General features: G+C 27.5%; 54 protein-coding genes, 1 tRNA gene, 1 riboswitch and 1 other annotated feature. Of the genes, 40 read left to right on the forward strand and 15 right to left on the reverse strand.

Features of this window, described 5'->3' with window-relative positions:
- The first annotated feature begins 215 nt into the window (after positions 1-215).
- From HCG70_RS08185 to HCG70_RS08195, 3 genes are all read left to right on the forward strand, one after another.
- Complete coding sequence (locus HCG70_RS08185; protein WP_221697683.1) at positions 216-2,195, forward strand: YgiQ family radical SAM protein; 1,980 nt, start codon at positions 216-218, stop codon at positions 2,193-2,195.
- A gap of 182 nt (positions 2,196-2,377) precedes the next feature.
- Positions 2,378-2,527: a hypothetical protein gene (locus HCG70_RS08190; RefSeq protein WP_172676170.1), complete on the forward strand. Its 150-nt coding sequence runs from the start codon at positions 2,378-2,380 to the stop codon at positions 2,525-2,527.
- A gap of 46 nt (positions 2,528-2,573) precedes the next feature.
- Entirely contained in the window at positions 2,574-2,720 is a 147-nt protein-coding gene (locus HCG70_RS08195) for a hypothetical protein (protein ID WP_172676171.1), read from the forward strand.
- Between the two features lie 64 nt (positions 2,721-2,784).
- Here HCG70_RS08195 and HCG70_RS08200 read toward each other — a convergent pair whose 3' ends face one another.
- Positions 2,785-2,940 carry a hypothetical protein gene (locus HCG70_RS08200; protein WP_172684731.1) on the reverse strand — a complete coding sequence of 52 codons (156 nt, stop codon included), beginning with the start codon at positions 2,938-2,940 and terminating at the stop codon, positions 2,785-2,787.
- A gap of 163 nt (positions 2,941-3,103) precedes the next feature.
- On the opposite strand from HCG70_RS08200, the gene HCG70_RS08205 reads away from it, so the two are divergent.
- Positions 3,104-5,203, forward strand: coding sequence for a sodium-translocating pyrophosphatase (locus tag HCG70_RS08205; RefSeq protein WP_042401615.1), 2,100 nt, complete (start codon positions 3,104-3,106; stop codon positions 5,201-5,203).
- A 151-nt stretch (positions 5,204-5,354) separates the two neighbouring features.
- Here HCG70_RS08205 and HCG70_RS08210 read toward each other — a convergent pair whose 3' ends face one another.
- Positions 5,355-6,521 (reverse strand): amidase domain-containing protein, encoded by a 1,167-nt coding sequence (locus tag HCG70_RS08210; RefSeq protein ID WP_078061390.1) that lies wholly within the window; start codon positions 6,519-6,521, stop codon positions 5,355-5,357.
- Between the two features lie 171 nt (positions 6,522-6,692).
- On the opposite strand from HCG70_RS08210, the gene HCG70_RS08215 reads away from it, so the two are divergent.
- The 3 genes from HCG70_RS08215 (at position 6,693) to HCG70_RS08225 (ending at position 8,884) form a co-directional block, all read left to right on the forward strand.
- Positions 6,693-7,628, forward strand: coding sequence for a metallophosphoesterase (locus HCG70_RS08215; protein ID WP_042401611.1), 936 nt, complete (start codon positions 6,693-6,695; stop codon positions 7,626-7,628).
- 73 nt (positions 7,629-7,701) lie between these two features.
- Complete coding sequence (ymfI, locus tag HCG70_RS08220) at positions 7,702-8,445, forward strand: elongation factor P 5-aminopentanone reductase (RefSeq protein WP_042401621.1); 744 nt, start codon at positions 7,702-7,704, stop codon at positions 8,443-8,445.
- 31 nt (positions 8,446-8,476) lie between these two features.
- Positions 8,477-8,884, forward strand: coding sequence for a hypothetical protein (locus HCG70_RS08225; RefSeq protein WP_042401609.1), 408 nt, complete (start codon positions 8,477-8,479; stop codon positions 8,882-8,884).
- Between the two features lie 145 nt (positions 8,885-9,029).
- Here the strand turns inward: HCG70_RS08225 and HCG70_RS08230 are convergent, their stop codons facing one another.
- Positions 9,030-10,556 (reverse strand): HAMP domain-containing sensor histidine kinase, encoded by a 1,527-nt coding sequence (locus HCG70_RS08230; protein WP_311776465.1) that lies wholly within the window; start codon positions 10,554-10,556, stop codon positions 9,030-9,032.
- A complete protein-coding gene (locus tag HCG70_RS08235) occupies positions 10,534-11,220 on the reverse strand; it encodes a response regulator transcription factor (protein WP_042401603.1) in 687 nt (228 codons plus the stop codon). Before HCG70_RS08235 ends, HCG70_RS08230 begins: the two co-directional genes overlap by 23 nt.
- Before the next feature lie 335 nt (positions 11,221-11,555).
- Here HCG70_RS08235 and HCG70_RS08240 point away from each other — a divergent pair, with 335 nt between their 5' ends.
- From HCG70_RS08240 to HCG70_RS08250, 3 genes are read left to right on the forward strand one after another with little or no spacing between them, the layout of a single operon-like run.
- Complete coding sequence (locus tag HCG70_RS08240) at positions 11,556-12,797, forward strand: pitrilysin family protein (protein WP_154820691.1); 1,242 nt, start codon at positions 11,556-11,558, stop codon at positions 12,795-12,797.
- Between the two features lie 13 nt (positions 12,798-12,810).
- Positions 12,811-13,449, forward strand: coding sequence for a recombination regulator RecX (gene recX, locus HCG70_RS08245; RefSeq protein ID WP_154820690.1), 639 nt, complete (start codon positions 12,811-12,813; stop codon positions 13,447-13,449).
- Between the two features lie 14 nt (positions 13,450-13,463).
- On the forward strand, positions 13,464-14,519 hold the full coding sequence (locus HCG70_RS08250) for a transglutaminase family protein (RefSeq protein ID WP_042401594.1): 1,056 nt from the start codon (positions 13,464-13,466) through the stop codon (positions 14,517-14,519).
- Positions 14,520-14,528: 9 nt separating this feature from the next.
- On the opposite strand, the gene HCG70_RS08255 is transcribed toward HCG70_RS08250, so the two are convergent.
- Positions 14,529-14,885: a tetratricopeptide repeat protein gene (locus HCG70_RS08255; protein WP_042401591.1), complete on the reverse strand. Its 357-nt coding sequence runs from the start codon at positions 14,883-14,885 to the stop codon at positions 14,529-14,531.
- A gap of 219 nt (positions 14,886-15,104) precedes the next feature.
- Here HCG70_RS08255 and HCG70_RS08260 point away from each other — a divergent pair, with 219 nt between their 5' ends.
- The 6 genes from HCG70_RS08260 to hypE all read left to right on the forward strand — a co-directional run bounded on the left by HCG70_RS08260 (position 15,105) and on the right by hypE (position 25,477).
- Positions 15,105-19,394: a 2-hydroxyacyl-CoA dehydratase gene (locus HCG70_RS08260; protein WP_221697684.1), complete on the forward strand. Its 4,290-nt coding sequence runs from the start codon at positions 15,105-15,107 to the stop codon at positions 19,392-19,394.
- Between the two features lie 219 nt (positions 19,395-19,613).
- Positions 19,614-20,564, forward strand: coding sequence for a carbohydrate kinase family protein (locus HCG70_RS08265; RefSeq protein ID WP_042401585.1), 951 nt, complete (start codon positions 19,614-19,616; stop codon positions 20,562-20,564).
- Positions 20,565-20,763: 199 nt separating this feature from the next.
- The gene (gene hypF / locus HCG70_RS08270) at positions 20,764-23,043 is read left to right on the forward strand and encodes a carbamoyltransferase HypF (protein WP_154820688.1); all 2,280 of its coding nucleotides are present in this window, start codon (positions 20,764-20,766) and stop codon (positions 23,041-23,043) included.
- A gap of 86 nt (positions 23,044-23,129) precedes the next feature.
- Positions 23,130-23,378: a HypC/HybG/HupF family hydrogenase formation chaperone gene (locus HCG70_RS08275; protein ID WP_042401579.1), complete on the forward strand. Its 249-nt coding sequence runs from the start codon at positions 23,130-23,132 to the stop codon at positions 23,376-23,378.
- Complete coding sequence (gene hypD / locus HCG70_RS08280; RefSeq protein ID WP_042401577.1) at positions 23,362-24,441, forward strand: hydrogenase formation protein HypD; 1,080 nt, start codon at positions 23,362-23,364, stop codon at positions 24,439-24,441. Before HCG70_RS08275 ends, hypD begins: the two co-directional genes overlap by 17 nt.
- A 22-nt stretch (positions 24,442-24,463) precedes the next feature.
- Positions 24,464-25,477 carry a hydrogenase expression/formation protein HypE gene (hypE, locus tag HCG70_RS08285; RefSeq protein WP_042401574.1) on the forward strand — a complete coding sequence of 338 codons (1,014 nt, stop codon included), beginning with the start codon at positions 24,464-24,466 and terminating at the stop codon, positions 25,475-25,477.
- 97 nt (positions 25,478-25,574) lie between these two features.
- On the opposite strand, the gene HCG70_RS08290 is transcribed toward hypE, so the two are convergent.
- Positions 25,575-26,189, reverse strand: a complete 615-nt coding sequence (locus HCG70_RS08290) for a hypothetical protein (protein WP_042401570.1) — start codon at positions 26,187-26,189, stop codon at positions 25,575-25,577.
- A gap of 212 nt (positions 26,190-26,401) precedes the next feature.
- Between HCG70_RS08290 and HCG70_RS17380 the strand changes: the two genes are divergently transcribed.
- The 11 genes from HCG70_RS17380 (at position 26,402) to deoD (ending at position 38,108) form a co-directional block, all read left to right on the forward strand.
- Complete coding sequence (locus HCG70_RS17380; RefSeq protein WP_260457803.1) at positions 26,402-26,533, forward strand: CPC_1213 family protein; 132 nt, start codon at positions 26,402-26,404, stop codon at positions 26,531-26,533.
- Between the two features lie 9 nt (positions 26,534-26,542).
- The gene (locus HCG70_RS08295) at positions 26,543-26,812 is read left to right on the forward strand and encodes a hypothetical protein (RefSeq protein WP_242833268.1); all 270 of its coding nucleotides are present in this window, start codon (positions 26,543-26,545) and stop codon (positions 26,810-26,812) included.
- Between the two features lie 20 nt (positions 26,813-26,832).
- On the forward strand, positions 26,833-27,003 hold the full coding sequence (locus HCG70_RS08300) for a hypothetical protein (RefSeq protein WP_172676173.1): 171 nt from the start codon (positions 26,833-26,835) through the stop codon (positions 27,001-27,003).
- A gap of 184 nt (positions 27,004-27,187) precedes the next feature.
- Positions 27,188-27,487 carry an ATP-dependent Clp protease adaptor ClpS gene (locus HCG70_RS08305; protein ID WP_042401567.1) on the forward strand — a complete coding sequence of 100 codons (300 nt, stop codon included), beginning with the start codon at positions 27,188-27,190 and terminating at the stop codon, positions 27,485-27,487.
- A 3-nt stretch (positions 27,488-27,490) separates the two neighbouring features.
- A complete protein-coding gene (gene clpA / locus HCG70_RS08310) occupies positions 27,491-29,731 on the forward strand; it encodes an ATP-dependent Clp protease ATP-binding subunit ClpA (RefSeq protein ID WP_042401564.1) in 2,241 nt (746 codons plus the stop codon).
- A gap of 101 nt (positions 29,732-29,832) precedes the next feature.
- Positions 29,833-30,267, forward strand: coding sequence for a hypothetical protein (locus HCG70_RS08315; RefSeq protein ID WP_042401560.1), 435 nt, complete (start codon positions 29,833-29,835; stop codon positions 30,265-30,267).
- 127 nt (positions 30,268-30,394) lie between these two features.
- Positions 30,395-30,625: a binding site (T-box leader), on the forward strand.
- 257 nt (positions 30,626-30,882) lie between these two features.
- Positions 30,883-33,525 (forward strand): valine--tRNA ligase, encoded by a 2,643-nt coding sequence (locus HCG70_RS08320; RefSeq protein WP_042401556.1) that lies wholly within the window; start codon positions 30,883-30,885, stop codon positions 33,523-33,525.
- Between the two features lie 78 nt (positions 33,526-33,603).
- Entirely contained in the window at positions 33,604-34,908 is a 1,305-nt protein-coding gene (locus HCG70_RS08325; protein ID WP_042402823.1) for an MATE family efflux transporter, read from the forward strand.
- A gap of 140 nt (positions 34,909-35,048) precedes the next feature.
- Positions 35,049-35,276, forward strand: a complete 228-nt coding sequence (locus HCG70_RS08330) for a DUF3892 domain-containing protein (RefSeq protein ID WP_042402826.1) — start codon at positions 35,049-35,051, stop codon at positions 35,274-35,276.
- Positions 35,277-35,886: 610 nt separating this feature from the next.
- Positions 35,887-37,191 carry a folylpolyglutamate synthase/dihydrofolate synthase family protein gene (locus HCG70_RS08335; RefSeq protein ID WP_055290675.1) on the forward strand — a complete coding sequence of 435 codons (1,305 nt, stop codon included), beginning with the start codon at positions 35,887-35,889 and terminating at the stop codon, positions 37,189-37,191.
- Between the two features lie 206 nt (positions 37,192-37,397).
- Positions 37,398-38,108 (forward strand): purine-nucleoside phosphorylase, encoded by a 711-nt coding sequence (deoD, locus tag HCG70_RS08340; protein ID WP_055277547.1) that lies wholly within the window; start codon positions 37,398-37,400, stop codon positions 38,106-38,108.
- A gap of 60 nt (positions 38,109-38,168) precedes the next feature.
- On the opposite strand, the gene HCG70_RS08345 is transcribed toward deoD, so the two are convergent.
- Positions 38,169-38,420, reverse strand: coding sequence for a TIGR03905 family TSCPD domain-containing protein (locus HCG70_RS08345; protein WP_042402836.1), 252 nt, complete (start codon positions 38,418-38,420; stop codon positions 38,169-38,171).
- A 145-nt stretch (positions 38,421-38,565) separates the two neighbouring features.
- Here HCG70_RS08345 and HCG70_RS08350 point away from each other — a divergent pair, with 145 nt between their 5' ends.
- Complete coding sequence (locus HCG70_RS08350) at positions 38,566-39,441, forward strand: YncE family protein (RefSeq protein ID WP_042402839.1); 876 nt, start codon at positions 38,566-38,568, stop codon at positions 39,439-39,441.
- On the opposite strand, the gene HCG70_RS08355 is transcribed toward HCG70_RS08350, so the two are convergent.
- Positions 39,438-39,971: a DUF4364 family protein gene (locus HCG70_RS08355; RefSeq protein WP_055277544.1), complete on the reverse strand. Its 534-nt coding sequence runs from the start codon at positions 39,969-39,971 to the stop codon at positions 39,438-39,440. The two genes, HCG70_RS08350 and HCG70_RS08355, sit on opposite strands and share 4 nt — an antisense overlap.
- A gap of 125 nt (positions 39,972-40,096) precedes the next feature.
- Here HCG70_RS08355 and HCG70_RS08360 point away from each other — a divergent pair, with 125 nt between their 5' ends.
- Positions 40,097-40,855: a polysaccharide deacetylase family protein gene (locus HCG70_RS08360; RefSeq protein WP_042402846.1), complete on the forward strand. Its 759-nt coding sequence runs from the start codon at positions 40,097-40,099 to the stop codon at positions 40,853-40,855.
- A 115-nt stretch (positions 40,856-40,970) separates the two neighbouring features.
- Entirely contained in the window at positions 40,971-41,639 is a 669-nt protein-coding gene (locus HCG70_RS08365; RefSeq protein WP_042402849.1) for a single-stranded DNA-binding protein, read from the forward strand.
- Between the two features lie 38 nt (positions 41,640-41,677).
- Here the strand turns inward: HCG70_RS08365 and dapD are convergent, their stop codons facing one another.
- On the reverse strand, positions 41,678-42,388 hold the full coding sequence (gene dapD / locus HCG70_RS08370; RefSeq protein WP_042402852.1) for a 2,3,4,5-tetrahydropyridine-2,6-dicarboxylate N-acetyltransferase: 711 nt from the start codon (positions 42,386-42,388) through the stop codon (positions 41,678-41,680).
- Positions 42,389-42,570: 182 nt separating this feature from the next.
- Between dapD and HCG70_RS08375 the strand changes: the two genes are divergently transcribed.
- The 6 genes from HCG70_RS08375 (at position 42,571) to HCG70_RS08400 (ending at position 49,841) form a co-directional block, all read left to right on the forward strand.
- Positions 42,571-43,704 (forward strand): pyridoxal phosphate-dependent aminotransferase, encoded by a 1,134-nt coding sequence (locus HCG70_RS08375; RefSeq protein WP_195951747.1) that lies wholly within the window; start codon positions 42,571-42,573, stop codon positions 43,702-43,704.
- Between the two features lie 481 nt (positions 43,705-44,185).
- Positions 44,186-45,103 carry an ABC transporter permease gene (locus HCG70_RS08380; RefSeq protein ID WP_042401238.1) on the forward strand — a complete coding sequence of 306 codons (918 nt, stop codon included), beginning with the start codon at positions 44,186-44,188 and terminating at the stop codon, positions 45,101-45,103.
- A 14-nt stretch (positions 45,104-45,117) separates the two neighbouring features.
- Positions 45,118-46,086 (forward strand): ABC transporter permease, encoded by a 969-nt coding sequence (locus HCG70_RS08385; RefSeq protein ID WP_042401243.1) that lies wholly within the window; start codon positions 45,118-45,120, stop codon positions 46,084-46,086.
- 12 nt (positions 46,087-46,098) lie between these two features.
- Positions 46,099-47,106: an ABC transporter ATP-binding protein gene (locus tag HCG70_RS08390; protein ID WP_042401246.1), complete on the forward strand. Its 1,008-nt coding sequence runs from the start codon at positions 46,099-46,101 to the stop codon at positions 47,104-47,106.
- Positions 47,106-48,086 carry an ABC transporter ATP-binding protein gene (locus HCG70_RS08395; protein WP_042401249.1) on the forward strand — a complete coding sequence of 327 codons (981 nt, stop codon included), beginning with the start codon at positions 47,106-47,108 and terminating at the stop codon, positions 48,084-48,086. Before HCG70_RS08390 ends, HCG70_RS08395 begins: the two co-directional genes overlap by 1 nt.
- Before the next feature lie 99 nt (positions 48,087-48,185).
- Positions 48,186-49,841, forward strand: a complete 1,656-nt coding sequence (locus tag HCG70_RS08400) for a peptide ABC transporter substrate-binding protein (protein WP_042401260.1) — start codon at positions 48,186-48,188, stop codon at positions 49,839-49,841.
- Between the two features lie 32 nt (positions 49,842-49,873).
- Here HCG70_RS08400 and HCG70_RS08405 read toward each other — a convergent pair whose 3' ends face one another.
- From HCG70_RS08405 to HCG70_RS08420, 4 genes are all read right to left on the reverse strand, one after another.
- On the reverse strand, positions 49,874-50,038 hold the full coding sequence (locus tag HCG70_RS08405) for a hypothetical protein (RefSeq protein ID WP_172676180.1): 165 nt from the start codon (positions 50,036-50,038) through the stop codon (positions 49,874-49,876).
- Positions 50,039-50,170: 132 nt separating this feature from the next.
- Positions 50,171-50,923 carry a 4-hydroxy-tetrahydrodipicolinate reductase gene (dapB, locus tag HCG70_RS08410; RefSeq protein WP_042401274.1) on the reverse strand — a complete coding sequence of 251 codons (753 nt, stop codon included), beginning with the start codon at positions 50,921-50,923 and terminating at the stop codon, positions 50,171-50,173.
- Positions 50,924-50,937: 14 nt separating this feature from the next.
- Positions 50,938-51,816 carry a 4-hydroxy-tetrahydrodipicolinate synthase gene (dapA, locus tag HCG70_RS08415; RefSeq protein ID WP_042401278.1) on the reverse strand — a complete coding sequence of 293 codons (879 nt, stop codon included), beginning with the start codon at positions 51,814-51,816 and terminating at the stop codon, positions 50,938-50,940.
- Between the two features lie 10 nt (positions 51,817-51,826).
- Entirely contained in the window at positions 51,827-52,822 is a 996-nt protein-coding gene (locus tag HCG70_RS08420; protein ID WP_042401281.1) for an aspartate-semialdehyde dehydrogenase, read from the reverse strand.
- A gap of 150 nt (positions 52,823-52,972) precedes the next feature.
- Positions 52,973-53,145, reverse strand: a riboswitch (Lysine riboswitch).
- A gap of 184 nt (positions 53,146-53,329) precedes the next feature.
- Between HCG70_RS08420 and HCG70_RS08425 the strand changes: the two genes are divergently transcribed.
- The 3 genes from HCG70_RS08425 (at position 53,330) to hslO (ending at position 55,338) form a co-directional block, all read left to right on the forward strand.
- Complete coding sequence (locus HCG70_RS08425) at positions 53,330-53,581, forward strand: small, acid-soluble spore protein, alpha/beta type (protein WP_042401284.1); 252 nt, start codon at positions 53,330-53,332, stop codon at positions 53,579-53,581.
- Between the two features lie 118 nt (positions 53,582-53,699).
- Positions 53,700-54,440: a class I SAM-dependent methyltransferase gene (locus tag HCG70_RS08430; RefSeq protein ID WP_042401287.1), complete on the forward strand. Its 741-nt coding sequence runs from the start codon at positions 53,700-53,702 to the stop codon at positions 54,438-54,440.
- A gap of 13 nt (positions 54,441-54,453) precedes the next feature.
- Positions 54,454-55,338 (forward strand): Hsp33 family molecular chaperone HslO, encoded by an 885-nt coding sequence (gene hslO, locus HCG70_RS08435; protein ID WP_042401290.1) that lies wholly within the window; start codon positions 54,454-54,456, stop codon positions 55,336-55,338.
- A 92-nt stretch (positions 55,339-55,430) separates the two neighbouring features.
- Here hslO and HCG70_RS08440 read toward each other — a convergent pair.
- Positions 55,431-55,502 (reverse strand) — tRNA-Cys (locus HCG70_RS08440).
- 123 nt (positions 55,503-55,625) lie between these two features.
- Entirely contained in the window at positions 55,626-56,327 is a 702-nt protein-coding gene (locus HCG70_RS08445; protein WP_042401293.1) for a DUF6873 family GME fold protein, read from the reverse strand.
- A gap of 143 nt (positions 56,328-56,470) precedes the next feature.
- On the opposite strand from HCG70_RS08445, the gene ytxC reads away from it, so the two are divergent.
- A complete protein-coding gene (gene ytxC, locus HCG70_RS08450) occupies positions 56,471-57,361 on the forward strand; it encodes a putative sporulation protein YtxC (RefSeq protein ID WP_042401296.1) in 891 nt (296 codons plus the stop codon).
- The last annotated feature ends 310 nt before the right edge of the window (positions 57,362-57,671 follow it).

Raw genomic sequence — 57,671 nt, forward strand, 5'->3', positions numbered from 1 at the left:
TCCTAGGCTTATAGAGTCTGGGATTTATTTTTTTTTTTGCAAAAGGGGCCTCGCACTAATTATTTAGTGCGACAGCCTCTTTTCTTTTAATAAATATTATGGTAATTTATTATGAAGTATTAACAATAATACAAAAGGATGCTATATTAATAGATGGATAAATTAAAAATATTAAATATTAAATATATATTTATTAAAATGAAAGATGTGATTAAATGAATAATAAATTTTTACCTATTAGTAGAGAGGATATGAATGAAAGAGGCTGGGAACAATGTGATTTTATTATCGTAACTGGTGATGCTTATGTGGATCACCATAGTTTTGGCACAGCTGTAATTTCAAGAGTATTAGAACATGCTGGTTATAAGGTTGGTATAATTGCTCAACCTGATTGGCATAGTACAGAAGATTTTATGAAGCTTGGTCGACCTAGATTAGCATTCTTAGTTAATGCAGGTAATATGGACTCAATGGTTAACCATTATACTGTTAGTAAAAGAGTAAGAGAAAAAGATTTATATTCTCCAGGCGGAAAGATGGGATTGAGACCTGATAGAGCGACTATAGTATATTGTAATAAAATAAGAGAGGCGTATAAACATATAAATATTTGTATTGGTGGAGTTGAAGCTAGTTTAAGAAGATTTGCTCATTATGATTACTGGGCTGATAAAGTTAGAAAATCGATTTTAACTGATAGTGGCGCAGACTTATTAATATATGGTATGAGTGAAAAGCAAATAGTTGAAGTTGCTCATTACTTAAATGAAGGTTTTGAAGCTAAATATATTAGACATGTACCAGGAACATGTTATTTAGTTGATAGTCTAGAAGAAGTTTACGAAGAACATATTGTAATTCCATCATATAAGGAAGTTTCAACTAATAAACTTAAATATTGTGAAGCTTTTAAAATTACATATCAAGAGCAAGATCCTATAAGAGGAAGAACTATAGTACAAGATCAAGGTGATAAATATCTTGTAGTAAATAAACCAGAGGTTATTTTAAATAGAGAAGAATTAGATGCTGTATATGATTTACCATTTACAAAAGAATATCATCCTATTTATGAGCCAATGGGAGGAATTCCAGCATTAGAAGAAGTTAAATTTAGTATAGTAGGTTCTAGAGGATGCTTTGGAAATTGTTCATTTTGTGCGATTACTTTCCACCAAGGGAGAGCAGTTCAAAGTAGAAGTAAAGAATCTATAGTTAAAGAAGCTAAAGAAATGACTGAAATGAAAGACTTTAAGGGATATATTCATGATGTGGGAGGACCTACTGCAAACTTTAGAAAGCCGGCCTGTAATCATCAATTAACAATAGGTGCATGTAAGGCTAAGCAATGTTTAAGTCCAGGTGTATGTAAAAATATGGAAGTGGATCATAAAGAATTTGTTGATGTACTTAGAAGCGTAAGAAGTTTACCTAAGATAAAAAAAGTATTTGTACGTTCAGGTATTAGATATGATTACGTGATGGCTGATAAAGACGATACATTCTTTAAAGAATTAGTTGAACATCATGTAAGCGGACAGTTAAAAGTTGCACCTGAGCATGTATCTGAACAAGTGTTAAAATATATGGGTAAACCTGCTGGAAAAACTTATGAACAGTTTAGACAAAAATTCTTTAAATTAACAGAAAAGGCTGGAAAGAAACAATATATTATTCCATACTTAATGTCAAGTCATCCAGGAAGTACATTAAAGGAAGCTATTGAACTTGCTGAATATTTAAGAGATATTAAGTATCAACCAGAACAAGTACAGGATTTCTATCCAACACCAGGAACTCTATCAACTGCAATTTTTTATACAGGATTAGATCCAATAACATTAAAGCCAGTTTATGTTCCAAAGACAAAAGAAGAAAAAGCTATGCAAAGAGCATTATTACAATTTAGCAATCCTAAGAATTATAACTTAGTATATGATGCTCTAATGAAGGCTGGAAGAGAGGATTTAATTGGAAATGGTCCAAAATGTTTAATTAAATCTAAAGAGCAAAGATATAAGGAAGCTCATGGATTAGTTAGACCAAAATCAAAAAGTAAAGGAAAACATAAATCATCTTCAAGTAGGAATGGTAGACCAAATGATAAGAATTCTTCAAGAAGAGGAAAAGATAGTTCTTCACGTCAAGGAAGAGATAATAGAAATTCTAAAAATAAAAAAGGTCGTAGATAGCTAAAAAGAAAACAGTGTAGTAAATATTATTTGCTATGCTGTTTTCTTTTTAATTAAAAATATTAAATTTGGATAATTATTCTAAAATTCATTAAAGCGTTAATAATATGAAATTTATAACTCGAATAAGTTTTTTAAAAAGCCATAAAATAATAGTATCAAAAGATAAGGAGGTTTTTAAAATGAAAAAATTAGATACACTATTAAGTAGAGATGTAGCAAAAAAAATGATCATTGATGGTGAACCTTGGAATAAAATAATGGAAACAACACATTTAAGATTAAAGGATTTAAAACATATTCAAAGAGAAGAGATAGATCCAAAATTCTAATTTATATAAAAAGTATAAAATTTTATTGAAAAAGTAAGGAGTTAAAATGAATAAGAGAGAATATACTAAAGAAAATTATCTAAAAAATGGGAATAAAACACAAAATAATAATCCTAAAAATAAATATGTTACAACAATTGAAGAACCTGCTCTTAATGAAAGTGGTATAGAAGCAAAGAAAAAAGGCTTTTAAATATAATAAATATATTTAAAAAGAGGTTGTAGAATTTAATACAACCTCTTTAAATATATAATATCTATGTTAGAGAACAGTGCTTGCATACATTTATAGTTTTTCCATTTTCATCTTTCTTTGTCCATACTAATTTTACTCTTTTTCTTCCGCAAATTGGACATGTACCACGCCAGTTTGGTAATGTTTTAATATATTTTCCACGTTTTTGTTTACTCATTTTTTATCGCTCCTTTCATTATGTTAGATTATATTAAATTTTAAAATTATATATGCCTAAAATTTTTCAAAATATTAATTGTTAAAAGTTCTATTATGAAAAGTAAAAACTATATATAGAAATGTAGATGAATAATATTAATATTATTAAGGGGGAGAGGATTATGAAATTAATAGTTTTTGCACCTGTAGGAGCGACATTAGCATTACTCTTTGCTGCATATTATACTTATACAATCTTTAAGGTGGATGAGGGAACTGATAGGATGAAGTATATTGCAAGTAGTATCAGAAAAGGGGCAAATGCTTTTTTAAAACGACAATATAAAGGTGTTGCTATATTTTTCGTAATCATGTTTATCATTTTATTTATTTTATCAAGGTTCAATTTTGTTAGTATCTTTATGCCATTTGCATTCCTAACAGGTGGTATATTCTCAGGTCTAAGTGGATATTTAGGCATGAAAATTGCTACTAGTGCAAATAGTAGAACAGCAAATGCTTGTACTAAGAGCTTAAATAGCGGATTAAGAGTTGCATTTTCAAGTGGTTCGGTAATGGGACTTGTTGTAGTTGGTTTAGCATTAGCTGATTTTAGTATTTGGTTTGGTATATTAAATTGTTATTATAGCGCAATGCCTTTAAATGAAAGAATTACAATGATAACAACAACAATGTTAACATTTAGTATGGGAGCTTCATCTATGGCTTTGTTTGCAAGAGTAGGTGGAGGTATATTTACTAAAGCAGCAGATGTAGGAGCTGATCTTGTTGGTAAAGTTGAAATAGGAATACCAGAGGACGATCCAAGAAATCCAGCTGTTATAGCTGATAATGTTGGTGATAATGTTGGTGATGTTGCTGGGATGGGAGCTGATCTTTATGAATCATATGTTGGTTCTATATTATCATCTTGTGCTTTAGCAGTTGCAGCAGGATTGTCAGTAAATGGAGCTGTAATACCAATAGTAATAGCTTCTATTGGAGTAATGGCATCTATACTTGGAAGTTTTTTTGTAAAATCTAAAGAGGATGTTTCTCAAAAAGCATTATTAAGCGCATTAAGGAGAGGTACCTATTTTTCAGCAATAGTTATTGCAATTGCATCTTACTTTGTTGTATCTAATGTATTAGGAAAAGGACATATAGGTATTTATATTTCAATTCTTTGTGGATTAGTTGCAGGATTATTAATAGGATTTTTTACAGAATATTATACTAGTGATAATTATAATCCAACAAAGAGTATTGCAAAATCTTCAGAAACTGGTGCTGCTACAGTTATTATTACTGGTTTATCAGTGGGAATGAAATCTACAGCTGCACCTGTAATAATAATTGCTTGTTCAATTTTAATAAGTTTTGTTTCTTCAGGTGGATTTAATAATTTTAATATGGGGTTATTTGGAATAGCTATATCAGCAGTTGGTATGTTATCTACACTTGGTATAACATTAGCTACAGATGCTTATGGTCCAGTTGCAGATAATGCTGGAGGAATTGCTGAAATGGCTGGATTACCTTCAGAAGTAAGAGATAGGACAGATGCTTTGGATTCATTAGGAAATACTACAGCAGCAACGGGAAAAGGCTTTGCTATTGGATCAGCTGCATTAACTGCTTTAGCTTTTATAGCATCTTATAAAAATTCTATAGAAGTTTTAGCTACAAATAATAATATAGCATTCGAATTTGATTTATCAGTTTTAAATCCACAAGTTTTAATAGGTGCATTTATTGGAGCAATGGTTACATTTGCATTTTCTTCTTGTACTATGAGTGCTGTGGGAAGAGCAGCTAGTAAAATTGTTGTTGAAGTAAGAAGACAATTTAAGGAAATTAAAGGTTTAATGGATGGTAAAGCAGAACCTGATTATGCATCATGTGTAGATATTTGTACAAAATCATCTCAAAAGGAACTAATAGTTATTGCAGTAATAGCAATAGCAACTCCATTAATAGTAGGTTTCATTTTAGGGCCTAATGGTGTTGCTGGATTATTAGCAGGAGCAACTATATGTGGATTTGTATTAGCTGTAATGATGTCTAATTCTGGTGGAGCATGGGATAATGCAAAGAAACATATTGAAGCAGGAAATTATGGTGGTAAAGGTTCAGAATGTCATAAAGGAGCTGTTGTTGGTGATACAGTAGGAGATCCATTTAAAGACACTTCAGGTCCAGCTTTAAATATATTAATTAAGTTAATGTCAATAGTATCAATTGTATTTGGCATGGTTGTATTATCATTCCACATATTTTAAAGTAGTTAATAATTAAGAGTTAAGAGTTAATAGTTAAGGGATAAATTCAGCTTAGATGAATTTAAAAAACATATAATTAAGAAACTCCTTTAAGGAGTTTCAACCTCAACTATTAACTCAAAACTATTAACTCTTAACTATATAAAGATAGCTAATAGTGTACATCAATTAAGTGGAACTTAATATTACTATTACTCCAACCTAAATCATATGGTACAAGCATTCTATCAGTATTATGACATGTTACTAAAGGATAACCTTTTGAGTCTAATCCTGTTACTGTAGAAACATGAGTTATTCTTCCTTTTTTCTCATAGGCGACAATGTCACCAGGACGTAAATTAAAAGCTGCTTTGTAAGTTTCACAATAGTTACCTTTGGCAATATAAGAACCACGACCACTATTTATTAGATAGTTTTTAAAAGCTTGTGCATTGACCCAGGCTTTTGTAGCAGATTTATTACAATAAGACCAAGTACTATTTTTCTTAAAGCCACCGCCTTCGTACATAATTTGAGAAGCAAAGTTTGCACAGTCACCACCATCAGGATTAAAATTTTTGTAATCTTTATTATATTTAAATAAATGTTCTTCGTTATCACTAATTCCACAGTATTCATGAGCATAATCTATTGCTTTTTGAGTTCTTTCATCTGGTGTATAATCAGGTTTTGTATGATTTAAAATAGCTGCTTTAATATCATCACAATTAAGATTTTCTAAATCTAAAGAATCAGCTAGTGGATCAGTATACCATTCTTTAATTATAATATATCTGTCACCATTATCTTTTAAGTTAATATAATGACATGTACCAAGTTTAAATAAATTTTCTACAGTAGGTTGATCTTTATAGCTGTAACAAAAAGTTGTACATGCGTAGCATACAACATTGTAAACATCCTTTTCTAGTTCTTTTACGTTACATACTTTTATTATGGAATTTATCCTTGTGAAGGAAACGCATTGTTTTTCACACCAATTAGTAAAGTATTGAGTTTTAGTAACTTCTTTTTCATAAGTCCATTTTCCAACTCTTTTATCTAAGTCATAAAATAATTTTAGTCCTTCACTATCTCCAGTTAGAATTGCAGAATTTCTATTTAAAAATATATTTTCAATAACAGGTTGAAATTTTTCTATTAATTCATGATTTTTATCATCCGTATTTTGAGTTATACTTGAATTGTTTTTAGATAAATCACATTTGTCTAATGATACATAAGCTGAAGCAGTTACAGAGCCTAGATTACATATAATTAATATAAATGAAAGTATCTTATAAAAATATGTTTTGTTGTAAAGATATAGTTTCATAATAATCATTACTCCTTATGAATTAAGTTTCTTTTATTCTTTAGTAAATGTATAAATTACATTAGATATAGTTTGTGCTATTAATACAATTTTTATATATAAATTATTAATAGGTTATCAATTAATATTTATAATTCATAATATATTAGAAACAATTAAAATGAGGATAGTATGTCAGTAAAGGAATTAGAAAATATATATGAGAATGGATTTACATTAGATTTCGATGATGATAGTAAAATAGTATTTATTTCGGATGTTCATAGAGGTGATGGGACATATTCGGATTCTTTTTTGCCAAATAGAAATATATATATAACAGCATTGAAATATTATTTAAAAAATGATTATATTTATATAGAAGTTGGAGATGGAGATGAATTATGGAAAAATAAAAATTTTAATGAGATTTCTTTTTTCTATGATGATATCTTTAAAATATTAAATAAATTCAATAAAAAGAATAATATTTACTGCATAGTAGGAAATCATGATATTATTAAAAGATGTAGAAATTTTAAATATAAGGAAGAAAACGCACTAAAAAAAATTGGAGCAGATTATGGTGAGGAATTTATTAAATTTATTAAAAACGTAACATTTTATCCAGGAATGAATTTAATGTATAAGCCATTAGGAGAAAAATTTTTAGTTGTGCATGGGCATCAACTTGATTTTTGGAATAATGAAGCTTGGAGAATAAATGAATTTTTAGTACGATATATATGGAAATTTTTAAATGGAATAGCTGGATTTAAAGATCCTACAAGATCAGCAAAAAGTAAAACTCAAAGAAGCAGAATAGATATAAAACTTCAAGATTGGGCAAGGGATAACTGCACTATGCTTTTATGTGGACATACTCATAATACAAGATTTCCTGGGCTTTATGAACCACCATATTTCAATGATGGATGTTGTGTTTATCCATATGCAATAACGACGATTGAGATAGAAAAAGGAGAAATTAAATTAGTTAAATGGATTATCGATGCTCAGGATGCTGGTTCTCTTTGGGTTACAAGAAAAAACATTGCAGGTCCAACTAAGATAGCAGAATATTTAAATTATGCAAAGGAAGAAAGAATTAGAAAAAGAAAAAGTTAGATTTATTATAATAATTTTTGATATAAAGAAAGAATTAAATTATAATATAATTAAAACTAGAGAGGAGACTATAATGAGCAGTTTAACGGGAAAAGTAGCACTTGTTACTGGAGCATCAAGAGGAATAGGGAGTGCTATTGCAAAAAAGTTAGCTTTAAATGGCGCAAGTGTTATTATAAATTATTCAAAAGATGATTTAGGAGCTAATAATACATTAAAAGAAATAATAGATAATGGTGGATATGCAAAAATTATAAAAAGAGATATTTCAGATTATAATAATTGTATTAATTTGATAAATGAAGTTATAGAGAGCTTTGGGAAAATAGATATATTAATAAATAATGCAGCTAAATCAGAAATTGGATTATTTATGGATTTTAAAAAAGAAACTATAGAGCAATTAATGAATGTTAATTTATTAGCTCCAATGTATTTAACTCAGGCTATATTACCATTTATGACTTCTAAAGGTAGTGGTAATATAATTAATATCTCTTCAATATGGGGAGAGAGTGGAGCTTCTTGTGAAGTTGTATATTCAACTACAAAAGGTGGATTAAATTTATTTACTAAAGCTTTGGCAAAAGAGGTCGCTTCTTTTGGAATAAGAGTAAATGCAATAGCGCCTGGAGTTATTGATACTGAAATGAATAGTTTTTTAGAAGCTGATGAAAAAGAAGAATTAATAAATGATATTCCAATTGGTAGATTTGGTACTGTTGATGAAGTTGCTAATACTGTATTATTTTTATGCCAAAATAATACCTCATATTTAACTGGACAAATAATAAGGATTGACGGCGGATTTTTATAATAAACTAAGGAAAGTGAAGTTGGTGATGTCAATGATCAAAGTTAAAATAGAGAAAAATAGATTAAATGAACCAATCTTTAAGCTTGGATTTAAAAAGTTAAATGATAAGGAAGAAAGATTTTTAAAAAGAGCATTAATTGAAGGAAAAGAAATTTCAGGTACATATAAATATGAAATACCATTAAAATATTTTGTTCCAATAATGAATAATATAGATAAAGAAAATATAAAACTTGATAGATATAGTAAGTTATCATTTTTAGAATTTTCAGATGACTTTGATGAAAAGTATTTTTATATTTTAGAAGCTAATGCAAAGTATATGAAAAAATGGAGAGAAGAAGGATGTCCTAATATTTTTAAAATTGAAATAAATAAAGATACTTTAGAAATAAAGAAGGAAATTATCTTCAAAAAAATTGAAAGAGTGTATGTTTAGTATTAAGGGATAAGTGATAAGTTACAAGTTAGAAAATAAATTCAGTGTAAAGGAATTTTATTTTTGAGCTTGCAACTTGTCACTTTTAATTTTAAATAATATTTAGTTATATTTAAGTTAGTAATAATTAATCTGTATAAAAAAATTATTCGAATTCGTCAATGGCTAAATCTTGCTTTTTTAATGTGAATTTAAAAATAACACCATCTTTAGTATTACTTATAGAATATTTACTTTTATGAAGGGATAAAATTCTTTCTACTGTTGCTAATCCTAGACCATAGCTATTTTTAGATCTATCACCAGATTTATCTAATCTGTAGAATTTTGCAAATATATTCTCTAATTCATTATCAGGTATAGTAATCCCTTTATTTTCTATTGAAATTAAATAATCAAAATCATCTTCCTTAACGGTAATGATAATATCATTATTTCTAGGTGTATATTTAATAGTATTTGATAAAAGATTTTGCACAACACGTTCTAATGTCATTATATCACCTTCAACATAGGCATATGAAGGTAAATTAAATTTTATGTTTAATCCTTTATTCTGAAAGTCTAATGAGAATTTTTTTACCATTCCTTGTAGTAATCTAACTATATTAAATGACTCTAAATGTAAGGCTATTGTTTCAGATTCTAATTTAGATAAATCAAGCATATTGGTTATTAATAAATTCATTTTATTTGCTTCGTCTATAATAGTATCTAAATATGCAACGGCATCTTTTCCAGAAGCTATACCATCTCTTAAGCCTTCAGCATATCCACATATAATTCCTAGTGGAGTTCTTAAATCATGGCTTACACTTGATACGAAATCTTTTCTCATATTTTCAAGATTACGCTCTTTTTCAATATCTTTTTCTAATTGAGCATTTTTTTCTTGGAGCGTTTGAAGAGCATTTTCTAAGTTAGATGATAAAAAGTTTAGTGTATTTGCAAGATTACCAATTTCATCATCAGATGTAACTACACACTTTGTGTCAAAATCTAAATTAGACATTTTTTTTGCTGCTTTATTTAAATCAATAAGTGGTTTACTAATTAATTTAGAATAAATTCTAGACAAAAATATAGCTAATATTAAAAATCCAATTAATAAATAAAAATAGAAACTACGTATAACACTTGAAGCTTCTTTGATTGGTTGTATAGAAGATACTGAAATAAGTAGTGAATCATTTTCACTTTGAATTGAAATTGGCGCAACAATTCCTATTTTTTTGTAGTCACTACCTTGATTCGTAAAAATTACACTTTGCACTTTATCATTGATTAAAACATCTTCAATTAAATCATGATTTGATAATAGATCTGAATAAAAATTAGTTAAAGATTTCATATCATCGAAGTTTTTATTATCAAAATATGATAAATATTTTAATGAACCGTCATTTAATGATATAATTGCAATTCTTGAATTATTTTTTTCTTCATAATTTTTTAATGCAGAACTTAGGGTTGTAGCATCAAAATTTTGATAAGAATATAATGATTTTATTCTTTTAGCATCTAAAATTAATGATTCTGTTTTTTTAGAAAGATAAAAGTCTTCAAAAAATATATTTTGAAATAAAAAAGTTAAACAAAATACAATTGATATTAAACCAAAGGTTATTAATGTAATTCTTTTAGAAATACTATTCTTCATTTGGAACTTCAAATTTATACCCACTTCCTCTTACTGTAACAATATAGTTAGCTTTTGAACCCAATTTTTCACGTAATCTTTTTATATTTGTGTCAACAGTCCTTAAATCACCATAATAATCGATTCCCCAAACATTGTCTAGTATAGTGTCCCTGCTTAATGCAATTCCTAAATTATCAGATAAATAAAGCAAAAGTTCAAATTCTTTTGGTGATAATGTAAGAGCAACGCCATTTATTTTAACTTCATGTGCTAACTTATTAATAGTTAATCCATTATAATTTTGAGTTGGGTTGAAATCATCATCATTATTAGTTGTTCTTTTTAATAAAGCTTTGATTTTAGCTATTAAGATTTTAGGGGAAAATGGTTTAGTAACATAATCATCAGCACCCATTTCATAACCAAAAAGTTTATCTTCCTCCTGACCTTTTGCAGTTAATAATATAATTGGAAGATTAGAAACTGTTCTAATTGTTTCTAAAACTGTAATACCATCAATCTTAGGCATCATTATATCTAATAGGATTAAATCGACTTTGTTATTTTTAAATATAAATATTCCTTCATCACCATCAGAAGCTTCTAATACATTAAATCCTTCTGCCTTCAAGTAATCCCTTAATAAAAATCTTATTTTTAATTCATCTTCTATTATTAGTATAGTTTTACTCATAATGCCTCCTTTAAAAAATATTTATTAACTAAATTATAAAACATAATTGTACAATTATAAACTAATAAGTTAATTTATATAAAAATAAATTAAATAAGTATATATTAAGAGAATTAGAACAGATAAACTATTAAAAAAAGACTTAAATTATTTAAATAGAATAGTGTATTTTGTATAAATTTTACTAATCTAAATCTTAGACTTAAATTAGTAAAATTTAAGTTGAATTAGCAAAATATAAAATATTGAATTTCACTTAATTGTTGATATTAAGTAGCAAACATATTATATTATAATTCTAGGAAAAAAGTATTTTAGATGGGGGAAGGTAGAAGATGATTAAATTAAATTTTGATGTAAAAAAGCATATTCTTAAAAATGGATTAGAAGTCATTACTATAAAAAAGAATACCCAAATCTCATCAATTAACATAGGAATTAAAGTTGGTGCCTTAAATGAAACTCTTGAGGAAAAAGGGATTTCACATTTTATAGAACATATGATTTTTAAAGGAACTGAGAATAGAACATTTCAAAGGTTAAATGATGAATTAGAGTCTTTAGGTGGAGAATATAATGCTTATACGGATTATTCTCAAACAGTATATTCAATTAGTTGTTTAGAGGAAGAGTTTATAAATGGTATTGAATTATTAAGTGATATGCTTATTAATTCAAAACTTCCAGAAGAAGAGGTAGATAAAGAAAGAGGAGTAATTTTAGCAGAAATAAGATCAAGTAAAGATAGTGTTGAAGATTTTAGTTTTAAAAGGATTAATGAAGTTGCATTTGAACATAGCGCTTTAAAGTATGATGTTGCTGGGTTAGATGAAAATGTAAAAAACTTTACTAGGGATCAGCTTTATAGTTATTATAAAAAGTATTATGTGCCAAACAATTCATTAATAACAATGGTATCATCACGAGAGCATGATGATGCAATAAAGGAAATAGAAAAATATTTTGGAAAGTGGCAACCTAAAGAGGTGAAAAGTTTAGATGTTAAAGATGAAAAGAATAAGGATATTAAGGTAGTAACAACTAAAGAAAATATTGAATTAAGTACAATAATTTATTTATTTACTTTTTATGATTTAGATAAAAAAAGTGAACTTCCATTACGAATTTTAAATCACAGATTAGGTGAAAGTGCCAACTCTTTACTATTTAGGGAAGTAAGAGAAAACAGAGGTTTAGCATATGATATATATTCACATTTAGACATTACTAAAAATGTAAAAACATTATATGTTTATACTGCAGTTGATGAAGAGGATATAAATGATGCTTCAAAAGCTATAGAAGAAATATTTAAGGATATTAAGTCTAAAAAAATTGTAATTGGTAATAATGATTTAAATATAATGAAAAAGGTTCATAAGACAGCTGTGATTTCAACATTAGAGGATTCAGTTGAATTATGTAGTTATATTTTGAGTCAAAGCTTAGAAGGTGAAGATATATTTGAATTTTTAGAAGATATGGAAAGTCTAAATAGTATTACAGCAGATGAGATATATGAAGTTGCAAATAAAGTTTTAAATAATCCTACAATTCATATACTAAAATCATCATAAGGTGGTAATAATTATGAATATAATAACAAAAATTGAAGTAGGAAAAAGAAATAAGGAACGAGTAAACATATATATTGATGAAGAGTATGCTTTTTCAATTAGTGCTGAATTGATATATAAAGAAAATATAAAGGTTAAAGATAAAATTGATGTTGATTCTTTAAAAAAGTTAGCGGATGAAGATAACTATATAAAATGTAAAAATACAGCGCTTAAAACAATTGAACGAACTTATAAGAGTGAAAAGGAATTAGTACAAAAATTAGCATTAAAAGGTTATGATGACCATATAATTAATCGTACAATAAATTTTATGAAAGAATATAATTTATTAAATGATAATAATTATGCAACTATGTATGTTAAAGATAAATCGAGAAACATAGGTAAAAAGAAAATTAAGTACTCTTTACTTCAAAAAGGAATTGATGAAGAGATTATTGAAAGTGAATTAGAAAAAATAAATAATGATGAGGTTAAAGCTATTGTTTATGAAATGGCTTTAAAAAAATACAAAGTATTTAGTAAAAGAGAAAATGATAATTATAAACTAACGCAAAAATTATATAGATTTTTAATGGGGAAGGGGTATGATTATGATTTAATTAAAGATGTTGTGAAATCTATAGTTAAATCAGAAGATTTCGAATAAAAGGAGCAATCTTAATGAATGAAATACTCTCTTATGCTATATGTTTTTTTATTATAATTTTAGGAGTTACAGAAAGTGTGAAAAGGTCATTGAATGGAAGAAATGTAACTTTTGCGCTAGAGAGGGTCCTTTATTATATTTCTATATTTATTACGATTTTAATAATTGCTTTAAAGATTGATGTTATTATTAAAGGTATTACTAAAATATCAATTTCATATCTTAAATTAGATGGTATTTATGGTGATGTTTGTAAAATAGCATTATTAGTAGGATTATTCTTTTTACTTCAAGTATCATTTTATGTGATATCTAAGAAAATTATTATACCAATGTTTAAGGGATTAAATAAGGCAAATAGTATTTTGATTGTTATATTATCATCAATATTTGGAATAGTAAAAGGAATAATGTCAATACTTATATTTTTTGTAGCATTAATTATGTATAATAATACTATAGGAATTTATAATAGAATTGATTTATTTAGTAATAATAAAGTTTATGAGAAGTTATCTTCTGAAATAGCCCAAAATAATAGTGATCTTACAGATGAAATTGTAGAAAACTTTCTACCAACAAGCAATATAATTATTTATTATAATGGTGTTACATTAGAAGAAGGAATTAAATCTACAAATGAAATTGATGAGATGGCAAAAGAATTAACAAAAGGTGTAACAAGTGATATTGATAAAGCTAGAATTTTGTATTCTTGGATTGGAAGTAATATAGAGTATGATTATGATAGAGCAGAAAAAGCATTAAATAATGAAAAAGTTGAAAATAGCGGAGCTATTTCAGCATTTGAAAATAGAAGTGGTATTTGTTTTGACTACTCTTGTCTTTATGTTGCAATGGCTAGAGCAGTAGATTTAAAGGTTAGATTATTAACGGGAACAGCATATGATGGGAAGCAATATGGACCACATGCATGGAATGAAGTTTATATTAGTGATATAGAAAGTTGGATACCGGTAGATACTACTTTTTATTTAGCAGGAGATTATTTTAATAATTATGATTTTTATGAAGATCATATAACTGATAGTATTGCAGGAGAATGGTAAAAGCGCTTATTAAAGCGCTTTTTTATTTTTAGAAATTAATAGGTTTATAGCTTTTTCGCAGTCTTTATCTGAAGCATCTAAAGCCCAAGCTCTATTAAAATAAATTAATGCTTTATTTACATTTTCGAGCATTGCATAGCAATAAGCTAAATTAAAATAATATTTACTTTCTTTTTGTATACTTAAAGCTTTCTTAAGCATTTCAATTGCGCTATTAAAATCCTTAAGTTTAATATAACATACACCTGCGTTATAATAAGCGCAACTTTCATTTTCACCAACTTCAATAGATTCTATGTAATTTTCGATTGCTTTAGAGTAATCTTTATTATTATAATATTTATTTCCTTCATTAAAGTAACTCATATTAACCTCCTAAGTATTTACTCAGATATTCTAATTATTGTCTTTACCACATAATATTATTCATTAAATATATATTTTAGAAGATAATATATTATTAAATAATATAGAACAAACATTGAATAATAAACAAAATTTGGTAAAAATAGTTATTTGATATGAAAAAATAAAATTTATGTGATATAATTAGTGCGATATATTAATTGGAAAGAGTGGTAAAATATGAGAAGTTATAAATTGGGAATTGATGTAGGATCTACTACAATAAAAGTTGTGGTATTAGATAATTATAATAAAGTAATTTATAGTGATTATAGGAGACATTTTTCCGATATAAAAACTACTTTAGATAATTCATTAAAGGAATGTTTTAAAAGTATAGGTAATGTTAATTTAAAAGTTACAGTTACAGGCTCTGGTGGAATAGGGGTATCACAGTGGTTAAAGTGCAAATTTGAGCAAGAAGTTATATCTTGTACTAGAGCAGTAGAGGAATTTATAAGTAAAACAGATGTTGTTATTGAACTTGGAGGAGAAGACGCTAAAATAACGTATTTAAAAGGTGGAATAGACCAAAGGATGAATGGAACATGTGCTGGTGGAACAGGAGCATTTATTGATCAAATGGCTATTTTATTAAATACTGACGCAAAAGGGTTGAATATATTAGCTAAAGAGGCAACTAACATTTATCCAATTGCTTCAAGATGTGGAGTTTTTGCGAAAACTGATATACAACCATTAATTAATGAAGGAGCAAAGAAAAGTGATATTGCAGCATCAATATTTCAAGCTGTTGTAGATCAAACAATAAGTGGACTAGCATGTGGGAAACCTATTAGGGGGAATGTTGCATTTCTTGGTGGTCCTCTTCATTTTCTTGATAGTTTAAGAGATAGATTTATAAAAACTTTAAATTTAAAAGAAGGTGAATACTTTGCACCCAATAATTCTGAAATTTATGTTGCTTTAGGAGCTGCAATTTTAGCTGAAAACAGTGAGATAATTAATTCTAATGAGCTAATTAGAAGACTAAATGAAATTAATGCTAAAACAATAGTGAATGAATCATTAGAACCATTATTTATTGATGAAGAAGATTATAATAAATTTAAGGAAAGACATAGTTTAAGCACTGTTCCTAAAGGAAATTTATCTGAATACAAGGGGAAAGTATTTATAGGAATAGATGCAGGTTCTACTACAACTAAAGCGGTTGTATTAGGAGAAAAAGGAGAGTTATTATATTCTAGCTATAATAATAATGAAGGAAGTCCTTTAAATAAAACTATAGATATTTTAAAAGAAATTTATATATTATTAAATAAAGATGTAAAGATAGCAAAAGCTACAGTTACAGGTTATGGAGAAGGATTAATAAAGGCAGCTCTTGGTGTTGATATTGGTAAGATAGAAACAATTTGTCATTTTAGAGGTGCAAAAGAATTTATGCCTAATGTGGATTTTATATTAGATATAGGCGGACAAGATATGAAAGCCTTAATGATTAAAGATGGAGTTATTAATAACATTTTATTAAATGAAGCGTGTTCATCAGGATGTGGTTCATTTATTGAAGGATTTAGTAAATCTTTGGGAATTTCAATTGATGAATTTGCTAAATTGTCTATTAAATCAAAACATCCAGTTGATTTAGGTTCAAGATGTACTGTATTCATGAATTCAAAGGTAAAGCAAGTACAAAAAGAAGGTGCAAGCATTGCAGATATTTCTGCAGGTCTTTCTTATTCAGTAATTAAAAATGCCTTATATAAGGTAATTAAGATTAGAAATTTTGATGAATTAGGCAAAAATATTATAGTACAAGGTGGTACTTTTTATAATGATGGAATATTAAGAAGCTTTGAAAAAGTTACAGGCATTGATGTTGTAAGACCTGAAATAGCGGGATTAATGGGAGCGTATGGAGCAGCATTAATAGCTAAGGAAAATTACACAGAAGGAGAGACATCATCATTAATAACAAGAGATAAAATCAATGATTTTACAATGGAAACAAGTTGTGAGAGATGTGGAAGATGTGGAAATAACTGCTTATTAACAATTAATAAATTCAGTGAAAGTGAAAATTATATTACAGGAAATAGGTGTGAAAGACCTCTTGGTAATATTGAGAAAAAAGCAAATGTACCTAATTTATATAAATACAAGTTAAAAAGAATATTTTCTTATAAACCTTTAAGTAAAGAAGAGGCAATAAGAGGAGAAATTGGTATACCTCGTGTTTTAAATATTTATGAAAATTATCCATTTTGGTTTACTTTCTTAACAAAATTAAAATTTAGGGTTGTATTATCTCCAATTTCTAATAAGGATATATTTAAATTAGGAATAGAAACTATACCATCAGAATCAGCTTGCTATCCAGCTAAAATAAGTCATGGTCATATTATGTATTTAATTAACAAAGGAATTAAAACTATTTTTTATCCATGTATTCCTTATGAATATAAAGAAGATAGTGGGGCTAATAATCATTATAATTGTCCTATGGTTACATCATATCCAGATGTTATTAAAAATAATATAGATGAATTAAAAGATAAAGGAATAAAATATCTTTCGCCATTTTTGTCATTGCACAATAAAGAGAAGCTTTATAAAAGACTTTATGAAATTTTTGAAGAGTTTAATGTTACTAAAAAAGAAATAAGAAATGCAGTGGATGCAGCTTTTAACGAAAGAGAAAGTGTAGTTAATGATATAAGAAAAAAAGGTGAAGAAACATTAAAGTATATTGAAGATAATAATATGAAAGGTATAGTTTTAAGTGGTAGACCTTATCATATTGACCCTGAAATCAATCATGGACTAACAGATATTATAACATCATTTAATATGGCAGTTTTTACTGAAGATAGTGTTGCTCATTTAGGAAATTTAAATAGACCAATAAGAGTTGTGGACCAATGGATGTATCATACTAGATTATATAGAGCTGCTGCCTTTGTAAAGGAAAGAAAAGATTTAGAATTAATACAGTTAACATCATTTGGTTGTGGCTTAGATGCTGTTACAAGCGATCAGGTATCTGAAATATTAGCTAGTAGAGGAAAGATATACACTTTAATAAAAATAGATGAAGGAAGTAATTTAGGTGCAGTTAAGATAAGGATAAGATCGTTAAAGGCAGCAATGGAAGAAAGGGAAAGAAATAATGTTGTATTAAAAAGTGTAGATAACAGCTATCAAAACAATGTGTTTACAAAGGAAATGAAAAAAGATTGGACAATACTTGCACCTCAAATGTCGCCTATGCATTTTCAATTTATAGAAAAAGCGGCAAAGGCTAGTGGATATAATATTGAGGTATTACCTGCTAATGATAAAGAGGCAATTGAAGAAGGGGTTAAATATGTTAATAATGATGCTTGTTATCCGTCAATATTAGTTATTGGACAAATGATTCATGCATTAAAAAGTGGTAAATATGATCCAGAAAAAACTGCATTAATTATTACACAAACTGGTGGTGGTTGTAGAGCAACTAATTATGTTGGATTTTTGAAGAAAGGTTTAAGGGAAGCGGGATTTCCTAATGTTCCAATTATTTCATTAAATACGTTAGGTATGGAAAAGCAACCAGGATTTACGATTTCATATGAATTAATAAAGAAGCTTATGATGGGTATAATTTATGGTGATTTATTTATGAGAGTGCTTTATAGAGTAAGACCTTATGAAGTTGTTGAGGGATCTGCAAATAAGTTATATGAATACTATCGAGAAAAAGCATTTGAAAATCTAATAAATGGTAGTAAAAGTGAAATGAATAAAATAGTTAAAGAAATAGTTAAAGCTTTTGATACAATTGAAATTAATAATGAAGTTAAGCCGAAGGTAGGCATAGTAGGTGAAATATTAGTTAAATATCATCCAACTGCCAATAACAATATAGTAGATGTTTTGGAGAATGAAGGTGCAGAAGTAGTAGTTCCTGAATTATTAGATTTCTTTTTATATTGTTGTTATAACTCAAAATTTAAAAATAGATACTTATCAGGAAGCAAAATAACAAAAACTGTTTGTGATATTGCAATTTCCTATATTGAAGCATATAGGAAATTTGTAATTAAAGAATTGCAGAATAGTGAAAGATTTGGATATCCAACTACTATTAGTCATTTAGCAGAAAAGGCAGCAAATGTTGTATCTTTAGGTAACCAAACAGGTGAAGGGTGGTTATTGACAGGCGAGATGGTTGAGTTAATTGAAAATAATGTGAATAACATTGTTTGTATTCAACCATTTGCATGTTTACCTAATCATGTAACAGGAAAAGGAATGATTAAAGCATTAAAAGCTAAATACCCGTTGGCAAATATTATTGCTGTTGATTATGATCCAGGAGCCTCTGAAGTTAATCAATTAAATAGAATAAAGCTTATGATGTCGGTAGCATTTAAGAACTTAAAGCTACCACAAGAAAACTATGATTATAAAAAAGAAGTTAAAATAGATATTAATACTTTAAGAACTAATAATATATAAAGTTAGTTATATATTGTATATGATGGAACTTTATATGATTTAGTTATTAAAAGCTATTATCAGTGTATTTATAGAACAAAATAAGCAAGAGTTAACTTGAAAATAAAGAAGACTTTAAAAAAATTCGACATTTTTTTTAAATCCTCTTTATTTTTTTTCATCTCTTTACTATAATGTATTTATATTTTAATACGTTAAATTAGTGGCAGGAGAGATAGTATGAATGATAAAAATCCTTATATTTTAGTTTTAGGAGCCTCAATTGTTGATATTTTTGGGTTTTGTGGAAGAAGTTATGCTCAAAGAGATTCGATACCGGGGCATATAAAAATATCTTTTGGAGGAGTATGTAGAAATATTGCAGAAAATCTAGCAAGAGTAGGAGTGGAAACAAAGTTTATTTCAACTTTAGGTGATGATGAAAATGGAAAAAGCATTTTTGAACATTCTAAAAAATTAGGATATAGTATGGAGCACTCTTTATTCTTAAAGAATGAAAGTACTCCAACATATATGGCAATTTTAAATCACCAAGGTGAAATGGAATCAGCTGTAGTAGATATGGAAAGCTTAAATAAAATGGATGAAAGTTTTATTGATGAAAAAGATAGTATTTTTAGAAATGCACAATATACTATAGTTGATTCAGATAATCCAGTTTTATTAGAGTATATTTTAAAGAAATATGAAGGAGTAAGTAACTTTATATTAGATCCAGTATCAGCAAAGAAAGCTAGAAAAATTCGTCATTTAATAAAATACTTCCATACAATAAAACCAAATAGATTTGAAACAGAAGCTTTATGTGGTTTTAAGATTGAAAGTAATGAAGACTTAAGAAAAGCTGGTAGATTTTTTATTGAACAAGGAGTAAAAAATGTATTCATTAGTTTAGATGCAGATGGAATATATTATATTACTAGTGAGGGTGAAGAAGGAACTCTTGCATGTTCTGATAAGATAGATGTTAAAAATGTTACAGGAGCAGGTGATTCATTTGTTGCCGGAATTGGATATGGCTACATGAATAATTTAAATATTAAGGATACCCTTAAGTATTCTGTTGCAATGTCTATAATTACAATAACTCATGAAGAAACTATTAATCCTGACATGTGTCATGCTTTAGTTGAGGATTTTGTTAAAAATACTAATTGGAATGAAAATTAATACTTTTAGATAAGACTCTTTATAGAGTCTTATTTTTTTACAATTAATTGCTTTGAAATTGAAAAAATGGTAATTGTAGGATATAATTTAAATAGGATTCTAATGTTAATTAATAGTATAAAATTATAATTTTTTTAGTAGAGCTAAAAGTTATATAAATAAGTTAAGTAGTTTCAAATAAACAAATAGAGGGGTACAGATGAGTAAAAAAAGAAAGGTTATTGATGTTTATGGAATTGTACAAGGAGTTGGGTTTAGACCTTTTGTTTATAACTTAGCAATAAAAAACAGTTTAACCGGATACGTTAATAATAATAGTAATGGAGTTATTATAGATATTCAGGGGGAAGAAGATAACTTAAAGGCATTTATTGTTGAATTAAGCAAAAATCCACCATTATTATCTAAAATAAAGAAAGTGAAGATTACTGAGAAAAAAGTAAATCAAAAATATACAGACTTTTATATAAAATTAACTGAAAAAAATATTAGTCCTACTACATATATTTCACCAGATTACTCAATATGTGATAAATGTAAAACTGAAATTTTTGATAAAAATAATAAAAGATATAGATATCCTTTTACAAATTGTACATGCTGTGGGCCAAGATTTTCAATAATCAAAGATTTACCATATGATAGAGATTTAACAACAATGAATGAATTTGAAATGTGTGAAAGTTGTAAAGCCGAATATAATAATCCAGAGAATAGGAGGTTTCATGCCCAACCAAATGCATGTCCAGAATGTGGTCCTATAGTATTTTTAAGTAAAAGTAATGGAGAGTTAATAAAGTATGAGGATCCTTTAACAGAAACTATTAAGTTGATTAAAGAAGGCAATATAATAGCAGTTAAAGGATTAGGAGGATTTAATTTATCTTGTGATGCTAAAAATGAAGAGACAATAAGATTATTAAGAAAAAGAAAAAAGAGACCCCAAAAGCCTTTTGCCGTAATGATGAGAGATTTAGAAGTTGTTAAAAAATACTGTAATTTAAGTAAAGAAGAAGAAGCAGTATTATTAAGTAATAAAAGACCTATTGTACTATTAGAAAAGAATAAAAATTATGGCCTTCCTAATAATTTAGCACCCAATAATAAAAGAGTTGGAGTAATGCTTCCATATACGCCCTTACATTACTTATTATTTGATGAAAATACAGAAATATTAGTTATGACAAGTGGAAATATCAGTGGAGAGCCAATAATTTATAAAAATAATCAAGCATTAGAAAAATTAAATAATATAGCGGATTATTATTTGTTAAATAATAGAGAGATTTATATGAGTATTGATGATTCTGTTACTAGAGTTATTAAGAATAGAGAAAGAGTTATAAGGAGTGCTAGGGGATATTCACCTAAAAGTATATTCATGAATACTAAAAGTGAAATTTTAGCATTAGGGTCAGAATTGAAAAATACTATAAGTGTCAGTAATAAAAATGATGTATTTATGAGTGAGTATATAGGTGATTTGAAAAATATAGAAACTACTAATAAGTTTGAAAGAGTAATTTCTCATTATTTAAAAATATATAGTATAAAACCTAAAATAATTGTTTATGATATGCATCCAAGCTTTGTTTATAGGGATATAAATTTGAAGGATATTTTAAATATAAATGAAGATGTTAAGATTATGGAAACACAACATCATCATAGTCATGTTGTAAGCTGTATGGTAGAAAATGATATAAATGAACAAGTAATAGGTATTGCATATGATGGAACTGGATATGGAGATGATAAAAAAATATGGGGTGGAGAATTTTTACTATGTAATAGAAAAGAATATGTAAGAATTGGACATTTACAGTATTTTAATTTACCAGGTGGAGAAAGTGCTATTAAGAATCCATGGAAAATTGCGTTATCTTTACTATATAAGGTATATAATGATGACTTTATTAACTATATACCAAATAATCTTAAGAATAAAAGTGTTAGTGTAATTAAGAATATTATTGATAAAAAAATAAACTCACCTGAAACATCAAGTATAGGTAGATTATTTGATGGAATTTCTGCACTAATTGGATTAATTGAAGAGATTTCTTTTGAAGGCGAAGCAGCTATAATATTAGAAAATATAAGTAATGAAGAAATAATAAATAACTATAAATATAATATAGATAAAATAGAAGATAGATATATTATAAAATTTAATGAAATAATTATAGGAATAGTTAATGATATTAGAAATAAAGTTACTAAAGATATTATTAGTGCAAAATTTCATAATACTGTAGTTGAATTTACAATAGATATGGCAAAAAGGATTAGAGAAAAAACTAAGGTTAACAAAGTTATACTTACTGGAGGAGTATTTCAAAATGAAATATTACTTGATAGAACTATTGTTAAATTAATTGAAAATAATTTTGAGGTAATAACTCATACAATTATTCCTTGCAATGATAGTGGTATTAGTTTGGGACAATTGGCAATAGCAAATGAAAAAATAAATTAAATATAAATGAGTTTAAAGAATGTAAGGAAATTTAATTCAGCAAATTAAAGTTTTCATATATAGCTTATTTGAAAGGAGAAAAATATATGTGTATAGCAGTTCCGGCGAGAATAGAATCTATTATCGATAATGAAGCAACTGTAAGTTATGGTGGGATAAAGATGAAGGTGAACATTATGTTTATAAATGAGCCTAAAGAAGGTGATTATGTATTAGTTCATGCAGGATGTGCAATTCAAAAGATAGATGAAGATTACGCTAATGAAACTCTAGAAATATTTAGTGAACTTAGTGAGGCAATTAAGGAGTGTGAAAGAAGTGGACACACTGAATAAACTAAAAGATATTAACCTTACAAATAGATTTTTAGATAAGATAAAGAGCGAAGTAGTATCAGAAATTTCTATTATGGAGGTATGTGGAACTCATACAAATGTAATTTTAAAAAATGGTATAAAGGATTTATTGCCTGAGAAAATAAAGCTTATAAATGGTCCAGGTTGCCCTGTATGTGTAACGCCACAAGGATATATTGATACAGCAATAAAACTATCAAAAAAAGAAAATATGATAATTACTACTTTTGGTGACTTGATGAGGGTTCCAGGAAAGGAAAGTACATTAAGTAAGGAAAAAGCATTAGGAAGTGATATTAGAGTTGTTTATTCACCATTAGATAGTATTAAAATAGCTAGGGAGAATCCAAGTAAAGAGGTTATATTTTTAGGTATAGGATTTGAAACAACTGCTCCAATCATTGCAATGAGTATAAAAATAGCCTGTGATGAAAATATCAATAATTTCTCGGTTTTTAATAGTTTAAAGACAATGCCAGAAGCAATGAAGAGTTTAGTATTAAATCCTAATATAAAGATTGATGCATTTTTATGTCCTGGACATGTTGCAACGATAATTGGTGAAAATCAATTTAAGAAATTAGCGGTGGAATATAATATTCCAATGGTTATAGCTGGGTTTGAGGTAAATGATATTTTAGCATCTATATATACAATAATAGAAATGAATAAGAATAATAAAAATTATTTAGTTAATTTATATAGTAGACTTGTAAAAAAAGATGGAAATATAAATGCAGTTAATATAATACATGAAGTTTTTGAAAAAAGCGAAAGTATATGGAGAGGTATAGGAAAATTAGATAATGCAGGATTAATTATTAAAAATAAATATAGTCGTTTTGATGCATTAAATAAATTTGATATTAAATTTATACAGGAAAGTGATAATAAAGGATGTTCTTGTGGAGAAGTGCTAATGGGTATAAAAGAACCAACGGAATGTAATTTATTTGGGAATATATGTACACCTCTAACACCAATTGGAGCATGTATGGTATCAGAAGAAGGAACTTGTTCTGCTTATTATAAATATAAGTAATTTAGTTGGAGGGAGAAATTTTATGAGTAATGAAATTATAACCTTAAGTCATGGTAGTGGTGGAAAGGCAACTAATAAATTAATTAATAATTTATTTTATAAATATTTTAATAATGAAATTTTAAATCAACAAAATGATTCATCAGTTTTGCCGTTAATAAATGGAAGAATTGCAATATCTACAGATTCATTTGTTATAAATCCAATATTTTTTAATGGTGGAGATATAGGTAAGCTAGCTATTTGTGGAACAGTTAATGATATATCTATGAGTGGAGCAAAGCCATTATATATTACGGTAGGGTTTATAATTGAAGAAGGATTAGAGATTGATGAACTAGAGAAAATAGTAAAATCTATGGCTGATACAGCTAAAAAAGCAAATGTAAAAATTGTAACTGGTGATACAAAGGTTGTAGAACGAGGAAGTTGCGATAAAATATATATTAATACAACTGGTATTGGAATAATAGAAGATGAAAAATATTATTATAGTGGAGATATGGTCCAAGCTGGTGATTGTATATTATTAAGTGGTACTATTGGTGATCACGGAATGTGTATTATGAACAATAGAGAAAATTTGGGGTTTGATGTAGATATTAAAAGTGATTGTTGTTTATTAAATTTTCTAATAGACGATATTTTATCAGTAAGTAAAAATGTTAGGGTATTAAGAGACCCTACAAGAGGTGGAGTAGCTACAACACTAAATGAAATAATCGAGCATAGCAATATTAGTATAGAGATTGAAGAAAGAAGTATTCCAGTAAAAAAAGAGGTTTCTGCAATGTGTGATATTTTAGGATTAGATCCTCTTTATGTAGCCAATGAAGGAAAGTTAATTGTAATTGTTGATAAGGATGATGCTTTAAAGGTACTAGAAATAATGCGAAAAAATGAAGTAGGTCAGGATGCAGTAATTTTAGGAAAAGCTATAGATGATGGTAAAAATAAATTATATCTTAAAACTAAAATTGGTGGTAAAAGAATTATAAGTATGCCGGATGGTGAATTATTAGTTAGAATTTGTTAATAAAATTAAAATGACAAATAGCAAATTATTTTTTTATAAGGTAATTTATATTAAATTTGCTATTTGTCATTTTTTTATTTAAAGTGCAATTATAATCTTAACATAAAATTGATTTAATGCATTTAATAGCTTTGCAGTTATCAGAAGTTTCTATATATAATGAATTATCTTCACCAAAAAATGAAGAAAATACATCTAGGTTTTCAGAAACTGCGCAATAAATTTTAGCAAAAGTTCCTGATTTAACATTTGGTAGTGTAACTCTTATAGTTTTACTTTCAATATAATTTATACACCATTTGTCTAATATACACTCAACAGTTCTTACATCTTTTGAATTTTGTCTTTTATTATTTCCAACAACAAAATTAAATAAACTACAACTATCATTTAAATTTAAATATGAATAGCCATTTAATGATATTTTTTTGCATGCTATTTCTGATAATAAATCACAGATAGTATCTGAATTTGCTATAATTGAAAGTTGAGTTCTTTCTTCTATAGAAACATCACAACAGGAAAAATTATCTTGGTTACTACTTGAAAAATCATTTGAAAAATCACTTGCACTACTATTTGAAAAATCACTTGTACTACTATTTGAAAAGTCACTTACGTTGCTATTAGAGAAATTACTTACATCACTATTAGAGAAATCACTTTGACTTTCATTTGAGTAGTCACATGAACTAAAATAATAATCTGACATTATATCATCTCCATATAATCTTTTGTTTTAATTGGTCATAATACATAATATGAATAATATAATAAAATGTTCAAGGTATTAATATAAAATTAAAAAGGTATGTTTTTATAAAAATTTTTATTTATATAAAGTTAAAAGTAAGTACAAATGGAAAACATCTTATAGGATATTAGTATTTTTAAGGGAAAAGATAATATTGAGGTGAGATTATTATGACAAATAAAATGAAAAAAACTAAACATCAACACAAAAATGTAAATCATAATCCACAAGTGGAAAGTGTAAAAGCATGTTTTGGGGAACCAAAAGCTAAAACTTATGACCCTACTGATTTTAAGATATAACAAAAGGTAGTGATTATATTGGAGAAATATGATTATGTATTTAGATGGCTAAAAAAAGCAACAAAGCCAGAAAGGCATATTGAAGAAATGGAGACATTTGCAAAAAAACATCCAATAATATTTATGAAGTTTCATAAAGAATCTAGTTCAATAGTAAAATATGATGAAAATGATTCTAAATATATCAAATCTAAAGAAGAGTTAATAAAGTTATTCAACCAAAATGAAGAAGAATTCAAACCGGTTTTGGAAGCAGTTAAAAGTAAATTTAATTATTAATTATTTAAGAGGTAAGATTTATGGATAATAATAAAAATAGGATGAAAGACAGACCTAAGTCTAAAAATGAATTAAGAAAAATTGATCCAACTGGAAATTCAGAAGTTGGTATAGAAAATGGCGAAAGAATAGGAGCTCATGCTCATAATAAAAAAAGCTATAAAACTTATGAGTGGATGCAAGATAAATAATAATAAAGAGTTATAATAAAATTAAAGGTTAGATTTGTGTCTAGCCTTTAATTTTGTTATAAAAGAAAATAAAAATTATTATTGCTATAATATTAAAGTAATGGTGTAATATTGATATTAAATAATATCATTTATATAATTAGTATTAAAGAAATTAAAAGAATAAGTATAGGAGAAATAAGTAATGGAGAACGGTGTTGCAACAATAAATAAAGAAAAACTAAAAGTAAAAAAGCCAAGTCTTTATAAAGTTATTATGCATAATGATGATTTTACAACCATGGAGTTTGTAGTAGAAGTGCTAAAAACTGTATTTAATAAAGATATAAATACATCAAATAAAATAATGATGGATGTTCATAAAATCGGAAGAGGAATTGTAGGAGTATATCCTTATGACATAGCAGCAACAAAAGTTGCTATTGCATTGGGGATGGCTAAGGAAGAAGGTTTTCCTTTTAATATTACAATTGAGGAGGAATAAAAGGTGGAAATTTCAAGAGAAGTTAATGAGATTATTTTAAAGAGTTATGATTTTGCAAAAAGCAATAAGGATGAGTTTATAACAGCTGAACACTTATTATATGGAATTACTTTTGAAGATAGATTTATAAATGCTTTAGAGGAACTAAATTACAATGCAATAGATTTAAGAAAAAAGTTAGATGAATATATTAGTGAATATATTGAAGAAGGAAATACTGATAGCCCAGTAGAAAGCTATAGTTTTCAGCAAGCAATTATAAAAGCTAGTGAACAAGCCATATTTTCAAGTAAAAAAAGTATTACAATGGAGCATTTAATTTCTGCAATATATGATTTAGAAAATAGTTATGCTTCATTTTATTTACAAGAAGAAGGAATAGAAAAAAGAGATTTATTATACAAGCTTTGTCATGAAAATTATAATAATGATGATTATATTAGTGAAGGATTAATTTCAGAAGAAAATGAAGAAATTGATAATGAAATAAATGTAAATAACAAAAAAGATTTAATTAAAACATTAACTGTAAATTTAAATGAGCAAGTTAAAGGTGAAAATTCTGATCCATTAATAGGAAGAGAAGAAATTTTAGAAAGAACAATACAAATATTATGCAGAAGAACTAAGAATAATCCAATTCATGTAGGGGAGCCAGGGGTTGGGAAAACTGCAATAACATTAGGATTAGCAAGACTTATAAATAGTGGTAATGTACCTGAAAAGTTAAAAAATGCTGAAATATTTTCATTAGATATTGGAGCTGCATTAGCAGGGACAAAGTATAGAGGAGATTTTGAAGAAAGAATCAAGAAAGTTTTAAATGAAATAGAATTGCATGAAAATCCAATTGTGTATATAGATGAAATTCATAATATTGTTGGTGCGGGAGCTATAGATGGTGGAGCTTTAGATACTTCAAATCTTTTAAAGCCATATTTAGTAGGAGGAAAAGTTAAATTTATTGGTGCAACAACTTTTGATGAGTATAAAAAGTATTTTGAAAAAGATAAAGCATTAAGTAGAAGATTTCAAACCATTGAAGTAAAAGAAACATCAATAGAAGAAACTATAAAGATAATCAATGGATTAAAGTCAAATTATGAAAGCTATCACAATGTAAAATATACTAATAATGCAATTAAGATAGCTGTTGAATTAAGTAGTAAATATATAAACGATAGATTTTTACCAGATAAGGCTATAGATATTATTGATGAAGCAGGAGCATATGCATCAATGAATAGAAGTGATTTAAATGAAGTCTTAATAGACGAAAAAGTTATTGAAGATGTTATTTCAAGAATATGTCATATACCTAAAAATACTGTTGAAAAAGATGAGGTTTCATCATTAAAGGATTTAGAAAAGAATCTTGAAGGGAATATATTTGGACAAGATAAAGCAATACATGAAGTGGTTAGATGTATTAAAATTTCAAGAGCAGGATTAAATAATGAAAATAAACCAATAAGTTCATTACTATTCGTTGGTCCGACGGGAGTAGGAAAGACCGAAGTAGCAAAGACTTTAGCAAATAGTTTAGGAGTGAAATTAATTAGATTTGATATGAGTGAGTATGCTGAAAAACATGCAGCAGCAAAACTAATAGGTGCGCCTCCAGGTTATGTTGGATACGAAGAAGGTGGATTATTAACAGATACTATAAGGAAAAATCCATATTGTGTTTTATTATTAGACGAAGTAGAAAAGGCTCATCCTGATATATTAAATGTTTTACTTCAAGTTATGGATTATGCAACATTGAGTGATAATCAAGGAAGAAAAGCTGATTTTAGAAATGTTATACTAATAATGACTTCTAATGCTGGAGCTAAAGATATTGGTAAAAGTGTTATTGGATTTGGTGAAAGGGTTATCCAGGGAGAAGCAATTATGGAAGAAGTTAAAAAGTTCTTTACTCCTGAATTTAGGAATAGATTAGATAAAATAGTTGTATTTAATCACTTGAATAAAGAAATGGCATTAAATATTGCTAGAAGAGAATTAAATAAATTTAATGAACAGTTATTAAAGAAAAATGTTAAAATTACCTTTGATGAAGAATGTGTTAAATTTATTGCTAAAAATGGAACTTCTCAAGAATATGGAGCAAGAGAGATTATTAGGATTATTAATCAAGAAATTAAACCAATGCTTGTTGATGAAATTCTTTTTGGAAAGTTAAGTAATGGAGGAGAAATAGCTGTTACTAATGTAGATGGTAAATTTATTTATAGTTAATAGTTTAATATATTAAATAAAAAATACTTTTTAAATACCCTCATATGTTTTAGCTTATATTAATATAATTAATATAGTTAAGGATATATGGGGGTATAAAAATGGATAACGTATTAAATATTGAGAAGTGTAAAATTTGTGGTGGATTAGTTAGAATAGAAAATAATGGATATTCAATTAGTAAACTTTGTACTTGTTGTGGGTATTTTTATACTAAAGAGAAATTTAGTAACGAACATAATTGTAATTGTGTAGAGTGCAATGAAAACAAAAAGAGTGAATTAAGTGTAGTAGAATACCTACATCCATGTGGTGCGTATAAGTTAGTTACATTAAGTGGGGTTGCAAAGTCTGGAACTTTAGGTGAAAACTTAACAGAAGATCAAGTCTTAAAAATGTTTAACTTTAGTGATACTTCTAGACTAGATATGAATAAAACATATATTAATTATAGAGATATAGAAACAAATGAATTTAAAATAATTTTTGGAAATGGTAAGCCTGAAAGTTATGATGAGTTTGTTGGAAAACTTTAAATCAATTTGTTTATAAATTTATATTAGTGGATATAATTTTATATAAAGTGATAAATATTAATAAAAATTTATTAGAGATTTGTTGACAATGGTAAGAAAATATCATAATATAAAAACAAATAAATATTAAAAAACAGTGATAAAGAGGAGTAAGGAATAGGACGTATTAAGAGAGGAAGGTCTAGGCTGTAAGCCTTCTATATGAAATATCCTGAAGGTAGCTTTTGAGTTTCTTTGGTGAAATAGTAGTAATCAAAGACGGCATTCTAGTCGTTATATAAATTAAGAGCCTATAAGAAGTAAAATGTTAATTTACTTAGTAGGAATAAAGGTGGTACCGCGAGTCTTCGTCCTTTTTTAGGATTAAGGCTCTTTTTTTATGTTGCTTTCTGATATTTTCTAAATATACAGAGCAAAGGTACAGAGTTAAAAATAAAATTATGGATATTATAATTAAAGTAATACTATTTCCATGAAATAAGTATGATTTTAATCTTTAAATAAATAGATTTAATGATAATATTTATAAACTAGAAAAATTTTGATTTAAATTTGTAAAGTGGTCTTTATATAAGAACTTTAAATATATAAAAAACTATTCAGGAGGTTTTATTGATGGAAGAAAAGAAGAATTTAGCCACAACGTATAATCCAAAGGATTTCGAAGAAAGAATTTATAAAACATGGGAAGAGAAAAAATATTTCACTCCTGTTGTTGATAAAACTAAGAAGCCATTTTCTATTGTGATGCCACCACCAAATATAACTGGTAGACTTCACTTGGGTCATGCTCTTGATAATACACTTCAAGATATGCTTATAAGATTTAAAAGAATGCAAGGTTACTGTACTTTATGGTTACCTGGACAAGACCATGCTTCTATAGCAACTGAAGTTAAAGTTGAAAATGAATTATTAAAGCAAGGTTTAGTTAAAAAAGAAATGGGAAGAGAAGCATTCCTAGAAAAAGTTTGGGAATGGTCTGATGAATATAGAGGTCATATAAGAGAACAACTTAAAAAAATGGGTGTTTCTGCTGATTTCTCAAGAGAAGCTTTCACAATGGATGAAAACTTAAATAAAGCTGTAAGAACAGTATTCGTTAAATTATACAATGAAGGACTTATATACCAAGGAAATAGAATAACTAACTGGTGTCCAAAATGTACTACAGCATTATCAGATGCAGAAATTGAATATGAAGAAAAAGAAGGTAGCTTCTGGCACATTAACTATCCATTAGCAGATGGTTCTGGATATTTAGAAATAGCTACTACAAGACCAGAAACATTACTTGGTGATACTGCAGTAGCTGTTAATCCAAATGATGATAGATTTAAGCATTTAATTGGTAAAACATTAAAGTTACCTTTAACAGATAGAGAAATTCCTGTTGTAGGTGATGATTATGTTGATATTGAATTTGGTACAGGTGCAGTTAAAATAACTCCAGCACACGATCCTAACGACTTTGAAGTAGGTAAAAGACATAACCTTCCAATAATAAGAGTAATGGATGACCATGGTGTAATAAATGAATTAGGTGGCAAGTATCAAGGATTAGATAGATATGAAGCTAGAAAGCAAATGGTTAAGGATTTAGAAGAACAGGGATTACTTGTTAAAGTTAAACCTCATACTCACAATGTTGGAACACATGATAGATGTGGAACAGTTGTTGAACCAATTGTTTCAAGACAATGGTATGTTAAGATGGAATCTTTAGCAAAACCTGCTATTGATGTTGTTAGAAATGGAAAAACTAAGTTTGTTCCTGAAAGATTTGATAAAATATATTATAACTGGATGGAAAATATCCAAGATTGGTGTATTTCAAGACAATTATGGTGGGGACATAGAATACCTGTATTCTATTGTAATGATTGCAATCATATGATGGTTGAAGTTGATGCGCCATGTAAGTGTTCAAAATGTGGATCTGAAAATATAAGACAAGATGAAGATGTACTTGATACTTGGTTCTCATCAGCATTATGGCCTTTCTCAACTTTAGGTTGGCCAGAAAAAACAGAAGATTTAGATTTCTTCTATCCAACTAATGTTTTAGTTACTGGTTATGATATTATATTCTTCTGGGTTGCTAGAATGATATTCTCAGGAATACATAACATGGAAGAGACTCCATTTGATACAGTATTAATACACGGTATCATAAGAGATGCTGAAGGAAGAAAAATGAGTAAATCTTTAGGTAATGGTGTTGATCCACTAGAAGTTATTGATGAATATGGTGCAGATGCATTAAGATTCATGCTTGTTACTGGAAACTCTCCAGGTAACGATATAAGATATATTCCAGAAAGAGTTGAAGCAGCAAGAAACTTTGCTAATAAGATGTGGAATGCATCAAGATTTGTTATGATGAATCTTGATAAAGAAGTAATGGATAAATATGCTGATTGCAAAGAATATAGCTTAGCTGATAGATGGATATTATCTCAAATGAATACTTTAGTTAAAGAAGTAACTGAAAACATGGAAAAATATGAGTTAGGAATTGCACTTCAAAAGGTTTATGACTTTATGTGGACTGAATTCTGTGACTGGTATATAGAACTTGTTAAACCAGTATTCTTCAGTGATGATGAAAAAGCTAAAGGAGTAGTTTATAATGTATTATACACTGTATTAACTACAGGATTAAAATTATTACATCCAGTAATGCCATTTATCACAGAAGAAATATACACTACATTAACAGATGGAGAATCTATAACAATTTCATCATGGCCAGAATATGCTGAAGATTTAGCAGATAGTAAAGCTGAAAAGGATATGGAATTTGTTATTGAAGCTATTAAAGGATTAAGAAATGTTAGAGCTGAAATGAATGTACCACCATCAAGAAAAGCAAAAGTAATTTGCTATATTTCTGATGAAGCTAAGGAAGCATTTAATGCTGGAATTCCTTATATGGAAAAGCTAGGTTCAGCTTCTGAAGTTGAATTCATAGATGATAAATCATTAGTTCCAGAAAATGCAGTATCATTAGTAGTTAAAGGTGGAGAATTATTTATGCCACTTTTAGACTTAGTTGATAAGGAAAAGGAACTTGAAAGATTAAATAAAGAAAAGAAAAAATTAGAAGGTGAAGTAACAAGAATAGAAAAGAAGCTTTCTAATGCAGGGTTTGTATCTAAAGCACCTGAGGCAGTAATTGCTGGTGAAAAAGAAAAGCTAGTTAAGTATCAAGAAATGCTTGATGCAGTATTAGTTAGAATAGATACTTTAAAATAGTTATAAATTTAATAATGCAAGTGACAAGTTAATATAATTTGTTGCTTGCTTTTATTTATAAAATGATTGGGGGGTATTATGAATCTATTAAAAGATAATGTATATAAGTTGTATTTTAAATATTTCTTTCCAACTATGTGTGCAGCTTTATCTACTTCAATATATATATTATTTGATACAATATTTATTGGACAAGGGGTTGGGAGTTTAGGGCTAACAGCATTAAATATAGCATTACCAATTTACTCAATTTATTTTGGAACTGGACTTTTAATTGGTATTGGTGGTTCAACATTGATGTCTATTGAAAAGGGGAGAGAAAGAGAGGATAAAGCTCAAAAGATATTCACTTTATCTTTTGTATTTGGATTGATATTAGCTATTATTTATACTATTGTTGGTTTTGTTTTTCTTGAGGAAATTGCAGTGATTCTTGGAGCAACAAAGGAAGTCTTACCGTTAGTTAAGGAATATATGATAGTTGTTGTATTTGGTACAATTCCTTTTGTAATGGGTAGTATATTAGCACCGTTTATTAGAGCAGATAAAGCACCTAAAAAAGCTATGTTTGCTGTGATTTTTAGTGGGGTCTTAAATATAATATTAGATTATATTTTTGTATTTCCTTTAAAAATGGGAATGAAAGGTGCAGCAATAGCAACAGTTTTTTCATATACTATTAGTTTTCTTATTTTATTAACACACCTTTTATCAAAGAATAATACATTAAAGTTTAAAAGTGGTTTTTATAAATTAACCAATGTAATAAGAATAATAAAATGTGGATTACCAAGTTTATTTATAGAGGTATCATTGGGATTTGTAATATTTATTTTTAACATACAAATACTTAAAATTATTGGAGATGATGGGGTAACAGCTTATAGCATTATTTCAAATACTGGAATAATTGCAGTTGCACTATTTAATGGAATAAGTCAAACAATTCAACCATTAGTAAGTATTAATGTTGGTGCAAACTTGAAAGATAGAGCACTTATATTTAGAAAATTAGGATTAGTTACGGCCTTAATTATTGGAGTAGCATTTTTTATACTATGTATATTGTTTCCAGAGCAAATAGTTAGAGTTTTTGTAAAGCCTAGTAAGGATGTTTTATCAATTGCAATTAATTCAATTAGAATTTACTCAACAGCTTTTATAATAATGGGGGTAAATATGGTAACAGGAGCATATTTTCAATCTATAGAATTAGCAAAGGAGTCATTTATAATTGCCTTTTCAAGAGGACTTTTATTTGTTTCTATTTGTGTATTTATTTTGCCTATTTTCTTTGGAATCAATGGAGTTTGGATTAGTGTTCCTATAGGAGAAGTATTAACTTTAATTGTAGTGTTTATTTTAGTAAAGAAAAACTCTTAAATGTAATATGTAAAATAGATATATTTTACATATTTATAATGGAATTTTATTCATATTATTAGAAAAGCATATAAAATGAATATTATTATGTATAATAATATTCATTTTGTGAAAAATAAGATTAAGAGGTGAATAATAATATGAGTAATAAAATAGTTGAAACAATTAAAGATAGTAGTGGAGAAATAATGCAATATGTATTAGAAAATGGTACAACAGTTGATAAAGCACAAGGAGTAGAGATGGCTAAAAATGGACAAATCGATGGTGTAATTATTGCTCATTCTAAAAAAGGTGAAGAGTATTTAAGAACTAAACCAGATGGAACTCAAGGAAATAATTTATCATCAATGTCTAAAGAAGATTAAACTTGATTTAAAAGGTATATAATGTGATGAAATGACTAATAAAGCTAAAGTAAGTTTTATTAGTCATTTTTATTTTAAATTATGTATTATATAAAGCCTCAATTTCAAAATGTAGATAATATTATATTTAATAAATAAGAATTCGAAATACAAGCACATAGTTAATTATAGAAAATTGTGATTAGTGTTGGAAATCAGAAGATTTGGTTTCCTTTTTCTTTTATAAAATATAATATATAATTATTACATAAATAGGATTTCGGAGGATATTTATGAAAAATATATTTTTGGTATATGACAATTGTTGTTTTTACGAAATAACTATTTAAAGATGAAAAAGATTTACAAGAAATAATAGCTTTTTGGAAATATCATAAGAGAAGCAAACAAGATTAGGATTAAAGAAATATCAATATAGAAAATAGATAATTTTGCATTTAAACTAAAAATAATTTATATTTAGTAGTATAAACTTAATTATTAGTTAGAATTAGTTTATACACTGAGGTCACCAGATATAGAGGAGTAACATTGTTAGACTTTATATTAAAAGATGTAGAAGTGTTACAAAGATTATGCATTATACAAATTGAAAAAGAAGAGGTAATATATGAGATACGAAGAAGCAATGAAATATATCACTGAGGTTGGTAATTTTGGTTCAAACTATGGATTAGAAAGAACCCATAAGTTATTAGAGTACTTAGGTAATCCAGAAAAAGACTTAAAACTTATACATATCGCAGGAACAAATGGAAAAGGTTCTACGACTTCGATGATAACAGAAATATTAATTGGAGCTGGATATAAAGTAGGTATGTATACATCTCCTTTTATTGAAGAATTTGAAGAAAGAATTCAAATTAATAGAAACAATATTCCAAAAGAAACTTTAGCAGATTTAATGGATGAGGTTAAGGAAGCTGTAGATAAAGTAATAAAGGGTGGATATAATCATCCAACAGAATTTGAAATAATTACTGTTTTAATGCTCTTATATTTTAAAAAAGAAAATATAGACTTTGGAGTTATAGAAGTAGGTTTAGGAGGAAGATTAGACTCTACTAATGTTATTAAACCAATACTTCAAGTTATAACTTCTATAAGTTTTGACCATACAAATTTATTAGGAAATACATTAGCTGAAATAGCTGAGGAAAAGGCTGGAATTATTAAGAATGGCATTCCTACAGTAATATACCCTCAACATGACAAAGCTTTAAAAGTAATAAAAGATAAGTGTCATGAAATGAATTCAGAACTTTATATAGCTGATAATAATAAATTAAAATTTATTAGTGTAGTAAATGAGGATAAGCCATACCAATTACTAAAATATGATTCTGATAAAGACGTTAATATATTATTGCCATTGCTTGGTGAACATCAAATAATGAACTTAAGTGTAGTAATAAAAGTAATTGATATTTTAAACAAAAGAAATATAACTAATATATCTATAGAAAATATAGTTGAAAGTATAAAAAATGTTTCATGGAAGGGAAGATTAGAAGTATTATCAACTAATCCTTATGTTGTAATTGATGGTGCACATAATATACAAGGTATAGAAACATTGAGTAGAAATATAAATAAATATTTTAAATATAATAATTTATATTTAATTTTAGGTATTTTAGCAGATAAAGATGTTGAAGAAATGATTAAAGTAATAACACCAATGGCTCAGAAAATATATGCTGTTACACCTAATTCAATAAGAGCAGAATTAGCAGATGATTTAAGAAGTGAAGTAATAAAATATAATATAAATTGTAAAGCGTATGATGATTATGAAGAAGCATATATAAAAGCTTTAAGTGATGCAGATAGAAATGATCTTATATTAGCAAGTGGCTCATTATATATGATAGGTGATATGAGAAAAATAATAAGAAAATATATTGAAAAATAAGAGTTCGTTTTGAACTCTTATTTTTTTATGATTAAGAAATAAGGAAAAATATTATACAATATACTTTTAAATAAAATACTCGTAAATGAGCATAAAATAAAAAACAAAAACTAAAATTTTTCCTAACTTGAAAGCTAAACATTTACTATTAGAAAAGAATATACTATACTATTAAATAATAAAGTAAAGAAAAGGAGGAAATGTATATGTCAAAACATTTACATATAATGGCTAAAGAAGGAGCTATTGCAGAAACAGTATTATTACCAGGGGATCCATTAAGAGCAAAATTTATAGCAGAAAACTTTTTGGAAAATGCTGTATGCTATAATGAAGTAAGGGGAATGTATGGTTATACAGGAACTTATAAAGGAAAGAGAGTTTCAATACAAGGTACAGGAATGGGATTACCATCACATTCAATTTATGTCAATGAATTAATACAATTTTATGGAGCTAAAAGACTTATAAGAATAGGATCAGCAGGTTCTTGTAGTGATAATGTAAATGTAAGAGATATAGTCCTTGCACAAAGCGCATCAACAAATTCAGGTATTAATAAGAGAAGATTTAATGGGCTTGATTATGCTCCAAGTGCTAATTTTGATTTATTATATAATGCATATAATATAGCAAAAGCAAAAGGTGCAAATGTTAAAGTAGGAAATGTATTATCAAGTGATTTATTCTATGATGATACAAATCATTTTTCATTAAAGACTTGGGCTGATTATGGAGTTTTAGCTGTAGAAATGGAAACTGCAGAACTTTATACATTAGCAGCAAAGAATGGAGTTGAAGCTTTATCGATTCTAACAATTTCTGATCACATCTTTAAAGGAGAAGAAACATCTCCAGAAGAAAGACAAAATACATTTACTGATATGATGGAAATAGCTCTTGAATTGATTAAATAAGAGTAATTAAATTAGTGTTTTAGAAAATATAAGCGACAAGTTAGAGCTTGTCGCTTTTTACTATGAAATAGAAGATTTATATTCAACTAAAGCCTTTGATAATTGGTCAGGGCAAGAAGTTCCTTTTCCTCTGCAATCAATTCCTTTAAGTTTTTCTATAGCTTCGTCAATATTCATACCTTTTACTAAAACTGAAATACCAAATAAATTTCCAGGACATCCTCTAACAAATTCAACATTTTCAATTACGTTATTTTTTATGTCAACATGAATTTCGCTGGCACATACTCCAGATGTTTTATAAACAAACATATCTAAACCTCCAAATAAATTATAAGTACCGTATTATTATATATTGATATCGAAGAAAAATAAAGAAAAACTATGAAATTACACTAGCGAAGTAATCAGAATTTGCATATATTAAAATACATAGAAGTTTTAAGGGGGTGTAGTATTGAGTTCTATAGTTTTATGCAATACAGGTGCTGATTCGCTTTCGTTTATTACGTTAGATACTTTAGAAGTGAAAAAAATATTATTCGCTTTATCTGAAACACCAGTCGGTCCACATGGTATTAGAAAATACAAGGATGAAATCTTAACTGCAAATAATTATAGCGATTCTATATCAATTTTTACATGTGATCCTTTAATTGAATCTAGAAATATAAAAATAGGTCCAAAACCTAATGATTTATTAAGAGTTGAAGATAAAATTTATACAATTTGTGGAGAGTCTAATTCTATTGTTGAATATGATTTATCCCAAAATAGAGTATCATGGGAAATTGAAACAGGTAGCTGGCCACATAGTATTGACTATTGTAATAAAGATGGATTAATATTTGTATCAAATTTAGAGGAAAACTGCACTAATATTATAAGAGTTGATGACTATGAAATAGTAGAAACTCTCTTGACACCAGAATATCCAACTAAGGTAAAGGTATCTAACAATGAAAAGTTTGTTTATATTTGTGAGAGTTATCTCGGAAGTGATGAAAATGGTTTTTTAGATGTTTTCTCAATAGAAACATTCAACCATGTAGCAAGAGTAGAAGTGGGTACATCTCCTATAGATTTGTATGAAGATGAGGAGTATATTTATATTACAAATTTTACAGAGGGAAGCATTAGTATAATAAATAAAAAGAGATATTACGTGGAAAAAACTCTATATATAGGTGGTATGCCTAAAGGGATTTTGAAGCATAAAAATAAACTATATATAGGAGATTATTTAAAAGGTAGATTAATTGTATTGGAAGAAAATAAAATAGAAAAAATCATAGCAATTGAATCAGAACCAAATGCTATGATCTTATTTTAATTTTCTTCATTAAAAAGTGCTTGAACGATTTTTGTATAAATATCTGAAGGATTTTCCTTCCATTTAGCACAAAGAGTAGAAGCTTGCTTTTTAGTAGGAACAGAAATTTTTAAATCTATAAGTAATATTTCATCTTCAAGGGCCTTTAAATCAACAATAAAAGAATTGTTCTTTTCAATAGTGTAATCACTATGAATAGTTAGTTCTTTTTTTATATTATCTATTGTTTTGGAGATATAATTATCAATTATATCTCTTTTTATTGGAGAAATTCTTTCATTAAATATAGATAAAACATTTTCTCCTTTTTGTGTTATTGTTATCAACTTTTTATTATTTTTTTCAATATAACAAACAAACTCTGAAGTTTCAAGTTCACTAATATATTGTTGCAAAGTAAAATAATTAATAAAATTATTTTCAAGAATAATCTCATTAAGTTGAGTTTTAGATATAGGTTGCCTTAATGATTTTATAACGTATAATACTAAAAGTTTATTTTCTGCTAGTTCTGCTGAATTCTCGTACATAATTAACCTCCATTATGAAAGTGTTTATATTATTATATCACAAATTTAAGCATATGGAATATTGTAGTCATAATAATATATTTTTAGAATATAAATTATTGAAAATTAAGTTTAGGAGTGTTGTTATGAAAGTGAATAAGAAGGCTAGTATAAACATATTAATTCTTATTTTAGTTACAATTATTTCAGTAGTTTATAGTAACGAAAGTACAAGTACATGGTCAAATCAAACAAAACAATTGCCTATATATAGTGTAAAGACAGATGAAAAGAAAATAGCATTAACATTTGATGTAAATTGGGCGGAAAAAGAATACATATATGATATTTTAGATGTTTTAGAAGAAGGTAATGCTAAAGGTACATTCTTTATAATGGGTGGATGGGTTAATTATAGCGATGAAAACAGGGAAAAATTAATGAAAATAAGTGATGGTGGTAATGAGATAGGAAATCATAGTTATATACATCCTTCATTTACTAAAATTTCAGAAGAAAGAATGTCTGATGAAATTAAAAAAACTGAAGATATCATATATGCAGCAACTGGGCAAAAAACAACATTATTTAGATTTCCAAGTGGAGATTATAATGATAAAGCTGTCGAGTATGTAAGAAGTTTAGGATATGAATGTATTCAATGGAATGTAGATTCAATCGATTATAAGGAGGAGAGTGCAGAAGTAGAATATGAAAGAATAAGGAAAAAATCAAAAGAAGGCTCTATAATACTATTTCATAATAATGCAAAATATACTCCACAAAACTTAAAAAGGTTTATTCAAGAGTTAAGTGATGAAGGCTATGAATTTGTTACTATTAGTGAACTAATTTATGATGGAAATTATACCATAAATGAAAATGGTGAACAAATTTTAAAATAAATATTAGAAAAATATTGAAACTTATGAGGTATTTGTATTATAATGGAAATAATCCTTGATATATTTATTACAGCAATAAGAATCTTATTAATTACTAAGGGAGAGAGGGGTAAAGATGGACAATTTGATGTTAAATAACAAGATTTATCTTGAAGGAAAAATCGTGAGCGGTATGGAGTTTAGTCATGAGATGTATGGGGAAGGATTTTATACTTTCCTATTGGAGGTAACGAGATTAAGTGATTCTGTAGATTTATTAAACATTACGGTATCTGAAAGACTTATAAGTAATATGGATTTATCTATAGGTAAGGAAATAGTAGTTTTAGGTCAATTAAGATCTTATAATAAGTTCGTAGATGGAGCAAATAAATTAATATTAACAGTTTTCGCTAGAAATATTGAACCATGCATAGAAAAAAGCAAGAATCCAAACGAGATTTTCTTAGATGGTTATATATGTAAAGAACCAGTATACAGAAAGACACCATTTGGAAGAGAAATTGCTGATGTATTATTAGCTGTAAATAGAGCATATAATAAATCAGATTACATTCCAACTATTGCTTGGGGAAGAAATTCAAGATTTTGTCAAACATTAGAAGTTGGAGATAATATAAGGGTATGGGGAAGACTTCAAAGTCGTGAATATCAAAAGAAGATTAATGAAAATGAAGTTGTTAAAAAAGTTGCTTATGAGGTTTCAATTTCTAAAATGGAAAAGGTTTCTGAAGAAGAGACTAAACATACAGATAATGTAAATCACGAAGAAGGCGCTGTTTAAAAAGTGCTTAATAAAAAAACTCCCAATTGGGAGTTTTTTTATTTTCTTAAATCATCTAAGATTTGAGTTTTATCTTTAGTTTTATCATCTACATTTTTGATAATTCTTGCAGGTGAACCAGCAACTACTACACCAGCAGGAACATCTTCAGTAACAACAGAACCAGCAGCAACAACAGCACCAGCACCTATTTTAACTCCTTCAAGTATTACTGCATTAGCACCAATTAATGCATCATCTCCTATTTGGCAAGGTTCCTTGCTTGGTGGTTCTAAAACACCAGCAACAACAGCACCAGCACCTAAGTGAACTCTTTTACCAAGTTGACCTCTAGCACCAATAACTGCATTCATGTCAACCATTGTTCCTTCACCAATTTCAGCACCAATATTGATAACAGCACCCATCATAATGACAGCATTTTTACCGATAGAAACTCTATCTCTAATAATAGCACCTGGTTCAATTCTTGCATCTATTGATAAAAGATCTAGCATAGGTATTGCAGAATTTCTTCTATCGTTCTCAACTCTAAATGTTTTTATTTTGTGTTTATTTTCTAATATTATTTCAGTAATAACATCAGTTTCTCCAAATAATATGTAAAAATTGTCATTACCATAATATTCGATATTTTCTAGTGAAGCTTCGCTTAAGTCACCATTTACATATACCTTTACAGGTGTTGTCTTTTTTGAATCTTTAATGAATCTTGCGATTTCATAAGGATCAGTTAAATTATAATTCATAAAATCATCCTTTCTGCATTATGCCCCAAATTTTTACCTGAGCACATATAATTATAATAGAAATAAAGAGTATTTTAAAGAGACATTAGTAAAATAGTAGAAAAAACTTTACTGACTAGGTTATTTACTATAAAATTACTTAAAGAAGAAATACTTAAAATAAGATTAAGGGGGCACGATTAATGAATGTTAATATGAAAAATGTTAAAATCTCAGGCATTAGAAAATTTTATAATGAAGTACAAAAAGTCGATGGAGCTATTTCATTAACATTAGGTCAGCCGGATTTTGAATTACCAAAAGCAATAAAAGATGGACTAATTAAAGCTATTAATGAAAATAAAACAACATATACAAGTAATTTAGGTATAGATGAATTAAGAAATGAAATAAGTAAATATTTAAATACAAAGGATATTTCATATAATGCAAATGAAATATGCATTACTGTTGGTGGAAGTGAGGCATTATTTAACATATTTACAGCATTAATTAATAAAAATGATAAAGTTTTAATACCGACACCGGCTTATCCAGCTTATGAAAGTATAGTTGCTATTTTAGGTGGTGAAGTAGTTAATTATTCTTTAGATGAGCAATTTAATATAAATATAGATGATATAGAAAATAAAATAAAAGATATGAATATAAAATATTTAGTATTATCATTGCCTAGTAATCCAACCGGTGCAGTATTATCTAAAGAGGAAAAAGAAAAACTGGTAAGAGTTATTAAAGATAACGATGTTATTGTTATTACTGATGAGATTTATGAAGCATTATGTTATGAAGAATATTATAGTGTAGCACAATGCAAAGAAATTAAAGAAAAGATAATTTATGTTGGTGGATTTTCTAAAATGTTTTCTATGACAGGATTAAGAGTTGGGTATTATGCATGTAGCGAATATTTAATGAATGAAATAATTAAAGTACATCAATATAATGTTTCATGTGCACCATCAATTTGTCAATGGGCAGTATATGATGGATTTAAATATGGATTAAATGATGTAGAATATATGAAGCGTATTTTTAGCAAAAGAAAAGATTTTGTAGTTAATAGATTAAAAGAAATAGGATTAGATGTAGTTATTCCAAAGGGAGCATTTTATGTATTTCCTTCAATTAAAAAGTACAATATGTCATCTGAAGAATTTGCATTAAGACTTTTACATGAAGAAAAAGTGGCTTGTGTACCAGGTACAGCATTTGGTAATGGTGGAGAAGGGTATTTAAGATTATCTTATTGTTACTCTGATGAAGAACTAAATGAATCGTTAAATAGGTTAGAAAAATTTATTAAAAAGCTTTAGAGCATATTAGCAATAATATTTAAAAGATATAGGTTTTGTTAAACATTATATATGTAGACCTATGTCTTTTTTGTTTTATTATAAAGTATTTATTAAATGTATAAGTATATTAATGTAAAAAAATACAATAAATATTTAAAAATGTCCGTCATAGGTGGTATAAAAAAAAGAAAATGTTTGTTTCTGTTTTAAAATTTGAAATCAAAATAGTTAATAATTTATTAATAGAATTTCCAATGAAAAAAGTGTAATAATATATGTTATAATGGATAAATTGGCTAAAATAGTAAATGTAAACGTTGTCTAAATGGTGAAAACTTGTTTATCATATTGCAAAAAAATATGCAGTAAATTTAATAATATATTAATTTAAATAGAAAATATTTAACGATATATTTTGACAAATATTATAAATGTATTATAATTAATATAAATTGTTAACATTTAGCTTTTAAAAAATTTGGATGGGGGTTGTACACAAATGCTAAAGTATATTGGAAAAAGAATTTTAACTAGTATAGTTACAATTTGGGCAGTAATAACAATTGTGTTCTTTCTTGTAAGAATTATGCCAGGAGGACCTTTTGAAGGCGAAAAAATTACTGCAGAAATGAAAGAAGTATTAAATGAAAAGTATGGATTAGATAAACCTATGGGAGAACAATATGTTATCTATATGAAAGGTTTATTAAAAGGTGATTTTGGACAATCAATGAAATATAAAGGTAGACAAGTTATTGATACAATAAAAAATGGTTTTCCAAAATCAGCACAAGTCGGAGCAGTTGCTATTGTTGCATCTGTAGTTGTTGGTATTTTACTTGGGGTTGTTGCAGCATTAAATGCAGATAAATGGCCTGATAGGATATGTATGATAATTGCCACTCTGGGAATTACGATACCGAGTTTTGTTATCGGATCATTATTGATATTTGTATTTACAGTAAAATTAAAAGTATTAGGAGCTACAGGTATTAGCAAACCTGAAAATTATATAATGCCTGTTATAGCATTATCAGGAAGTTCTATGGCATTTATAACTAGATTAACAAGAAATAAGTTAATTGATGTATTAAAATCAGATTATATTAGAACTGCAAAAGCTAAAGGGTTAAGTGGTGGAAAAATTATATTTAAACATGCATTAAGAAATTCACTAATTCCAGTAGTAACATATTTAGGACCTTTAACTGCAGGGGTACTTACAGGTTCATTCGTAGTTGAAAAGATATTTGCTATTCCAGGATTAGGGAATGAGTTTACGTTAACAATAACAAATAGAGACTATACAGCTTTATTAGGGGTTTTAGCTTTCTATTGTACATTTATAGTAATTTGTAATTTAATTGTTGATTTATTATATGTTGTAGTAGATCCAAGAATTAAACTTGAAGCATAAAAGGGGGAGAGATAATGAAAAACGTAGTGGCAGAAAATTTAGATTTAAACATTGATAGCGATTTATTTTCTCCTTTAAGTACTGAAGAGAAAAAAGCTGATGATGTTATAAGACCAAGCGTAGGTTATTGGGCAAATGCTTGGAGAAGATTAAAACAAAATAAAGTTGCATTATTTTCATTAGTAATGATTATAGTAATTATTATATTTGCAATATTTGGACCAATATTAATTGAAAAGTTATATGGATTTACTTATAAATCTACAGATAAAACTGCTTCAAATTTATGGCCAAATGCACAACACTGGTTTGGAACAGATAATTTAGGTAGAGATTTATTTGTAAGAGTTATGTATGGTGCAAGATATTCATTAATTATTGCTTTTGCAGCATCAGTTTTAAACCTTGTAATTGGGGTTTTATACGGTGGTATTGCAGGTTTCTTAGGTGGAAAAGTTGATAATATAATGATGAGAATTGTAGACGTCTTATATTCAATTCCTACATTAATATATGTAGTATTATTAATGAACGTTTTAAAGAAAGATGGATCTAGTGGTATGTTTGCAATTATTGTTGCAATGGCTATTTCATCTTGGGTTGGTATGGCTAGAATAGTTAGAGGAGATATCCTTCAACTTAAACAGCAAGAATTTGTTTTAGCAGCTAAAACATTAGGTGCATCTAAAACAAGAATATTATTAAGACATTTAATTCCTAACTGTTTAGGTTCAATCATAGTAACAATGACATTATTTGTACCTTCAGCTATATTTACTGAAGCATTCCTAAGTTACATAGGTTTAGGGTTAAACGCTCCACTTGCTTCTTTAGGAACATTAGCAAATGATGCAAAGGGATTATTAACAACTCAACCTTATCAATTATTATTCCCGGCTGCTATGATTTGTTTAATCATTTTAGCATTTAACTTATTTGGTGATGGATTAACTGAAGCTTTAGATCCAAAGCATCAAAAATAGGAGGAGAAACATATGAGTAAATTATTAGAAGTTAAAAACTTAAAAACATCATTTAAGACTCATATTGGAGATGTACAATCTGTAAGAGGAGTATCATTTCATTTAGAAAAAGGGGAAGCTCTTGGAGTTGTTGGTGAATCAGGATGTGGTAAGTCAGTAACAATGATGACAATAATGAGGCTTTTAGGAGCAAATGCAAAAATAGATGCTGAAAGAATTTTCTTTGATGATAAAGATATAACAAAACCTACTGAAAAATTGATGCAAACAATAAGAGGAAATGATATGTCTATGATTTTCCAAGATCCAATGACATCATTAAACCCTTTATTCACAGTAGGAGATCAATTAACTGAACATTTAATAAAGCATAAAAAGATATCTAAAAAAGAAGCTAATGAAAAAGCTATTAAAATGCTTGATATGGTAGGAATTCCTAGTCCAGAAAAAAGATTAAAGCAATATCCACATGAATTTTCAGGTGGTATGAGACAAAGAGTTATGATTGCAATGAGCTTAATTTGTGAACCTAAGCTTATTATTGCAGATGAACCTACTACGGCACTTGATGTTACAATACAAGCACAAATATTAGATTTAATGAAAGATTTAAAAAGCAAGTTAGATACATCAATAATATTAATAACACATGACTTAGGAGTAGTTGCTGATCTTTGTTCAAGAATTAATGTTATGTATGGTGGACTTATTGTTGAAGAAGGAACTACTGAGGATATATTCTATAGAGGAAAACATCCTTATACATGGGGACTTTTAAGAAGTGTTCCAAATCCAAAGAGCGAATTAAAAGAAAAATTAATTCCTATTGAAGGACAACCACCAGATTTATTAAAACCACCTGTTGGATGTCCGTTTACTGCAAGATGTGATTATGCTATGAAAATATGTAAAGAAAAACAACCACCACTATTTGAAGTAGGAGAAGGTCACAGAGCAGCATGTTGGTTATGTCATGAAAATGCACCAAAAGTTGAATCACCAATAAGGGGGGAAGAATAATGGAAAATAAAAATGACGTTATTTTAGAGGTTAAAAACCTTTGTAAATACTTCCCTGCAAACAAAGGATTATTTTCAAAGAAGAGCTTTGTTAAGGCAGTAGATAATGTTTCTTTTACAATTAAAAGGGGAGAAACTTTAGGGTTAGTAGGAGAATCAGGATGTGGTAAAACTACTACTGGAAGAACTATTTTAAAGTTATATGAACCAACTTCAGGTCAAATAATTTTTAATGGACAAGATATTACAGGTTTAAGTGAAAAGAAGATGGTATCTTTAAGAAAAAATATGCAAATGATTTTCCAAGATCCATATGCATCACTTAATCCAAGAATGACTGTTGGAGATATTATCGGTGAAGCCATTGATATTCATGGGTTATTTAAAGGAAAAGAAAGAGAAGATAGAATTAGATATTTATTAGATAAAGTAGGTTTAAATGGTAGTCACATTAATAGATATGCTCATGAATTCTCAGGTGGACAAAGACAAAGAATTGGTATAGCAAGAGCATTAGCAGTTCAACCAGATTTCATAGTGTGTGATGAACCAATATCAGCACTTGACGTTTCTATTCAAGCTCAAGTTATAAATATGCTTGAAGAATTACAAGAAGAATTTGGATTAACTTATTTATTTATAGCACATGACCTTTCAATGGTTAAACATATATCAACTCATATTGGAGTTATGTATTTAGGGCAAATGGTAGAAAAAGGTCCAGCAGATGATGTTTATATGAATCCAAAACATCCTTATACTAAAGCACTTTTATCAGCAGTTCCAATACCTGATCCTAAGGTAGCAAAGGCTAATAAAAGAATAGTTTTAGAAGGAGATATTCCATCACCAATAGATCCTCCACCAGGTTGTAGATTTAAAGGTAGATGTAAAGATGCAATGAAGGTATGTTCTGAAATTAATCCAGAATTAAAAGAAGTTGAACCAGGACATTTTGTTGCTTGTCATTTATATAAATAATTAATTAGACTGATTAAATTATAATTTAATCAGTCATACAAAAGTTATCACATTGCAGAAATGCAATTTAGATAAAGAAAAACAAGGGGGAAAATTTCAATGAAAAGTTCAAAACTTAAAAAGTTATGTGCAGTTGTATTAGCTGCAACATTAGCTACTTCTTTATTTATTGGTTGTGGCGATAGCTCATCTAATAGTGGAAGTAGTTCTTCTAACCAACAATTGGTATTTAATTTAGGTGAGGATCCAGAAACAATGGACCCAACATTAAACAATTCTTCAGGTGCTGGAACTATGATTTTAAACGCATTTGAAGGATTAATGGTACTTGATGAAAATGATCAACCAGTAGAAGGTACAGCTGAAAGTATGGAAGTTTCTGAAGATGGATTAGTATATACTTTCAAAATAAGAGAAGATGCTAAATGGTCTGATGGAGAAGCTGTAACAGCAGATAACTTTAAGTACTCTTGGTTAAGAGCATTAAATAAAGAAACAGCTGCTGAATATGCTTATCAATTATTCTACATTAAAAATGCAGAAAAGTTTTATAATGGAGAAGCAACAGCAGAAGAAGTTGGAATTAACGTAATTGATGAAAAAACATTAGAAGTTACATTAGAAACTCCAACTGCATACTTCCCACAATTATTAGCATTTACAACATATGTTCCTTTAAGAGAAGATATAGTTTCTGCTAATCCAGAAGGATGGGCAACTAACCCTGAAACTTATGTTTCAAATGGTCCATTTAAATTAGTACAATGGGATATGAAAGATCAATTAGTTTTTGAAAAAAATGAAAACTATTGGGATAAAGACAGTGTTAAATTAGAATCTTTAACTTTTAAATTAGTTACAGATGATACTACTGCATACTCAGAATTAAAAGCTGGAAACTTTGATATGGTTAACTCTGTACCAACAAATGAAATTGAACCAGGTATAGAAGAAGGGTTAGTTCATGTTAACCCTAAATTAGGAAACTATTACTTTGCAATCAATGTTGGTAAGCAAGATACTTTAAGTGAAGATGTTAAAGAAGTTTTAAACAATAAATTAGTTAGACAAGCTTTAAATCTTGCTATTGATAGACAAGAAATAATTGATAACGTTGGTAAAGCAGAACAAATTCCTGCATATAGCTTTGTTCCACAAGGTATTACAGATGAAAATGGTAATGATTTTGCATCAAAAGAATATTATGATCCATCAGATATGGAAGGAAATATAGCAAAAGCAAAAGAATTATTAAAAGAAGCTGGTTACGAAAATGGTAATGGGATTCCAACTATAGAATTAATGTACAATTCAGAAGGTGCTCATAAAGATATATGCCAAATCATCCAACAAAACTGGGAAGAAATTGGTGTAAATGTTGAATTAACAAACCAAGAATGGGCTGTATTCTTAAATACTAGACAACAAGGTGATTATCAAATTGCAAGACATGGATGGATTGGGGATTATATAGATCCAATGACATTCTTAGATTTATGGGTTACAGGTGGAGGAAACAACGATTGCGGATTTAGCAACGCTAGATATGATGAATTAATTGCTGCTGCAAAAGTTGAAACAGATTCTGCAAAGAGACTTGAAATGTTAAGAGAAGCTGAAGATATATTAATGGATGAAATGCCAATATTACCAATCTATTACTATACAACAGTAACAGCTGCAAACGAAAATGTTAAAGGTGTTAGAATTTCTACATTAGGAAAAATTTCTTTCAAATATGCATATAAAGAATAATTAATCAAAGAGAGTCAAATATGACTCTCTTTTTAATTTCCAGCAGGATTGTAATGATTGCTAGAAACTCCTTCTCTTTTTACAGACTTATGTTTTAAATTTGGATTATGATTATGACCTTCTTCAGTAATTGGAGTTTGATAATTGCATTTTTCCATTCTAGCAACTTTATTATCAGGTTGACTATCTTTTGGCATAATAAAATTCCTCCTAAATATCAATATATAATTTACAAGCTTAGTATATACAAAAGTAATAAGAAATATATATCCAAATCTTTCATAGCAATTTAAAAGCAAAATAAAAAGAGCTACTTTTGTAGCTCTTTTCTATAAACCTAAAACATCATCCATATTGTATAGTCCAGCTTCTGATACTGTAGCCATATACTCACATGCTTTTAAAGCACCGATAGCAAATACATCTCTTGAAATAGCTTTATGAGATAACTCAATAACTTCACCAGTTCCAGCAAATATTACATCATGATCTCCAACTATAGATCCACCTCTAACTGCATGAATTCCTATTTCATTTTTTTCTCTCTTTTTATGCCCATCTCTACCATGAACATAGTGAGTTTCTTCTGAAATTGATTCTTTTATAGTATCAGCTAAAAGTAATGCAGTACCACTTGGAGAATCTAATTTTTGATTGTGATGTTTTTCAATTATTTCAATATCATAATTTCCATATAATAAAGGAGTAACTTTTCTTAATAATGAGTTAATAAGGTTAATACCTAAAGACATATTAGCTGATTTAAATAAAGGTAAAGTTTTACTTTTTTCATTTATTAAATTTAAATCATCTTGATTGTAACCAGTAGAGCAAATTACTAAAGGTTTTTTTGTTCTTTCTGTTAATTCTAATAATTTGTGTAAAGTGCTAATGTTAGAAAAATCTAAAAGAACATCATATTCTATATTAACATCATCTGGTGTAGTGAATACAGGATATTTTTCCTCCTTAGGAAATTTATCAATACCAGCAACAATTTCTAAATTAGGAAATTCACTTACTAAATTAGTAATAACAGTTCCCATTTTTCCACAACATCCACTTAATAGTACTTTAACCATAAAATATACTCCTTCTATACTAATTTGTGTCTCTTTAGTGTATTAACTAAAGTTTCTTGATTTTTGTCATTCATTTTATAAAGAGGCAATCTTAATTCGCCAACATTCATTCCCATAATATTCATAGCTGTTTTTACAGGGATTGGATTTGTTTCAATAAATAAATCGTTAATTAAATCTAAATATTCTAATTGTAAAGCTGTTGCTTTAGAACAATCACCTTCTAAATAATATTTACACATATCATGAATAGTTTTCGGAACGATATTAGCTGCAACAGAAATTACGCCAACTCCGCCTAGTGACATTATTGGAACTACTTGGTCATCGTTGCCTGAATAAATATCAATTTTGCCACCACATAAAGCTTTCATTTTAGCTATTTGACTTAAGTTTCCGCTAGCTTCTTTTATTGCTACAACATTATTAAGCTCTGTAAGTTTTAATAATGTCTCAGCTGTAATGTTCATATTAGTTCTACTTGGAACATTATAAAGTATTATTGGAGTCTTTACAGCATCGTTAATTGCTTTGAAATGCATAAATAATCCTTCAGCATTTGTTTTATTATAATATGGTGTAATAACAAGTAAACCATCAACACCAACACTTTCTGCATAAAGACTCATTTCTATAGAAGTTCTGGTATTATTTCCACCAGTACCAGCAATAACAGGGATTCGTTTATTTACAGTATCAACTGTGAATTTAATAGCATCTTTCTTTTCTTTTTCTGTCATTGTAGTTGCTTCGCCTGTTGTACCACAAACGATAATAGCATCAGTAGATTCCTTTATATGCCATTCAAGTAATTCTCTGAATTTCTCAAAATCTATACCATTTTCATTAAAAGGTGTAATTATAGCTACACCTGAGCCTTTAAAAATTGACATTATATTCCTCCTAAAGCCAGTTATTATTAATTAATACTTCGGCAATTTGTACAGCATTTAATGCTGCTCCTTTTCTTATGTTATCTGCAACAACCCATAAATTCAATCCATTATCTATACTAAAATCACGTCTTATTCTACCAACGTAAACATCATCTTTTCCTGAGACTTCTAACGGTGTTGGATATTTAAGTTCGCTAACATTATCATAAACTGTTAATCCAGGTGTATTTTCAAATAATGTAAATATATCTTCTATTTCAAATGGATTATTTAATTCAACATTAATGCTTTCACTATGGCTATTTAAAACAGGGACTCTTACAGTTGTAGCAGTTATTCTTAAATTTTCATCGTGTAAAATCTTTCTTGTTTCGTTAATCATTTTTTCTTCTTCTTTAGTATAACCGTTATCTAAAAATACGTCTATGTGAGGAAGACAGTTACCAGCTATTGGGTATGGGAATTTTTTAGGAGCAACTCCATTTAAACCATCTTCTAAATCAGCTATACCTTGCATTCCTGCCCCTGAAACAGCTTGGTATGTTGAATACACAACTCTTTTTATTCCATACTTATCTAATAAAGCTTTTAATGGTACCATTGCTTGAATTGTAGAACAATTTGGGTTAGCAATAATTCCATTATGATTTTTTAAATCCTCAGGGTTAACTTCAGGAACAACTAAAGGAACGTTTTTATCCATTCTCCAAGCACTTGAGTTATCTATAACAACTGCTCCATATGATGAGAAAATAGGAGCAAATTTTAAACTTGTATCTCCACCTGCTGAAAATAATGCAATGTCTATTTTCTTATTTTTGATATTTTCTTCACAAGTATTTTCTACTATATATTTTTGACCTTTAAATTCTAAATAAGATCCTGCTGATCTTTGAGAAGCAAAAAGATATAGATTTTTAATAGGGAAATTTCTTTCCTCTAATATTTCTAAAAATTTTCTACCTACATTACCAGTACTACCAACAATTGCAACATTGTACATTTTGGTTCCCCCTTTTTTACTCTTAATATTTGCATATATAAATTTAATAATAGAAAATATTCTGTCCAAATTTAGGAAGATTAAATTTACTATTAAAAAAACCTTGAGTTATCACTCAAGGTATACTGTACATATAAATACAAAAAATCCTTAAATGATAGCTCACCACATAAAAATGTGACAGAAATATGCATATTATACATACCCCCAGTTATATAGCTGTAAAGCTTAGGCTATATACTTCGGCGATAAATCCTTTCCTATTATTTTAACACGCTTAAATCCATAATAATACTCTTAAGTACCGCACCTCTATCTATTTATAAACTTATATGATTTAGATTATACCTTTTATATACAAAACTTTCAAGGAATATTTAGTAATTTATTCATATATACTTAATTTTATTATATGAATGTATTACAAAATTGTAACAGCGTATTTTGTATAAATATAAAAGATATAGGAGAAAATATTTTTATAAATTTTATATAGGGGGAATTTTCATGAGTAAAACACCATTAAAGAAGATAATAAAGTCAAAAATTAAGACTAATAAAGAACTTACACCACAAGAAAAAATGCGTGAAAAGATAAAATATGAAATCGCAGAAGAATTAGGCTTAAGTGAAAAAGTAGATGAGTGTGGATGGGGAGGATTAACTGCTGAAGAAACAGGTAGAATAGGTGGAATTATGACAAAAAGAAAAAAAGAATTAAAGTTACCAACTAATGATCAGATTTTAGGAAGAAAATAATGGATTGACTTAATATTTAGTATCATAGTAATATAAAACATAGAAATTTATTTTTTTGTATTATAATTTACATTATTATAAGATTTTCTCACAATTTAATGAAGTGAGGGGGGATATTATGGCTTATGGAGAATTTGCAAAGATATATGATGAATTAATAAATGAAGATATAAATTATGATGAAATGGTAGATTGTATATTAAGAATTTGTAATGAAAATAATATAGAATTTAATGATTATTTAGATATAGCATGTGGTACAGGTAATGTTACAGTAAGAATAGCAAAACATTTTAAAAATATTTACGGAGTAGATTTATCTGAAGATATGCTTAGAGAGGCTTTTGATAAGTTAAAAAGTGAACGTATTAAAGGTAAGATAATCTGTCAAGACATGACCGAGCTTTCTTTAAATAGAAAGTTTGATTTAATTACTTCGGTATTAGATTCTACAAATTATGTAACAGATATAGAGGGTTTAAAAAACTATTTTAAAGGTGTATATGAACATTTAAAAGATGACGGATTATTTATATTTGATGTTAATTCGTATTATAAATTATCAGAGATACTAGGTAATAATATTTATACATATAGTGAGGAAGATGTTTTTTATACTTGGGAAAATGTTTTTGAAGATGACTTATTATCTATGTTTTTAACTTTCTTTGTTAAAAAGGGAGAATTATATGAAAGATTTGAAGAAGAACATCTTGAAAGGGCTTATAAAGAGTCTCAGTTAGAAAGTATCTTAGAAGAGTTAGATTTTAAGCTTATTAATAAATTTGATGGATATTCTAATGATAATGTACAAGCAAATAGTGAGAGAATAGTATATGTTGTAAAGAAAATTCAATAGTTGGAGGTCAAATATGAGCGATAAAATAATTAGAGCAGTAGCTAAAGATGGAATGGTAAGAATAATTGCAGGAACAACTACTAATTTAGTAGAAGATGCAAGAGTTATACATGAATGTACGCCAGTAGCTTCAGCAGCATTAGGGAGAATGTTAACAGCAGGGGCCTTATTAGGAGCTACATTAAAGTCTGAAAATGAAGTAATGACTTTAAGAATAAATGGTGGCGGAGATGCGGAAGGAGTAGTTGTAACTGCTTATGAAGGTGCTAAAGTAAAGGGGTATATTGGAAATCCTTATGGTGATTTACCGTTAAATGCAAATGGAAAGCTTGATGTTGGTGGATATGTAGGTAAAAATGGAACACTTATGGTTATTAAAGATTTAGGCATGAAAGATCCATATGTTGGTCAAGTACCAATACATTCTGGTGAAATTGCTGAAGATTTAGCATATTATTTCACTGTTTCTGAACAAACACCATCAGCTGTTTCATTAGGAGTTTTAGTAGATAAGGATTATTCTATTAAGGTAGCTGGTGGATTCATAATTCAAATGTTACCAGGAGCAGATGAATTTTTAGCTGATATAATAACTTATAGATTAGAGGAAATTCCTTCTTTAACAACAATGTTAGATGAAGGAAAGAGCATGGATGATATACTAGAGTATATTTTCGGAGACATGGACTTAAAAATACTTGAAGAAGTGACTCCAGAATTTTACTGTAACTGCTCAAGAGAAAAGGTAGAAAAAGCTTTAATTTCTATTGGAGAAAAAGATTTAAGAGAAATATATGAAGATGGAAAAAATGAAGAATTAAAATGTCATTTCTGCAATAAGACATATGTATTTACTAAAGAAGAAATAGGAGAACTATTATCAAAAATTAGTAAATAGTTAAAAAATAAAACCAAGTATTTTAATACTTGGTTTTATTTTTTTAATTAAAGAGTTATAGCTTATGGTTATTTATGATTATATAGTTAAAAAGGCGCCACCCAGATTTGAACTGGGGAATAAAGGTTTTGCAGACCTCTGCCTTACCACTTGGCTATAGCGCCAAATTACTTATAATTAAATATATGCAAATTTATATAAAATATTCATAAAATAAAATTAATTAGCATTTATAAAATATAAATAATAATCAACAATTTAATGATACAGACGTATTATATAAGAGATTATAAAACTAATAAACTTCCCCTATCGAAAAGTTTACTATTTCTTAGATATAATGGCTTTATATCATATTTATATAGAAACTCTTTAACCATCGTTCCAAAAGCATAGTGTTCTAATGAGCCAAAGAAGGCCATGCAATCATCTGAAATCATACCTCCAACACCACCGATAAATCCATAGTTTAACCCAGGAAGTTCAATATCTCCAAATGGAATCAGCAATACATCAAAGTTTTCTTTAACTAAAGCTTTATGTATTCCAGCATCATTAGTTATGATGGCATCTTCCCTTATAGGCAATATGGAGCATTTAGAATATCCTTGTTTAATATTTATATGCTTTTTGTTCTTACAATAGTTTAAGAGTTCTTTATCGCTGTACTTTAAGTTATGAATTAAATAATTTTCAGTAATATAGGCATTTAGCAATACGTTATTTGGATATTTTTCATGTAACGAAGAAAAGCTATTTATGTATTTAATACCTTTTTCATCTAATAATTTTTTAAAGTCATTATTAATATCTTTATTTATAATTATGGTCTTATTTTTTTTGCTTAAAATATTTAATTGTATATCAACATGACCGTCAATAGCTGAATAAAGATTATTAGCACGAGGAACTTTAATTACATCATAATTCATATTTTTTAGTGAATTAATTTCATCTAATGAGGTTCTATAATCAACAAAACTTATCATTATTTTTCTCCTTGATATAAATGTATTTATTATAAGATATAAAATATTCATAAAAAAATCAATATTTTATAATAAGTGTACACTCAACTTAGTATATAGAAAAAAATTTAATACATACTAATATTAAGAAAGGAGTGAAATCCATGCTTGTGATGAAGATAGTGCATAATGATGAAATAGATTTAGTCCACGAATTACAAGAGTTAAGAGAAATACTAAAAAAGAAAAATATAACTATAGGTCTTGTGGAAAGTGGAGAGGGAAGTTCGCATTTGATAAAAGTTATGTGCAATGAAGAGTGTTATAATGAGAAAATAAAAAGAATGATATATTTATATATAAGTAATATTTTATATAATATAGTAATTGAAAAATATAGAGAAAAAGAACTTTTTAATTTTTTGACAGAAACCTATTTCTTCTTAAAGCAAGAAGAAATATTAGAAGTTGAAGAAATGATTATGAAGGTTTTGAGAAGCGAAGAAAATTTAAAAGATGAAAAAATGATTTTCTGTATTAGCAAAATAAATTCAATAATTGAAAAGATTAAAACTTGTCTTGAAGAAAATGAAGAAATTAACATTAAAGGATTTATTACATTTAGAATGAAAGAATTGAGAGAGGATATAGAAGAAATTATAGACAAAGTAGTTGAGGAGTACATGGTAGAAAAGGAATATAAAGAGTTTGTAAAATTATTAAAATACTTTGTCGATATACAGGAAAGTAAAATAGAAAAAATCAACATTTATATCCACGAAGGTGGAGGATATGAATTAAAAGATGGATATGGTAATGACATTTTTAATGAATTTATGAAAGAATTATCAGAGTGCAAAATTGATACTGAAGCTAAAATAGAAGATATTATTATTAGTGGTTTAATAACTAATGCACCAAAGCAAGTAATTATACATCATAAAGAAAATTGCTTAAATGCAGAATTTATAGAAACAATAGTAAATGTATTCGGTGATAGAGTTTTTTATTGTACAGGATGTACAAATTGTAAAACATCAAAATTAAAAGTATAAAAGTAAAAAGTATAAAATTGAAAATTTAGGGTTGTATTATTTTATAAACAACCCTTTTATCATTTAAAAATAAATTTAATAAAAAAGAAAATATATAGCTTAATAAATTTAATGTTATTTAAATTTATTATTTATTTAACATAAGATAATTTAAGTAATAACTAAATATTTTATAAATACTATAAGCAGATTATTGAGAAAATCTTAAATACTATAAAATTTACCGTGGAATTACTATGAAAAGTTAATTAAAGATGGTAAAATACATGGTGAACTTTTAAATAATAAAAAGAAAAAAATAGAACAAAAT

The sequence above is a fragment of the Clostridium sp. K04 genome, from assembly GCF_019734375.1.
GTDB classification, from domain to species: Bacteria; Bacillota; Clostridia; order Clostridiales; family Clostridiaceae; genus Clostridium; species Clostridium saudiense.

Coding starts and splice junctions, on each gene's coding strand:
- HCG70_RS08185 (WP_221697683.1), top strand. CDS start 216: ATGAATAATAAATTTTTACCTATTAGTAGAGAGGATATGAATGAAAGA.
- HCG70_RS08190 (WP_172676170.1), top strand. CDS start 2,378: ATGAAAAAATTAGATACACTATTAAGTAGAGATGTAGCAAAAAAAATG.
- HCG70_RS08195 (WP_172676171.1), top strand. CDS start 2,574: ATGAATAAGAGAGAATATACTAAAGAAAATTATCTAAAAAATGGGAAT.
- HCG70_RS08200 (WP_172684731.1), bottom strand. CDS start 2,940: ATGAGTAAACAAAAACGTGGAAAATATATTAAAACATTACCAAACTGG.
- HCG70_RS08205 (WP_042401615.1), top strand. CDS start 3,104: ATGAAATTAATAGTTTTTGCACCTGTAGGAGCGACATTAGCATTACTC.
- HCG70_RS08210 (WP_078061390.1), bottom strand. CDS start 6,521: ATGAAACTATATCTTTACAACAAAACATATTTTTATAAGATACTTTCA.
- HCG70_RS08215 (WP_042401611.1), top strand. CDS start 6,693: ATGTCAGTAAAGGAATTAGAAAATATATATGAGAATGGATTTACATTA.
- ymfI (WP_042401621.1), top strand. CDS start 7,702: ATGAGCAGTTTAACGGGAAAAGTAGCACTTGTTACTGGAGCATCAAGA.
- HCG70_RS08225 (WP_042401609.1), top strand. CDS start 8,477: ATGATCAAAGTTAAAATAGAGAAAAATAGATTAAATGAACCAATCTTT.
- HCG70_RS08235 (WP_042401603.1), bottom strand. CDS start 11,220: ATGAGTAAAACTATACTAATAATAGAAGATGAATTAAAAATAAGATTT.
- HCG70_RS08240 (WP_154820691.1), top strand. CDS start 11,556: ATGATTAAATTAAATTTTGATGTAAAAAAGCATATTCTTAAAAATGGA.
- recX (WP_154820690.1), top strand. CDS start 12,811: ATGAATATAATAACAAAAATTGAAGTAGGAAAAAGAAATAAGGAACGA.
- HCG70_RS08250 (WP_042401594.1), top strand. CDS start 13,464: ATGAATGAAATACTCTCTTATGCTATATGTTTTTTTATTATAATTTTA.
- HCG70_RS08255 (WP_042401591.1), bottom strand. CDS start 14,885: ATGAGTTACTTTAATGAAGGAAATAAATATTATAATAATAAAGATTAC.
- HCG70_RS08260 (WP_221697684.1), top strand. CDS start 15,105: ATGAGAAGTTATAAATTGGGAATTGATGTAGGATCTACTACAATAAAA.
- HCG70_RS08265 (WP_042401585.1), top strand. CDS start 19,614: ATGAATGATAAAAATCCTTATATTTTAGTTTTAGGAGCCTCAATTGTT.
- hypF (WP_154820688.1), top strand. CDS start 20,764: ATGAGTAAAAAAAGAAAGGTTATTGATGTTTATGGAATTGTACAAGGA.
- HCG70_RS08275 (WP_042401579.1), top strand. CDS start 23,130: ATGTGTATAGCAGTTCCGGCGAGAATAGAATCTATTATCGATAATGAA.
- hypE (WP_042401574.1), top strand. CDS start 24,464: ATGAGTAATGAAATTATAACCTTAAGTCATGGTAGTGGTGGAAAGGCA.
- HCG70_RS08290 (WP_042401570.1), bottom strand. CDS start 26,189: ATGTCAGATTATTATTTTAGTTCATGTGACTACTCAAATGAAAGTCAA.
- HCG70_RS17380 (WP_260457803.1), top strand. CDS start 26,402: ATGACAAATAAAATGAAAAAAACTAAACATCAACACAAAAATGTAAAT.
- HCG70_RS08300 (WP_172676173.1), top strand. CDS start 26,833: ATGGATAATAATAAAAATAGGATGAAAGACAGACCTAAGTCTAAAAAT.
- HCG70_RS08305 (WP_042401567.1), top strand. CDS start 27,188: ATGGAGAACGGTGTTGCAACAATAAATAAAGAAAAACTAAAAGTAAAA.
- HCG70_RS08315 (WP_042401560.1), top strand. CDS start 29,833: ATGGATAACGTATTAAATATTGAGAAGTGTAAAATTTGTGGTGGATTA.
- HCG70_RS08320 (WP_042401556.1), top strand. CDS start 30,883: ATGGAAGAAAAGAAGAATTTAGCCACAACGTATAATCCAAAGGATTTC.
- HCG70_RS08325 (WP_042402823.1), top strand. CDS start 33,604: ATGAATCTATTAAAAGATAATGTATATAAGTTGTATTTTAAATATTTC.
- HCG70_RS08330 (WP_042402826.1), top strand. CDS start 35,049: ATGAGTAATAAAATAGTTGAAACAATTAAAGATAGTAGTGGAGAAATA.
- HCG70_RS08335 (WP_055290675.1), top strand. CDS start 35,887: ATGAGATACGAAGAAGCAATGAAATATATCACTGAGGTTGGTAATTTT.
- deoD (WP_055277547.1), top strand. CDS start 37,398: ATGTCAAAACATTTACATATAATGGCTAAAGAAGGAGCTATTGCAGAA.
- HCG70_RS08345 (WP_042402836.1), bottom strand. CDS start 38,420: ATGTTTGTTTATAAAACATCTGGAGTATGTGCCAGCGAAATTCATGTT.
- HCG70_RS08355 (WP_055277544.1), bottom strand. CDS start 39,971: ATGTACGAGAATTCAGCAGAACTAGCAGAAAATAAACTTTTAGTATTA.
- HCG70_RS08360 (WP_042402846.1), top strand. CDS start 40,097: ATGAAAGTGAATAAGAAGGCTAGTATAAACATATTAATTCTTATTTTA.
- HCG70_RS08365 (WP_042402849.1), top strand. CDS start 40,971: ATGGACAATTTGATGTTAAATAACAAGATTTATCTTGAAGGAAAAATC.
- dapD (WP_042402852.1), bottom strand. CDS start 42,388: ATGAATTATAATTTAACTGATCCTTATGAAATCGCAAGATTCATTAAA.
- HCG70_RS08375 (WP_195951747.1), top strand. CDS start 42,571: ATGAATGTTAATATGAAAAATGTTAAAATCTCAGGCATTAGAAAATTT.
- HCG70_RS08380 (WP_042401238.1), top strand. CDS start 44,186: ATGCTAAAGTATATTGGAAAAAGAATTTTAACTAGTATAGTTACAATT.
- HCG70_RS08385 (WP_042401243.1), top strand. CDS start 45,118: ATGAAAAACGTAGTGGCAGAAAATTTAGATTTAAACATTGATAGCGAT.
- HCG70_RS08390 (WP_042401246.1), top strand. CDS start 46,099: ATGAGTAAATTATTAGAAGTTAAAAACTTAAAAACATCATTTAAGACT.
- HCG70_RS08395 (WP_042401249.1), top strand. CDS start 47,106: ATGGAAAATAAAAATGACGTTATTTTAGAGGTTAAAAACCTTTGTAAA.
- HCG70_RS08400 (WP_042401260.1), top strand. CDS start 48,186: ATGAAAAGTTCAAAACTTAAAAAGTTATGTGCAGTTGTATTAGCTGCA.
- HCG70_RS08405 (WP_172676180.1), bottom strand. CDS start 50,038: ATGCCAAAAGATAGTCAACCTGATAATAAAGTTGCTAGAATGGAAAAA.
- dapB (WP_042401274.1), bottom strand. CDS start 50,923: ATGGTTAAAGTACTATTAAGTGGATGTTGTGGAAAAATGGGAACTGTT.
- dapA (WP_042401278.1), bottom strand. CDS start 51,816: ATGTCAATTTTTAAAGGCTCAGGTGTAGCTATAATTACACCTTTTAAT.
- HCG70_RS08420 (WP_042401281.1), bottom strand. CDS start 52,822: ATGTACAATGTTGCAATTGTTGGTAGTACTGGTAATGTAGGTAGAAAA.
- HCG70_RS08425 (WP_042401284.1), top strand. CDS start 53,330: ATGAGTAAAACACCATTAAAGAAGATAATAAAGTCAAAAATTAAGACT.
- HCG70_RS08430 (WP_042401287.1), top strand. CDS start 53,700: ATGGCTTATGGAGAATTTGCAAAGATATATGATGAATTAATAAATGAA.
- hslO (WP_042401290.1), top strand. CDS start 54,454: ATGAGCGATAAAATAATTAGAGCAGTAGCTAAAGATGGAATGGTAAGA.
- HCG70_RS08445 (WP_042401293.1), bottom strand. CDS start 56,327: ATGATAAGTTTTGTTGATTATAGAACCTCATTAGATGAAATTAATTCA.
- ytxC (WP_042401296.1), top strand. CDS start 56,471: ATGCTTGTGATGAAGATAGTGCATAATGATGAAATAGATTTAGTCCAC.